At 73.2% G+C, this 57,311-nt stretch carries 44 protein-coding genes (1 of these 44 only partly in view); 9 read left to right on the top strand and 35 right to left on the bottom strand.

Features of this window, described 5'->3' with window-relative positions; translation table 11 throughout:
• Positions 1–947: the 3' portion of an ROK family protein gene (locus HPT28_RS00235; protein ID WP_219088136.1), read on the top strand. Its footprint begins 16 nt before the window's first position; 947 of the gene's 963 nt are visible here — the last part of the coding sequence; the start codon falls outside the window, past its left edge; its stop codon occupies positions 945–947.
• An 82-nt stretch (positions 948–1,029) separates the two neighbouring features.
• Here the strand turns inward: HPT28_RS00235 and HPT28_RS00230 are convergent, their stop codons facing one another.
• The 6 genes from HPT28_RS00230 to HPT28_RS00205 all read right to left on the bottom strand — a co-directional run bounded on the left by HPT28_RS00230 (position 1,030) and on the right by HPT28_RS00205 (position 11,038).
• Entirely contained in the window at positions 1,030–4,062 is a 3,033-nt protein-coding gene (locus HPT28_RS00230; RefSeq protein ID WP_219088135.1) for a glycoside hydrolase family 38 C-terminal domain-containing protein, read from the bottom strand.
• A 37-nt stretch (positions 4,063–4,099) separates the two neighbouring features.
• Complete coding sequence (locus HPT28_RS00225; protein ID WP_219088134.1) at positions 4,100–6,262, bottom strand: endo-beta-N-acetylglucosaminidase; 2,163 nt, start codon at positions 6,260–6,262, stop codon at positions 4,100–4,102.
• A 142-nt stretch (positions 6,263–6,404) separates the two neighbouring features.
• Complete coding sequence (locus HPT28_RS00220) at positions 6,405–7,667, bottom strand: glycosyl hydrolase (protein ID WP_219088133.1); 1,263 nt, start codon at positions 7,665–7,667, stop codon at positions 6,405–6,407.
• Positions 7,668–7,764: 97 nt separating this feature from the next.
• Positions 7,765–8,679 carry a carbohydrate ABC transporter permease gene (locus HPT28_RS00215; protein WP_219088132.1) on the bottom strand — a complete coding sequence of 305 codons (915 nt, stop codon included), beginning with the start codon at positions 8,677–8,679 and terminating at the stop codon, positions 7,765–7,767.
• Positions 8,676–9,689, bottom strand: coding sequence for a carbohydrate ABC transporter permease (locus HPT28_RS00210; protein WP_374226898.1), 1,014 nt, complete (start codon positions 9,687–9,689; stop codon positions 8,676–8,678). Before HPT28_RS00210 ends, HPT28_RS00215 begins: the two co-directional genes overlap by 4 nt.
• 8 nt (positions 9,690–9,697) lie before the next feature.
• On the bottom strand, positions 9,698–11,038 hold the full coding sequence (locus HPT28_RS00205; protein WP_257577812.1) for an ABC transporter substrate-binding protein: 1,341 nt from the start codon (positions 11,036–11,038) through the stop codon (positions 9,698–9,700).
• Between the two features lie 407 nt (positions 11,039–11,445).
• Here HPT28_RS00205 and HPT28_RS00200 point away from each other — a divergent pair, with 407 nt between their 5' ends.
• The gene (locus tag HPT28_RS00200; protein WP_374226897.1) at positions 11,446–12,558 is read left to right on the top strand and encodes a LacI family DNA-binding transcriptional regulator; all 1,113 of its coding nucleotides are present in this window, start codon (positions 11,446–11,448) and stop codon (positions 12,556–12,558) included.
• 356 nt (positions 12,559–12,914) lie between these two features.
• Here HPT28_RS00200 and HPT28_RS00195 read toward each other — a convergent pair whose 3' ends face one another.
• From HPT28_RS00195 to miaA, 7 genes are all read right to left on the bottom strand, one after another.
• Positions 12,915–13,640, bottom strand: coding sequence for a dienelactone hydrolase family protein (locus HPT28_RS00195; RefSeq protein WP_219088131.1), 726 nt, complete (start codon positions 13,638–13,640; stop codon positions 12,915–12,917).
• Between the two features lie 201 nt (positions 13,641–13,841).
• On the bottom strand, positions 13,842–15,335 hold the full coding sequence (gene hflX, locus HPT28_RS00190; RefSeq protein WP_219088130.1) for a GTPase HflX: 1,494 nt from the start codon (positions 15,333–15,335) through the stop codon (positions 13,842–13,844).
• 178 nt (positions 15,336–15,513) lie between these two features.
• Positions 15,514–16,977 carry a M1 family metallopeptidase gene (locus HPT28_RS00185; protein WP_219088129.1) on the bottom strand — a complete coding sequence of 488 codons (1,464 nt, stop codon included), beginning with the start codon at positions 16,975–16,977 and terminating at the stop codon, positions 15,514–15,516.
• A gap of 113 nt (positions 16,978–17,090) precedes the next feature.
• A complete protein-coding gene (locus HPT28_RS00180; protein WP_219088128.1) occupies positions 17,091–19,166 on the bottom strand; it encodes a bifunctional (p)ppGpp synthetase/guanosine-3',5'-bis(diphosphate) 3'-pyrophosphohydrolase in 2,076 nt (691 codons plus the stop codon).
• A 246-nt stretch (positions 19,167–19,412) separates the two neighbouring features.
• A complete protein-coding gene (gene dapF / locus HPT28_RS00175; protein ID WP_219088127.1) occupies positions 19,413–20,303 on the bottom strand; it encodes a diaminopimelate epimerase in 891 nt (296 codons plus the stop codon).
• Between the two features lie 104 nt (positions 20,304–20,407).
• Positions 20,408–20,956, bottom strand: coding sequence for a hypothetical protein (locus HPT28_RS00170; RefSeq protein WP_219088126.1), 549 nt, complete (start codon positions 20,954–20,956; stop codon positions 20,408–20,410).
• Between the two features lie 106 nt (positions 20,957–21,062).
• Positions 21,063–22,019, bottom strand: coding sequence for a tRNA (adenosine(37)-N6)-dimethylallyltransferase MiaA (gene miaA, locus HPT28_RS00165; RefSeq protein WP_219088125.1), 957 nt, complete (start codon positions 22,017–22,019; stop codon positions 21,063–21,065).
• 157 nt (positions 22,020–22,176) lie between these two features.
• Here miaA and HPT28_RS00160 point away from each other — a divergent pair, with 157 nt between their 5' ends.
• Positions 22,177–22,389 carry an antitoxin gene (locus HPT28_RS00160; protein WP_257577852.1) on the top strand — a complete coding sequence of 71 codons (213 nt, stop codon included), beginning with the start codon at positions 22,177–22,179 and terminating at the stop codon, positions 22,387–22,389.
• Positions 22,390–22,494: 105 nt separating this feature from the next.
• Here the strand turns inward: HPT28_RS00160 and HPT28_RS00155 are convergent, their stop codons facing one another.
• Both HPT28_RS00155 and miaB read right to left on the bottom strand, forming a co-directional pair.
• The gene (locus tag HPT28_RS00155; RefSeq protein ID WP_219088123.1) at positions 22,495–23,202 is read right to left on the bottom strand and encodes a class III extradiol dioxygenase subunit B-like domain-containing protein; all 708 of its coding nucleotides are present in this window, start codon (positions 23,200–23,202) and stop codon (positions 22,495–22,497) included.
• 123 nt (positions 23,203–23,325) lie between these two features.
• On the bottom strand, positions 23,326–24,807 hold the full coding sequence (gene miaB / locus HPT28_RS00150; protein WP_219088122.1) for a tRNA (N6-isopentenyl adenosine(37)-C2)-methylthiotransferase MiaB: 1,482 nt from the start codon (positions 24,805–24,807) through the stop codon (positions 23,326–23,328).
• Between the two features lie 93 nt (positions 24,808–24,900).
• On the opposite strand from miaB, the gene HPT28_RS00145 reads away from it, so the two are divergent.
• Positions 24,901–25,899 carry a TAXI family TRAP transporter solute-binding subunit gene (locus HPT28_RS00145; RefSeq protein ID WP_219088121.1) on the top strand — a complete coding sequence of 333 codons (999 nt, stop codon included), beginning with the start codon at positions 24,901–24,903 and terminating at the stop codon, positions 25,897–25,899.
• A 30-nt stretch (positions 25,900–25,929) separates the two neighbouring features.
• On the opposite strand, the gene HPT28_RS00140 is transcribed toward HPT28_RS00145, so the two are convergent.
• The 5 genes from HPT28_RS00140 to HPT28_RS00120 all read right to left on the bottom strand — a co-directional run bounded on the left by HPT28_RS00140 (position 25,930) and on the right by HPT28_RS00120 (position 31,277).
• Positions 25,930–27,507 carry an FAD-dependent monooxygenase gene (locus HPT28_RS00140; RefSeq protein WP_219088120.1) on the bottom strand — a complete coding sequence of 526 codons (1,578 nt, stop codon included), beginning with the start codon at positions 27,505–27,507 and terminating at the stop codon, positions 25,930–25,932.
• Between the two features lie 264 nt (positions 27,508–27,771).
• Complete coding sequence (locus HPT28_RS00135) at positions 27,772–28,635, bottom strand: amino acid ABC transporter permease (protein WP_219088119.1); 864 nt, start codon at positions 28,633–28,635, stop codon at positions 27,772–27,774.
• The gene (locus tag HPT28_RS00130) at positions 28,632–29,279 is read right to left on the bottom strand and encodes an amino acid ABC transporter permease (RefSeq protein WP_219088118.1); all 648 of its coding nucleotides are present in this window, start codon (positions 29,277–29,279) and stop codon (positions 28,632–28,634) included. The genes HPT28_RS00135 and HPT28_RS00130 overlap by 4 nt, the downstream gene beginning before the upstream one ends.
• A gap of 109 nt (positions 29,280–29,388) precedes the next feature.
• On the bottom strand, positions 29,389–30,303 hold the full coding sequence (locus HPT28_RS00125; protein ID WP_219088117.1) for a glutamate ABC transporter substrate-binding protein: 915 nt from the start codon (positions 30,301–30,303) through the stop codon (positions 29,389–29,391).
• 188 nt (positions 30,304–30,491) lie between these two features.
• Positions 30,492–31,277 carry an amino acid ABC transporter ATP-binding protein gene (locus HPT28_RS00120; RefSeq protein WP_219088116.1) on the bottom strand — a complete coding sequence of 262 codons (786 nt, stop codon included), beginning with the start codon at positions 31,275–31,277 and terminating at the stop codon, positions 30,492–30,494.
• A gap of 327 nt (positions 31,278–31,604) precedes the next feature.
• Between HPT28_RS00120 and HPT28_RS00115 the strand changes: the two genes are divergently transcribed.
• On the top strand, positions 31,605–32,324 hold the full coding sequence (locus HPT28_RS00115) for a response regulator transcription factor (RefSeq protein ID WP_219088115.1): 720 nt from the start codon (positions 31,605–31,607) through the stop codon (positions 32,322–32,324).
• A gap of 19 nt (positions 32,325–32,343) precedes the next feature.
• Complete coding sequence (locus tag HPT28_RS00110) at positions 32,344–33,774, top strand: HAMP domain-containing sensor histidine kinase (protein ID WP_219088114.1); 1,431 nt, start codon at positions 32,344–32,346, stop codon at positions 33,772–33,774.
• Between the two features lie 21 nt (positions 33,775–33,795).
• Here HPT28_RS00110 and recX read toward each other — a convergent pair whose 3' ends face one another.
• The 6 genes from recX to HPT28_RS00080 all read right to left on the bottom strand — a co-directional run bounded on the left by recX (position 33,796) and on the right by HPT28_RS00080 (position 38,086).
• Positions 33,796–34,404, bottom strand: coding sequence for a recombination regulator RecX (recX, locus tag HPT28_RS00105; RefSeq protein ID WP_219088113.1), 609 nt, complete (start codon positions 34,402–34,404; stop codon positions 33,796–33,798).
• Between the two features lie 12 nt (positions 34,405–34,416).
• The gene (gene recA, locus HPT28_RS00100; protein ID WP_219088112.1) at positions 34,417–35,553 is read right to left on the bottom strand and encodes a recombinase RecA; all 1,137 of its coding nucleotides are present in this window, start codon (positions 35,551–35,553) and stop codon (positions 34,417–34,419) included.
• A gap of 271 nt (positions 35,554–35,824) precedes the next feature.
• Positions 35,825–36,019 (bottom strand): DUF3046 domain-containing protein, encoded by a 195-nt coding sequence (locus HPT28_RS00095; RefSeq protein ID WP_219088111.1) that lies wholly within the window; start codon positions 36,017–36,019, stop codon positions 35,825–35,827.
• 110 nt (positions 36,020–36,129) lie between these two features.
• Positions 36,130–36,441 carry an AzlD domain-containing protein gene (locus HPT28_RS00090; protein ID WP_219088110.1) on the bottom strand — a complete coding sequence of 104 codons (312 nt, stop codon included), beginning with the start codon at positions 36,439–36,441 and terminating at the stop codon, positions 36,130–36,132.
• A complete protein-coding gene (locus HPT28_RS00085; protein ID WP_374226896.1) occupies positions 36,438–37,178 on the bottom strand; it encodes an AzlC family ABC transporter permease in 741 nt (246 codons plus the stop codon). The genes HPT28_RS00090 and HPT28_RS00085 overlap by 4 nt, the downstream gene beginning before the upstream one ends.
• Before the next feature lie 11 nt (positions 37,179–37,189).
• Complete coding sequence (locus HPT28_RS00080; RefSeq protein ID WP_219088109.1) at positions 37,190–38,086, bottom strand: AraC family transcriptional regulator; 897 nt, start codon at positions 38,084–38,086, stop codon at positions 37,190–37,192.
• A 38-nt stretch (positions 38,087–38,124) separates the two neighbouring features.
• Between HPT28_RS00080 and HPT28_RS00075 the strand changes: the two genes are divergently transcribed.
• Together HPT28_RS00075 and HPT28_RS00070 are read left to right on the top strand one after the other, a co-directional pair.
• On the top strand, positions 38,125–42,738 hold the full coding sequence (locus tag HPT28_RS00075; protein WP_219088108.1) for an ATP-dependent helicase: 4,614 nt from the start codon (positions 38,125–38,127) through the stop codon (positions 42,736–42,738).
• 22 nt (positions 42,739–42,760) lie between these two features.
• Complete coding sequence (locus HPT28_RS00070; protein WP_219088107.1) at positions 42,761–43,573, top strand: Fpg/Nei family DNA glycosylase; 813 nt, start codon at positions 42,761–42,763, stop codon at positions 43,571–43,573.
• Between the two features lie 33 nt (positions 43,574–43,606).
• On the opposite strand, the gene HPT28_RS00065 is transcribed toward HPT28_RS00070, so the two are convergent.
• Positions 43,607–44,086 carry an Rrf2 family transcriptional regulator gene (locus HPT28_RS00065; protein ID WP_219088106.1) on the bottom strand — a complete coding sequence of 160 codons (480 nt, stop codon included), beginning with the start codon at positions 44,084–44,086 and terminating at the stop codon, positions 43,607–43,609.
• An 82-nt stretch (positions 44,087–44,168) separates the two neighbouring features.
• Here HPT28_RS00065 and HPT28_RS00060 point away from each other — a divergent pair, with 82 nt between their 5' ends.
• Entirely contained in the window at positions 44,169–44,915 is a 747-nt protein-coding gene (locus HPT28_RS00060) for an SDR family oxidoreductase (protein WP_219088105.1), read from the top strand.
• Positions 44,916–45,028: 113 nt separating this feature from the next.
• Here the strand turns inward: HPT28_RS00060 and HPT28_RS00055 are convergent, their stop codons facing one another.
• From HPT28_RS00055 to HPT28_RS00020, 8 genes are all read right to left on the bottom strand, one after another.
• The gene (locus HPT28_RS00055; protein ID WP_191209893.1) at positions 45,029–45,409 is read right to left on the bottom strand and encodes a helix-turn-helix domain-containing protein; all 381 of its coding nucleotides are present in this window, start codon (positions 45,407–45,409) and stop codon (positions 45,029–45,031) included.
• A 94-nt stretch (positions 45,410–45,503) separates the two neighbouring features.
• Positions 45,504–46,058, bottom strand: a complete 555-nt coding sequence (locus tag HPT28_RS00050) for a CinA family protein (protein WP_219088104.1) — start codon at positions 46,056–46,058, stop codon at positions 45,504–45,506.
• Complete coding sequence (gene pgsA, locus HPT28_RS00045) at positions 46,055–46,693, bottom strand: CDP-diacylglycerol--glycerol-3-phosphate 3-phosphatidyltransferase (RefSeq protein WP_219088103.1); 639 nt, start codon at positions 46,691–46,693, stop codon at positions 46,055–46,057. Before pgsA ends, HPT28_RS00050 begins: the two co-directional genes overlap by 4 nt.
• Positions 46,690–48,162 (bottom strand): 30S ribosomal protein S12 methylthiotransferase RimO, encoded by a 1,473-nt coding sequence (gene rimO, locus HPT28_RS00040; protein ID WP_219088102.1) that lies wholly within the window; start codon positions 48,160–48,162, stop codon positions 46,690–46,692. Before rimO ends, pgsA begins: the two co-directional genes overlap by 4 nt.
• 115 nt (positions 48,163–48,277) lie before the next feature.
• Positions 48,278–49,102 (bottom strand): helix-turn-helix domain-containing protein, encoded by an 825-nt coding sequence (locus HPT28_RS00035; protein ID WP_219088101.1) that lies wholly within the window; start codon positions 49,100–49,102, stop codon positions 48,278–48,280.
• A 237-nt stretch (positions 49,103–49,339) separates the two neighbouring features.
• Complete coding sequence (locus HPT28_RS00030) at positions 49,340–52,147, bottom strand: DNA translocase FtsK (protein ID WP_219088100.1); 2,808 nt, start codon at positions 52,145–52,147, stop codon at positions 49,340–49,342.
• Positions 52,148–52,426: 279 nt separating this feature from the next.
• Positions 52,427–53,104, bottom strand: coding sequence for a response regulator (locus HPT28_RS00025; protein ID WP_219088099.1), 678 nt, complete (start codon positions 53,102–53,104; stop codon positions 52,427–52,429).
• Between the two features lie 243 nt (positions 53,105–53,347).
• Complete coding sequence (locus HPT28_RS00020) at positions 53,348–57,136, bottom strand: HAMP domain-containing protein (protein WP_374226903.1); 3,789 nt, start codon at positions 57,134–57,136, stop codon at positions 53,348–53,350.
• Between the last annotated feature and the right edge of the window lie 175 nt (positions 57,137–57,311).

Raw genomic sequence — 57,311 nt, 5'->3', positions numbered from 1 at the left:
AGAGGAGCGCGGCCGACGGGCTGTGCGCCGCCGTGGACATCGGCGGAACGAAGATCGCCGGGGCGCTGGTGGGCGGGGACGGGGCCCTCCTCCTGCGCACCCAGCGGCCCACTCCCGCGACGGCTCCCGCGGACGCGGTACTGGCCGCGGTCACGGGCGTGCTGGACGAGCTGGCGGTCGCGCCGGGCCGGGGCGCGGTGCGGCGGGTCGGGATCGGCAGCGCGGGGCCGGTGGACGCCGCGGCCGGGACCGTCAGCCCCGTCAACATCCCCGACTGGCGGGACTTCCCGCTCGTCGACCGGGTCCGGCGCCATCCCGCGGTGGCCGGGCTGCCGGTGACGCTCGTCGGGGACGGCGTGGCCATCGCCGCCGCCGAACACCGGTACGGCGCCGCCCGAGGCCATGCCAACGCGCTGTGCATGGTGGTCTCCACGGGCGTCGGCGGCGGGCTGGTGCTGGACGGCGTCCCGTACGCGGGGCCGACGGGCAACGCCGGGCACATCGGCCATCTCAGCGTGGACCTCGACGGCGAGCCCTGTGCCTGCGGCGGCCGCGGCTGTGTGGAGACGCTCGCCAGCGGAACGGCGATCACGCGGCGGGCCCTGCGGGCGGGCTGGAGCCCGGCCGGCGGTGCGGCGTCGACGGCCGCGGTGGCGGCAGCGGCGGGGGCAGGAGACCCCGTCGCGCTCGCGGTGTTCGAGCGGGCGGGGCAGGCGCTCGCCGCCGCCGTCGCGGCGACCGCGGCGCTGGTGGAGCTGGACGTCGTCGTGGTCGGTGGCGGTGTGGCGCGCTCCGGAGAGCTGCTGTTCGGGCCGCTGCGGGCTGCGCTGGACCGGTACGCCACCCTGCCGTTCCAGCGCGGCATCGAGGTGGCGCCCGCACGGCTGGGGACGGACGCCGGTCTGGTCGGTGCCGCGGCCGCCGCGCTGACGGCCCCGGTTCCGTGACGGATGCGGGCGGCCGGACGGTGTGATTCGGGCCGGAAGAGCCCGGGCAGCACCGTCGCCGGCGCGCCCGGGCCCGTCGGGCTCAGCCGGCCACGTGGAACCTCAGCGTCACGATCTGGAAGGGCCGCAGCGTCACCCGCAGGCCGCCGTCTGGTCCGGTGCTCAGGGCGCTGCCCTCGGCGAGGGGACGTTCCAGCAGGTCGGTCTCCGCCGTCCCGGCCACCGGGAAGCCGGGCCGCAGCCGCACGGCCGCCCGGCTCCCGAGGGACTCGTAGAGCCGCGCGACGACGTCGCCGCTGCCGTCCTCGGCGAGTTTGACGGTCTCGACGACGACCCCCTCGTCGCTCACCGACACCAGCGGTTCGACGGGTTCGCCGGAACCGGTGACCGTGCGCTCGGGGAGGTTGATCGCATGGCCCTCCCGGACGGCGTCACCGATGCTCGCCCCGGGGACGAGCGCGTAGCGCAGTCGGTGGGTGCCGTGGTCGGTCTCGGGGTCGGGGTAGCGCGGGGCGCGCAGCAGCGAGAGCCGCACGGTGGTGGTCTGGCCGCCGTCGGGACGGATGTCGCGGGTGACGTCGTGTCCGTAGGTGGAGTCGTTGACGAGGGCCGCGCCCCAGCCCGGCTCCTCGACGTGCAGCCAGCGGTGCGCGCAGATCTCGAACTTGGCGGCCTCCCAGGAGGTGTTGGTGTGGGTGGCCCGGAAGACGTGCCCGAACTGCGTCTCGGCGGCGGACCGGTCGGCCTTCACGTCCAGGGGGAAGGCCGCCTTGAGGAACTTCTCCGTCTCCCGCCAGTCGACCTCGGTCTCCAGGTCCACCGACCGCGCACCGGCCCGGAGCGTGACCGTCTGCACCACCGAGGAGTCGCCGAAGGTACGGGACACGCGGACGGTGGCGCGGTCCGGTCCGGTGTGGGTGAGGTCCAGTTCGTCCACGCCGGTCAGATCGGTGACGTTGTTGCGGTAGAACGCGTCGATGTCCCAGGCGTCCCACATGTTGGGGAAGTCCGGGTGGAGCTGGAGCAGGCCGGCCACGGCCCCGGGGGCGACGGCCTCGCGCCCGGAGGCGAGGTCGAAGGCGGAGACGATCAGCCCGCGCTCGTCGACCTCCACCCTGAGCAGGCCGTTGTCCAGCACGTGGCCGCCGTCCGCCCGGCCGCTGACGGTGACCGGGGCCCCGGTGGGCTCCGGCGCCGGGCCGGCTCCTCCGCCGGGGAGCGGTCCGCGGGCGTGCGGGGCGCCGTTGAACACCATCGGCCGGTCGCCGGCACCGGCCAGCGCGGACTGTGCGGCGTCGATGATCGCCGTCAGCTCCTCCCGCACCCGGGCGTAGGTCTCGCGGGCCTCGCGGTGCACCCAGGCGATGGAGGAGCCGGGCAGGATGTCGTGGAACTGGTGCAGCAGGACGGTCTTCCAGATCCGCTCCAGCTCGGCCCGCGGATAGCGGTGGCCGGGCACCCGGACGGCGGCGGTGGCGGCCCACAGCTCCGCCTCGCGCAGCAGGGACTCGCTGCGCCGGTTGCCCTGTTTGGTCTTGGCCTGCGAGGTGTAGGTGCCGCGGTGCAGCTCCAGATACAGCTCGCCCTGCCACACCGGCGCGTGCGGGTACTCGGAGTGCGCCTTCTCGAAGAAGGCGCCCGGCCTTTCGACCTCGACCCGCGGTGAGCCCTCCAGGTCCCGGGTGCGCCGGGCGCGGGCGAGCATCTCGCGGGTGGGCCCGCCACCGCCGTCGCCCCAGCCGAAGGGGGCCAGGGAGCGGCTGGCCGCCCCCTTCTCCTGGTAGTTGCGCGCGGCATGGGCGAGCTGCTCGCCGCCCAGGTCGGAGTTGTAGGTGTCGATGGGCGGGAAGTGGGTGAACACGCGGGTGCCGTCGATGCCCTCCCACCAGAAGGTGTGGTGCGGGAACTTGTTGATCTGACTCCAGGAGATCTTCTGCGTCAGGAACCAGCGGGCGCCGGAGAGCTTGACGAGTTGCGGCAGGGCCGCGGTGTAGCCGAAGGAGTCGGGCAACCACACCTCCTCGGTCTCGATGCCGAACTCGTCGAGGAAGAACTTCTTGCCGTAGAGGAACTGCCGCGCCATGGCCTCGCCACCGACCATGTTGGTGTCGGACTCCACCCACATGCCGCCGACCGGCACGAACCTCCCGGCCGCCACCTGCTTGCACACCTTGGCGTAGACCTCGGGGCGGTGCTCCTTGAGCCAGGCGAACTGCTGGGCCTGCGACATGGCGAAGACGAGGTCGTCGTGGTCCTCCATGAGGTTGACCATGTTGGACGAGGTGCGGGCGACCTTGCGCACGGTCTCGCGCAGCGGCCACAGCCAGGCGGAGTCGATGTGGGCGTGGCCGACGGCGCTGACGCGGTGCGCCGAGGCGTGCGCGGGTGAGGCGAGCACCCCGGTCAGCCGCTCGCGGGCGCGGGCCGCGGTACCGGGGACGTCGGCGAGGTCGAGGGCGTCGAGACAGCGTTCGACGGCGCGCAGGATGCCGTGCCGCCGGGCCTCCCCCCGCGAGAGCTGCTCCACGAGGGCGCCGAGTACCTCCAGGTCCTGGACGAGCTCCCACACCTCGGGCTCGAAGACGGTGAGGTCCATGCGGGCGAGCCGGTACAGGGGCTGGTCGCTGGCGGTGAGCCGGTCACCCTCGTAGGTGGGCTGGTGGTGGACGAGCACGGGGTTGGAGGCGGCCTCGACGAAGTACTCCACCTCCTCCCCGCCGCGGGCCCGTTCGGCCACCCGCACCCAGTCGTTGTACGGGTTGAGGGCTTTGACCGGTTCGCCGTCGGGCCGGAACACCAGGCCCTCGCACTGGAATCCGGGCATCATGCGGTCGAAGCCGAGGTCGAGGACGGCCTCGACGGTCCGGCCGGCCCACTCCCGCGGCACCCGGCCGCTGACCCTGAACCAGGTGGTGCCCCAGGCCGGGCCCCACTCCCGGCCCGCGGCGGTCGGCTCGTACGGTGCCGCCAGCCCCTCGGCGACGGGGACGGGTTCGCCGGGCGCCTGCCATACGGCGATGTCCAGCGGCACCGCGCGGGTGTGGACGTGGGGTTTGACGCGCTCGGTGAGCACGCGGCGGAGGCGGGCTTCGACCAGACTGCTGTCGTCGTGCATGAGGTCTCCGTGGTGGGGTGAGGGGTGGCCGCGGGGGTCACCAGTCGTGCAGGACGCGGACGGGCGGGGACGGGAGGTACGAGGTGCCGACGGCGCGGATCTCCAGGGCGGTCCGCGCCTCGTCGCCGGAGCGGCGCACCTCGGGCAGGTGGAGGGCGGTGCCGCCGGTGGCGCCGAGGAAACGGCGCTCGCCGTCCGGCAGCACCTGGTGGACCTCGTGGCGGCGAGCCGGGGAGCCCCGGCCCGGCCGCCAGGTCAGGCGCAGCTCGGCGGTGCCGGGGGCGCGGAGGCGGCGGTCGGTGACGCGCGCGCGTTCGGGGGCGGCGGGGACGTCGGGCGTGCCGTGGCGTACGGAGAGCATCCCGAGCCGCCAGCGGACGCCGTCGGCCTGCCCGGAGGCGTGCCCGGAGCCCTGGGCAGTGAGGCGGACGCCGAGGGCACGGATGCCGCGCAGCCCGTTCAGGCGGAAGGCCGAGACGGTCCAGCCGTCGGCGTCCGACACGGTACCGGCCCGCAGCATCCGGTAGGCGGGCCATCGCCCCGGCCGCCGGGGCTCGGCGTCCGCGACCGCGAGGTGCACCTCGACGGGTGCCGAGCCGCCGTCGGCGCGGTGCGCGAGCTCGACGACGGTGCCGGGGTCGGCGGGCAGCCGGGTGCGGAACAGCTCCAGCAGGACCGGACAGGTGAGCCCGCCGCTGACGAGGAGGCTGCTGCCGCCGTGCCAGGCGTCGGCGAAGTCGAAGGCGACGTGGGCACGTTCGCCGTCGGTCCGCTGCGGCCAGCGCCGGGCTGGCAGGACGTCCTGGAGGCCGAGGTGGTTCCACTCCCGGTCGCCCGTGCGTCGTCCCGCGGCGTACCAGGCCGTTCCGTGGCCGGTGTTGAAGGCGGTGGCGAACGGCAGGGCGGTGACGGTGGAGCGGTCGGCGACGTGCCGGGCGGCCGGGCGCCAGTCCCCCGGTCCCTCGGGTGCGGCGGGGTCGGTGTCCGCACCGCTCCAGAACCGGTCGTCGCGCTCGTGGAACTCGGCCGGGGTACGCGTCGCGTGGGGCAGCGAGTGCAGCGTCCACTCGGGGCGGTAGAGGCCGTAGGAGACGACGTGGTCCTCGCCGTCGGGCATGAGGGCGTCCCAGTCGACGCGGGTGTGCCAGCCGCCGGGCTCGACGTTGAGCCCCGCCCACAGCTCGTGCCCGGAGCGGCCGAGGCGGCGGGCGTGGGCGGCGGAGGAGGCGAGCCGCCGGCTGTCGGCCTGCCATCGGAAGTCGAGGAAGACGGTGTCGGCCTGCCGGACGCCGTCGCGGTGGAAGAAGGCGGCGTTGCGGTCGTTGAGGGCACCCTGCCAGGCCACGTCACCGTCGATGGTGAACGCGTCGTACCAGGTGATGCGCAGGTCGGGGGCGCCTCGGCGGAGCGCGGCCACGAAGTCGGCGAAGCGCTGCCCGAGCTCCGGGTCGCCGCCGCTCGTCTCGCCGTTGAGGAACCAGCCGTCGAACCCGTAGGTGCGGGCCACCTGGATCAGCTTGTCGGCGATCGGGAACCGTCCGAGGGCGTCGCGCTGGACGAGTTCGCGCGTCCAGGTCAGGTCGCCGCCGTAGGCCACGGGCGGCAGGAAGACGTTGCCGAGGACGGGGACGCCGTGCCGGTGCGCGGCGTCGACGACGGGCGCGTTCGGCGCGAGGATGATGCCCTCGCCCGAGGAGCCTCCCCAGAAGACGAGTTCGTCGAGGTAGGCCCACTGGGTGAGGGCGTAGTAGTCGGCCGTCGGGGAGCCCTGTGCGGGGTTGCGGGCCGTCCCCGCGAAGGAGACCAGCGCGCTGACCCCGCCCTGGCCCGCGCGCGCGGTGCCGTTGGGCGGGGTGGGCGTGAAGCGCTCGGCGAGCGGCACAGTGGCGGTGTTGTAGGGGAGGTCGGGGTCGTCCTGCGGACGCCAGTCCTTGAGGCTGCGCCAGACGGCGCCCGGGTCGGGCTCGCGGCCCTCGGGGAAGCTCTCGGGGAACCAGTAGGACGCGTAGGGCTGGAGGGTGGCCTCGGCGACCGGGGCGGAGACGGCCGCCCGGGTGGTGGCGGGCGTCAGGGCCGCGCGGGCGGAACCGGCGCCGGCCAGCGGCAGGGCGGCGGCACCGGCTGCGGTCGCGGCGGCGGTCAGCAGGCTGCGGCGGCCCGGCCCGGACGGCGCTGAGGCACGGCGTTGGACCTCGGACATGCTCACTCCGTTTCTCCCGGCGCCCGGGACGACAGGGCGCCGACGGTTCGGGGCTGGCGGTTCGGGGCTGGCGGTACGGGGCTGGCGGTTCGCGTGGGCGGGGCGTGCGCGGGCGGGGTTGTGCGGGGGCGGGGTGTGGGGCTCAGTGGACGTCGTCGGGGTGGACCAGTTCGGTGATGCCACGGGCGGCGAGGTGCCCCGGCTCCCGGGCCCGGCGATCGAGGACGGCGGTCGCCCGCACCCCCTGGGCGGCCAGCCGCATCCAGGCGTCGAAGTACCGCCCCCCGGGGGCGCAGACGGAGCGGTGGGGCGCCGTCTCCTCGTCGCCGGCGTCCAGGACGAGGGCGGTGCTCCGGGGGTGCGGGCGGGGCGGCTCGCGCCGCAGCCGTTCGGCCGCCGCGGCCAGGGCCCGGCCCGCCGGCTTCACCTCGCGGTCGGTGGTGAGCAGCCCGAGCGTGTACTCCAGCTCCGGGAAGTCGGCCAGGGAGCGGGGCACGTCGTGGGAGCACCACCAGGTGACGCCGTACAGGCCGGAGCAGGTCAGCGCGTTGTCGACGGTGGCCTCGGCGAACGCGGCGGCCTGCCCGGGCGGGATCAGCGGGGCGGGCGCCCCGACCTCCTGGAGCCATACGGCCCGGTGCGGGTCGACCGCCCAGGCCCGGGAGAGCTCGATCAGGTACTCGGCAAGGTGCCGGGTGGCCGTGCCGTCGTGGCCGTGGCGTTGCGCGGTGCCGTTGAACACCCAGGAGTGGACGGTGGTCATGGCGCCGAGCCGGGAGGCGTGGGCGGGGGTGAAGGGGTGGCCGTCCCGGAACCACACCGCGTCGTACTCCGAGTGGGTGTGGGGGTGTCCGGGCGCGGCACGCCCACAGGCGGTGAGCAGCCGCTCCAGCCACCGTCCCGCCTCCCGGTGCGTGCACGGGTCGGGGTCGGGGTGGGGCCGGTCGGAGAACTGGTTGACCTCGTTGCCGAGGGTGATGCCGAGGAAGCCCGGCCGGTCGACGAGGGCGGCGGCGAGAGTCTCGACGTACCGCTCCTGGCCGTCGAGCGCGTCCGGGTCGGTGAACAGGTTGCGGCGGTGCCAGGTGCGCAGCCACGCGGGCACGAAGTCGAAGCTGGACAGGTGTCCCTGGAGGGCGTCCACGGCGACGTCGAGCCCACGCTCGGCGGCGGCGTCCACGAGCCGCACCAGCTGTTCGACGGCGCGGGGGCGCACGAGCGAGCGGTTGGGCTGGAACAGCGGCCAGAGCGCGAAGGCGCGCACGTGGTCGAGGCCGAGTCCGGCGATGGAGTCGAGGTCCCGGCGGACGGTGTCGAGGTCGAAGTCCAGCCAGTGGTGGAACCAGCCCTGGCTGGGCGTGTAGTTGACGCCGAGTCGCACGCGGGGCGGCACGGGTGGGGTCATCGTGGTCTGGCTCCCCGTTCGGATGGGGGGCGGACGGCACCGGGGCCGATGCCGTCCAGCGGGACGTTGGGTCGTGAGGATGGGGCGGAGGACGGGCTCAGGTCTTGATGGCGCCCTCGCCGACGCCCTTGAAGAAGAACCGCTGGAGCGAGAAGAAGAGGACCATCATCGGGAGCAGGGCCGCGATGGAGCCGGCGGCGATCACCCGCTGGTCGCTGACGGTGGTCGCACCCGCCAGGGTGGCGAGGCCGAGTTGCAGCGTGTAGTTCTCGCTGCTGGACAGGACGATCAGGGGCCACAGGAAGTCGTCCCAGGCGCCCATGAAGCTCGTGATGCACACGACGGCGAGCGCGCCCTTGGCGGAGGGCAGGAAGACCCGGGTGAAGCGCTGCCACTCGTTCGCCCCGTCCAGCACCGCGGCCTCCTCCAGCTCGGTGGGCACGGCCAGGAACGCCGCGCGCATGAGCAGCAGGTTGAGCACGGAGACGGCACCGGGCAGCCAGACGCCGACGAGCGTGTCCACCAGTCCCATGGAGCGCACGGTGAGGAACATCGAGATCATCACGGATTCGAAGGGGAACATCAGGGTCGCCACCAGGACCGTGAAGACGGCCTTCCGGCCCCGCCAGCCCGCTCGCGAGAGCGCGTAGCCGCCCATGGAGGCGAACACGAGGTTGGAGGTGACGGCGAGCGCGGCCACGACCAGCGTGTTGCCGACGTACTGGAAGAGCGGGAAGGAGTCGGCCACCTCCGCGTAGTTGTCCAGGGTGGGCGCGCCCGGCAGGAAACCGTCGTAGACGTTCTCGCCCCGGCCCTTGATGGAGGTCAGGAACTGCCACACGATCGGGCCGAGCATCACGACCAGCATCAGGCACAGCGTCAGATACCGGCCGGCGAGCCCGGCCCGCCTGCGCCCGCGTCCGCGCCCGCGCCCGCGCCCGCGTCGGAGATCGTGGTCACGGTCACGGTCGCCGCCGGTGGTGGCCGAGCGGCTCGGGGCCAGGGCGCTCATCGCTCGTCTCCCTTCGACAGGCGGTGCCCGAGCAGGCTGAAGACCAGGGTGAGGAGGAAGAGGAGGATCGAGACGGCGGAGGCGTACCCGGTCTCCCCGGAGAAACCGAGCCCCACCTTGCGGATCATGAACGGCAGAGTGCGGGCGCCCCCGCCCGGGCCGCCGCTCTCACCGCCGAGGATGTAGATCTCGGTGAACACCCGGAGCGCGGAGATCGCGGAGAGGGTTCCCACCAGGAGCAGCATCGGTTTGACCGAGGGGACGGTGATGCTGATGAAGCGCCGCACCGCGCCCGCGCCGTCCAGTTCGGCCGCCTCGTAGAGCTGCTTGGGCACGTTCCCCAGGGCCGCCAGGTAGAAGATCATGTAGTAGCCCAGGCCCTTCCAGATGGTGACCAGCATGGCCGAGACCAGCAGCATCGTGCTGTCGGTGAGGAAGGGTACGGGCTCGGAGACGACACGCAGCTTCACGAAGACGGTGTTGACCAGGCCGTCGCTGCGCAGGAACCACTGCCAGATCAGGCCCACCACCACGGCCGAGGCGATCACGGGGGTGTAGAAGGCTGAGCGGAAGAACCCGATGCCCGGGACCCTCTTCTGCACGAGCACGGCCAGCGCCAGCGGCAGGAACACCAGGGCGGGGACGACGACCGCGGTGTAGAGCACCGAGTTCGTGAGCGCGCTCCAGAAGTCCGGGTCGTCGAAGGCGCGGGTGTAGTTGTCGAAGCCGACGAACCCGCCGCCGCGCAGGATCTGCGCGTCGGTGAAGGACAGGACGACGGTGTTGAGGAAGGGCCAGAAGCTGAAGAGGACCACCATCGTCAGGCCCGGCAGCAGAAACAGGTAGGGCGCCCACCAACGGCGGTGCACCAGCCCCGACTCCGTCTCCATCGCCTTCCGTCGCCGCCGCCGCGCGCGTCGGCCGGGACGGGCCGGGCCGGGGGCGGCTCCGAACCCGGTGGTCCGCCCGGTCGGTGCCGGGCGGACCACCTCACCGGTGGCGTCGGTCATCGGGCGCGTCACTGCTTCCGCTGGCGATCGAGGATGTCGTTCGCGGCGGCCAGGGCGTTGTCCACCGCCTCCCGGGGTGAGATCTCCCCCTTGATCGCCTTCTGCATCTCCCGCACCACCGCGTCACCGACCTGGTTGGTCCACTGCACGGGCGTGTTGGCGTCGAGCTGCGCCTCCCGCAGCAGGTCGGCGCCCACGGCACGGGCCACGGTCTCGGCGTCCCGGCCGTCGCCCCGGTCGGAGAATCTCGGGTCGTCCAGGCCGTCGGCGTTGGAGGGGTAGATGGTGGCGTGCTGGGAGAACTCCACCTGGTTGGGGCCGTTGGTCACCCACTTGGCGAACTCCACGGCCGCGTCGACGTGCCGGGTGTCCTTCCGGACGGCGACGGCCTGGGTGTAGATACCGATGTGACCCAGCTCGCCGGTGATGGCGTCGGCGACCCGGGTCGCGTCGTAGACCTCGGGCGCGTTCTGCTTGATGTCCTTGACGAACCCGGGCGAGCCGGGGCCGAAGACGATCTTCCCGGCGCCGTAGAGCTGGTTGATGTCGGCGGCTCCGGTGAGCGACTCCCTGGGCATGGCGCCCTGGTCGTAGAGCTCTGTCATCCGCTCAACCCACCGAACGGCCTCGTCGGTGCCGAAGGTGAACTCCTCGCCCGCCTCGTCGAGGATCGGGATGCCCATCTTCTGCCAGTCCCCGGGCAGTCGGCCCTTCGGGTCGGCCATGAAGGCCGAGAACGCGCCGTCGGAGCGCTCGGCTATCCGCTCCGCGTAGTCGAAGAGCTGCTCGACGGACGTCGGCGGCTTCTCCGGGTCCAGCCCGGCCTTCTCGAAGAGCTCCTCGTTGTAGGTGAGGATCTCCGGAGTGACATACCACGGGTAGGCGTAGACCGCGTCGCCCGTGTCGGGGAGCTTGTACTGGTCCCAGGCTCCGGGCACGAAGTCCTCGCGCGCCTCGGGGTCGAGGGCGGCGATGTCGGCGAGCATCCCGCGGTCCGCGAGGAGTTGGAAGGAGTCGGTGTTGACGTTGACGACGTCCGGCAGGGCACCGGCCTGCGCGTCGGCGACGAGCTTCTCGTTGTAGCCCTCCCCCGGCACGTCCTGCCACGTGACGGTCACGTCCGGGTACTCGGCCTCGAAGGCGTCGATGACACCCTGCACGTAGTCGGTGAAGGTCGGCTTCAGCTGCAGGGTGCGGAAGGTGATCTCGCCGGACACCGTGCCCGTCCGTTCCGGCTGACCCGTGTCCGGGGACGAGCCGTCGCCGCCTACTCCGCACGCGGCCGTCGCGGTCAGCAGTGCTCCGAGGACAACGGCGAGGGAGCGCCTGGGCAGGCGTCTGCGCATCATTCGCAACTCCTTGGGAGGGCGGCGGACCGGCGGCGCTGCCGGACGGGCGCTCACGTTGCCCCCGTGCGGAGTCGCCGTCAATAACTCCTGCCGTGGCCGTGCACCGCGGGGACTCCCCCCGAGAGACACCCAAGCGGCCCAGAAGGCGAATTGGCAGCGACTCTGAGCTGCACTAATGCGCTTAACCTTTCCTCACGACCCCTTAGGTAACAATGAGATAACACCCAGCCATTCACGCCACCCATCTCGGCTCGATCTCCGCTTGCCTTCCAGGCTGTCGCAGATCCACTTAACCGGTTTAGCATGAGGGACTAATACGGTTTAGCAACAGGCTCGGGTCCGTGACCGGAACCGGCCGCGGGGTGGCCCACCTCCGGTCCACCGCGCGCACACGAGGAGCGTGAGGCATGACGGACACCGCCCGCCCGGCCGGGGACCGGTGGGACGGGGAGGCCGGACGGCCGCGGCGTGCGGCGCCCCCGCGGCGGCCGACCATGAGGGACATCGCCGACCGGGTCGGCGTCTCGGCCTCCGCCGTCTCCTTCGCCCTCAACGGCCGTGCCGGTGTCTCACCGGCCACCCGCGCCCGGGTGCTGCGCGCCGCCGAACAACTCGGCTGGGTACCCGACAGCGCGGCCCGCGCGCTCAGCGGTGAACGGCTGGGCTGCGTCGGGCTCGTGCTGAACCGGCCCGCCCGCACCCTCGGCGTCGAGTCCTTCTTCCTGCAGCTGGTCTCGGGAGTACAGGAGGCCCTCTCCGTGCGCGGCACGGCGCTGATGTTCCAGGTCGTCCCGGACCTGGACGCCGAGTGTGTCCTCTACCGCCGCTGGTGGGGCGAGCGCCGGGTCGACGGCGTCCTCATGGTCGACCCGCGCACCGACGACCCCCGCCCCGCGCTGCTGGAGTCGCTGGGGTTCCCGGCGGTCGCGGTGGGCGGTCTGTCCGGTCAGGGCACGGCCTCCGGAGAGGCCGCGCCGATCTCCACCGTGTGGGCCGACGACGCGGCGGCCATGCGCTCGATCCTCGGGCATCTCCACCGGCTCGGGCACCGCCGGATCGCCCACGTGGCCGGGCTGCCAGAACTCGCCCACACCGAGCGGCGCCTGCACGCTCTGCGTGAGGAGTCCGTACGGCTGGGGCTGTCCCCCGGCGACGTGTGCACGGTCAGCGCCGACTACTCGGACGCCGAGGGCGCCGAGGCCACCCGCGAACTGCTGGACCGGCCGCAGCCGCCCACCGCGATCGTCTACGACAACGACGTCATGGCCGTCGCCGGAGCCTCCGTCGCCGCCTCCCGCGGCCTTCCGGTCCCCGGCCAGCTCTCCATCGTCGCCTGGGACGACTCGGCTCTGTGCCGCGTCACCCACCCCGCGCTGACCGCCCTCGTCCGGGACACCGGCGGCTTCGGCAGGCTGGCCGCCGAGGAGCTGCTCGCGCTGCTGGACGGCGGCCCCGTCCGCAGCGTGCAGGCGGAACTGCCACGCCTGGAACTCAGGGAGAGCACCGCCCCACCAGGCTGACGGCTCACGCGGCCCCCCTCACGGCCGCGCGCCCCCCGCTCCCACCCGCCGGCCCGGACAGCTCAGCCCCAGGCCCGCACCGGGACCAGCTCGGCTGACGGAGCATCACCGGCTCGGGTTCGTTGTCCGGAGCCCCGAGGCTTCTGTCCATCACGTCAGCAAGGCCCCCTCTGCCCCGTCCTGGGCGGGATGAGTCTCCGTCATCCACCACGGATGAACGGGAGGTTCCATGCGGGTACATCACGTGCTGACGCCGGGCTCGGATCACCCGCCGGACCGAGGCCGCCGACCCGGCCCGGACGCGCCCGAGCTGGAGGAGGCCGACGGGCAGGAGTGAGGGTCAGGGGCCGGTCGGGTCAGTTGGTGACCGGCAGGCACTCGGCGAGCAGGTCGACGATGTCACGCCAGGCTCGCTGTGCGTGCCGTGGGTGGTAGCCGACGCCGGGAGGCACGGCGTGGTCGACCGGTGGGTGGTGGAAGGCGTGAAGGGCTCCTCCGTAGACGACGAGGCGCCAGTCGATGCCCGCGGCCCGCATCTCCTCGGTGAACGCGTTCCGTTGCGCGGGCGGCATGATCGGGTCCTCCGACCCGACCCCGGCCCATACCGGACAGCGGATGCGTGCCGCCTCGCCCGGCCGGCCTGTGGTCAGTGCGTTGACCGTCGCGATCGCACGCAGGTCGACGCCATCGCGGCCGAGCTCGAGTGCGACCGCACCTCCGGTGCCGTAGCCGAGGGCGGCGGTCCGGTCGAGGTCGGCCCGTGGTTCGGCACGCAACACGTCGAGCGCTGCGTGACCGATTCCTCGCATCCGGTCAGGGTCGGCGAGCAGCGGCATGCAGCGGGCCAACATCTCCTCCGGGTCCTCCAGATAGCGTCCGCCGTGGAGGTCGAAGGCCAGCGCCACGTAGCCCAGCTCGGCCAGAGCCTCGGCCCGGCGGCGCTCGACATCGCTGAGCCCCATCCCCTCGGGTCCGATCAGGACTGCGGGCCGACGCCCAGCGCCGGCCGGGAGCGCCAGGTATCCGATCATCGTCAGGTTGTCGGCCGGGTATTCGACCGTACGGGTTGTGACCGTCGTCATGCGACTGAACGGTATGACCGTTGCGCCCGCTCGGGGCTGGTGTTCACCGATGGCAGACAGCGGTCCAGCCTGACCTCCGGCAGCCGCTGTACCGATGTTTCCCGGGGCCGGTCGGGCTGACCGGCGACAGCGGCTGACCACCAGGCCCCGGCGCGCTGCGCCCGCCGCGGGGGCTCCGCGGCGGGCGCAGGGTGGTGTGGGTCAGCGGCTGGTGGGCACGAAGGGGCGCAGAGCGGCGGCCAGCTCCTCGTGGACGCGGGCCTTGATCAGCGTGCCGGACTCCGTGTGCTCCTCCGACAGCAGCTCGCCCTCGGTGTGGATCCGGGAGACGAGCGCGCCCTCGGTGTAGGGCACCAGGGCCTCCAGCTCGACCGACGGGCGAGGCAGCTCCGCGTCGATCAGCTCGAGCAGCTCGGCCACGCCCTCACCGGAGTGCGCGGAGACGACGATGGCGTGCTGCTCGGCGCGCAGGAGCCGCTGGACGACGAGCGGGTCGGCCACGTCCGCCTTGTTGATCACCACGATCTCCGGGACGTCCACGGCCCCGACGTCGCGGAAGACCTCGCGTACCGCCGCCAGCTGCTCCTCGGGGACGGGATGCGCGCCGTCGACCACGTGGAGGATCAGGTCGGAGTCGCCGACCTCCTCCATCGTGGACCGGAAGGCCTCGACCAGGTGGTGCGGAAGATGCCGGACGAAGCCGACGGTGTCCGACAGGGTGTACTGCCGGCCGCTGGGCGTCTCCGCCCGCCGGACCGTCGGGTCCAGGGTCGCGAACAGGGCGTTCTCCACCAGCACGCCCGCCCCGGTGAGGCGGTTGAGCAGGGAGGACTTGCCCGCGTTGGTGTACCCGGCGATCGCCACCGAGGGCACCTGGTTGCGACGGCGCTCCTGGCGCTTGACGTCGCGGCCGGTCTTCATCTCGGCGATCTCGCGGCGCAGCTTGGCCATCTTCTCGCGGATGCGGCGGCGGTCCGTCTCGATCTTCGTCTCACCCGGACCACGGGTGGCCATGCCGCCGCCGGACGAGCCGGAGCCGCCACCACCCATCTGCCGGGACAGCGACTGACCCCAGCCGCGCAGCCGCGGCAGCATGTACTGCATCTGCGCGAGCGAGACCTGCGCCTTGCCCTCGCGGGACTTGGCGTGCTGGGCGAAGATGTCGAGGATCAGGGCGGTGCGGTCGACCACCTTGACCTTGACGACGTCCTCCAGGTGGATGAGCTGGCCGGGGCTGAGCTCACCGTCGCACACGACGGTGTCGGCACCCGACTCCAGCACGATGTCGCGCAGCTCCTCGGCCTTGCCGGAGCCGATGTAGGTGGCCGGGTCCGGCTTGTCGCGGCGCTGGATGACGCCGTCGAGCACCTGGGCACCGGCCGTCTCGGCGAGCGCGGCCAGCTCCGCGAGGGAGTTCTCCGCGTCCTGGGCGGTGCCGGAGGTCCAGACGCCGACGAGTACGACCCGCTCCAGGCGGAGCTGCCGGTACTCGACCTCCGTGACGTCCTGGAGCTCGGTCGACAGGCCGGCCACGCGGCGCAGGGCCGCGCGCTCGGAGCGGTCGAGCTGGTGCCCGTCACGCTCCTCGTCGATCTCGTGGCTCCATGCGACGTCCTCCTCCATCAGGGCGTCAGCACGGCGCGTGTTCGAGTCGTTGCGCTGGCCGAGGTGCGGAAGAGAAGAAGAGAAGGTCAAGGGTGTCCTCACGTCGATGGAACGGACTCGCCAGGCACAACGCGCAACGGGTGGCGTTCATTCCCCGCGGTCCGGCTCCCGGCGCCTGGCCGGGGGCTCGGTGACGATGGTGACACGCCCGGCCCCCGGCGTCACGCGCATATCCCGCCCTCGGGCCTCCAGGGGCCGGGCCTCCACCTCAGCTCTGACGCGGCTTGGTGCGCCAGTGAGGGTGCCCGGGCATGGCCGGGGTCCGCTCCCCGTACAGCCAGTCCCGCAGAAACGCGCTCAGGTCCTCGCCCGCAACCTCGCTCGCGAGCCGGATGAAGTCCTCGGTGGAGGCGACCTTGTGGGCGTGGCGGTTCACCCAGGCACGCTGGAGTTCGCCGAACTTCTCCGCCCCGATCTCCTGCCGCAGCGCGTACAGCGCCACGGCCGCGCCCTCGTAGACGACGGGACGGAAGATGCCGAGCTTGTCGTCGTCCTCCGGTACGTCGATCCGGGCGGGCGGACCGTAGTCCCCACGCCAGACGTCGGAGGCCTGGTACGCCCGCTCGGCCAGCGCCTCCAGAGAGGGGCCGCCGTGCTCGGCCGCGTACAGCCACTCGTACCAGGTCGCGTGGCCCTCGTTGAGCCACAGATCACTCCACCGGCGCGGGCTGACGCTGTTCCCGAACCAGTGGTGGGCCAGTTCGTGGATCATGACGGCCTCGCGGTACCAGTCGGGTCGGCGGGGATCGGTGAAGAAGTCCACGGAGAACAGCGACAGCGTCTGCGTCTCCAGCGCGAAGCCGAGATCGGCCTCGGCGACGAGGAGCCCGTAGTTCGCGAAGGGGTAGTCGCCGACGCGCTCGCGCATCCAGCGCAGATGGCCGGAGGTCTTGCGCAGCCAGGGTTCGAGCTCCGCGCGGTGTCCGGCGGGGATCACGTCGCGCAGGGGCAGCCCGTCCGGCCCTTCGCGCCGCAGGACGAGGGAGCGCCCGATCGCGACCTGGGCGAGCTCCGTGGCCATGGGCCGGGCGGTGCGGAAGGTGCGGGTGACGGTGGCCTCGTCCGCCCGCCGCTCGGTGCGGCGGCCGCTGGCGACGGCGGTGAACTCGGCGGGGGTGGTGACGCGGAAGGTGAACTCGGCCTTGTCCGAGGGGTGGTCGTTGGACGGGAAGACGCGGTGCGCCGCGTCCGCCTGGTTGGCCATGACCAGGCCGTTGCGCTCGGTCCTGATCCAGCCGCTGGGCTTGGGGCCGCGCGTGGGACTGGTGTGGCGGATGTCGATGTCGACGACCTTCCCCGCGGGCAGGGGACGCTCGGGGGTGAGGACGATGTCCTCACCGGCCGCCTGCCAGGGAACCTCGGCGCCGTCGATGCGGGCCTCGCGGACGGTGCCGTTGGCGAAGTCGAGATTCAGCCGCTCGAGCGGCTCGCCGGTGACGCGTGCGGCGAGGCGCGTCCGGGCCTCCAGGGGCAGGGTGTTGTCCCCCGTGTAGCGCAGGGTGATGTCGTAGCGGAGGACGTCGTAGCCGGGGTTGCCGAGGGTGGGGAACAGCCGGTCGCCGACGCCGAGCGGTTCGGGGGCCGGAGCGGCGGCGAGGAGGGCGAGGGAGACGGCGGCGCTGGCGGCGGCCAGGGCGGGGCGGGACGCGGAACGGGCGCGGGCGGTGGTCATGGTCCACCAGGTACCAGCGGGACGGGTGGCGTCCGTGAGGGCGCATCGACGACCCACCCGATGGGATGGTCATACCGGGACGGACGGACCTGACCGCTTGCGCCCGCCGCCGTTCACAGCATCGGGCGCGTGGCCCGGGCGACGTCGTACACCCCGGGCACCCCCCTCATCGCCCGCATGAGGGCGGGCAGCGTGCTCGCGTCCGCGAGCCGGAGGGTGTACCGGTGCCGCACCCGCTGCTCCCTGGGCGGATCGACGCTGGCGGAGACGACGGCGGCGCCCTGCACGGCGATGGCCTCCGTGAGGTCGGCCAGCAGCCGGGGCCGTCCGAAGGCCTCCGCCTGCAGCGTGACCCGGTAGCCCCCGCTGCCGCTCCGCCACCGGACGTCCACGGGGTCGCGGCCGGCGGCCGTCATGCGCCCCACCGCCGAGCAGGTGTCGCGGTGGACCGTCACGGCGCCGCCGCGGACGGTGAAGCCGGTGACGCGGTCCGGCGGGACCGGGGTACAGCAGCGGGCCAGCCGCACCGGCCGGTCGGGCAGGTCCACGGCAACGGCCGCGCGCTCCCCGCCGGATGCCGGGGCCGGGCGTACGGCCGCGCCGGGAGCCACCCCGCCGTCGTCCGCGCCGTCGTCCGTCCCGGTGGAGGAGGACTCCGCCGGGACGGACGACGGCACCGGCTGGGCGTCGAGCCAGCGGCGGACGGCGATCCGCGCGGCGGGCGTTCTGACGTGGTCGAGCCAGTCGGAGGAGGGGCCGGAGGTTCCCCCCGGGGCCAGCAGGAGCTGGAGGGCGTCGCCGTCGCGCAGCACGGTGCCGAGTGTGGTGAGCCGTCCGTCCACCCGGGCTCCCACGCAGTGGTGGGCGCACTCGCCGTGGCGCGCGTACGCGGCGTCGAGACAGGTGGCCCCCGCGGGGAGGTGCAACGTTCCCCCACTGCAGAACACGGTGATCTCGCGGTCCTGGGCGAGGTCCTGGCGCAGGTGGGCCCAGAAGGTGTCGGGATCCGGCGCGTTGCTCTGCCACTCCAGCAGCCGCGAGAGCCAGCCCGGGCGCGTCGGGTCCGCCCGCTCACCGTCGCCCGGGGCCGGGGCCGCCGCGCCGGCCGGCTGCGTGCCGTCCTCCGGCCCGGGGGACACCGACCGCGGGTGCGGGTCACCGAGCGCGATGACGCCGGCCTCGGCGACGCGGTGCATCCGGTGGGTGCGGATGAGAACCTCGGCGACCCGCCCCTCCGCGTTCGCGAACGCCGTGTGCAGGGACTGGTAGAGGTTGAACTTGGGTACCGCGATGAAGTCCTTGAACTCCGAGATCACCGGGGTGAAGCAGGTGTGCAGCTCACCGAGGACGGCATAGCAGTCGGCCTCGTCCGCGACGAGGATCAGCAGCCGACCGAAGTCACACGGGCCCAGCGGCCCGCGCTTCCTCCCGGCCCGGTGGACGGACAGGGCGTGCCGTGGCCGGATCCGCACCTCGGCCGACACCTGCGCCTCGCGGAGCACGGCCCGCACGGATTCGGCGACGGCGGCCAGCGGATCGGGCCCCGCGGCGTGCGCCCGGATGACCTCCTGGGTCCGCGCGTACTCCTCGGGGTGCAGGATCTGGAAGACGAGGTCCTCCAGCTCGGTCTTGAGCGCCTGCACGCCCAGCCGCTCGGCCAGCGGGATCAACACGTCCCGCGTGACCCTGGCGATGCGTGCCTGCTTCTCCGGCCGCATGACGGAGAGCGTGCGCATGTTGTGCAGCCGGTCGGCGAGCTTGACGGCCATGACCCGCACGTCGTCGCCGGTGGCCACGAGCATCTTCCGGAACGTCTCCGGCTCGGCCGCGGCGCCGTAGTCGACCTTCTCCAGCTTGGTGACGCCGTCCACGAGGTAGGCCACCTCGGCGCCGAACTCGGCACGCACCTGGTCGAGCGTGACCTCGGTGTCCTCGACGGTGTCGTGCAGGAGCGAAGCCGTCAGCGTCGTCGTCCCGGCGCCGAGCTGGGCGAGGATGAGCGTCACGGCGAGCGGGTGGGTGATGTACGGCTCGCCGCTCTTGCGCATCTGGCCCCGGTGCGACGACTCCGCCAGCAGATACGCGCGGCGCAGCGTGTCCAGCTCGGCCCCGGGGTGGTGGGCGCGGTGCGCCTGGGCGACGTGCTCCAGCGCGTCCGGCAGGCGGCCTCGCGGGGCCGAACCGCTCATCGCGGCCCGGCTGAGCTTTCTGAGGCCCCGTACCGCACTCACCACAGCCCCCTGCAAGGTGTCGCACCGTCAGTTGCTCGATGCTACCGACCCCATCACGGCGCACCGTCCGGGTGGTGCCCACCCGGTGCCCGATCACCCCATCGGGCGATCTGCGCGGGCTCCGTGGGGAGTTGTGGCGCGGGTGTCCGGGCCCCTCGGCAGCCCGAGCCCGCGGTTCGGGCTTCGGTCGCCCGGGCCCGGAGCTCAGCCCGCGGCGAGCCAGCCGGGCTCGACGATGCCCTCGGCGACGATGGCGGCGGGTCCCGTCATCTCGATCTCGCCGTCCGCCCCCTCGGTGATCTCCAGCCGCCCGCCCGGAACGTCCACGGTGTAGGTGACCGCACGGCCGTCCTCGGCCGGGTCCGCGCCGTCCCGGCGGGCCGCCGCGACCATGACGGCGCAGGCGCCGGTGCCGCAGGAGCGGGTCTCCCCGGAGCCGCGCTCGTGCACCCGCATCGCCACGTGCCGCGGCCCGCGGTCGACGACGAACTCGACGTTGGTGCCCTGCGGATAGGCGGCGGCCGGGGCGACGAGCGGGGCGTCGAGGAGGGTCCCGGCCTCCGCGAGCGCGTCGACGAAGACGACGGCGTGCGGGTTGCCCATGTTGACGTTGCGCGCGGGCCAGCTCCGCTCCCCCACCGTCACGGTGACGGGCCCGCCCTCGTCGGCGGGCAGCGCGGCCCGGCCCATGCCGACCGTGACCCGGCCGTCTCCGGCCACCCGGACCCGCCGCAGGCCCGCCCGCGTGGCCACGGCGAAGGCGTCCTCCCCCACCAGCCCGGCACGGCGGAGGTAGGCCGCGAAGACCCGCACACCGTTGCCGCACATCTCCGCGATGCTGCCGTCGCTGTTGCGGTAGTCCATGAACCACTCGGCCTCGGCCGCCAGCTCCGCGGCCTCGGGGTGGGCGGCGGAGCGGACCACGTGGAGGACGCCGTCCCCGCCGATGCCGGCCCGCCGGTCGCACAGCCGGGCGACGGTGCCCGAGGAGAGCTCGACGAGCCCCTCGGGGTCGGGGATGATCACGAAGTCGTTCTCGGTGCCGTGCCCCTTGAGGAAGACCAGCGGGGCGGCGGGCTGCGCTGTGGTGCTCACGGGGCGATCGTACGGGAGGCGTCCCGCGTTCGCGGCCGCTCCCCGGGGCGCCACCGTTCCCCGGGGCCCGTGGCCGCCCCGTGCTGTTCTGGGCCGTGCCGTGCTCAGCCGCGCAGCCGGGCCACCCGCCACACGGCCAGGCCGGTCAGGGTGAGGCAGACCAGCGCGTACAGGGCGACCACCCGCCAGTCCGGACGTTCGCCCGAGCCGCGCGGCGGCATGCCCGGCAGAGTGGCGCCGACGCGGCGGGCGGCCATCAGACCCCAGCCCGCGGCGCACCCGGTGATCAGCAGGCCCAGCATGGCCACGACGGCGCCGCCGTCACCGAACTCGAAGGCCAGCGGGAAGGAGAACATCAGCGAGCCGAGCACCGCGAGGCCCACGATCGGGGCGAGCTGCCACAGGCGCAGCCGACGGGGCGGCCGGAGCTCACCGTATGACTCCTCCGGGGCCGTGCCGTCCTCGGCGGCCTCCCCGTCGACGGGGTCCACGGCGCTCGCGGGGTCGACCGGGTACTCGGGGGACGCGGCGCCGAGCGAGGGCTCGACGCCCGCGAAGGCTGGCTCGTCCGCCTCGGGGAACCCGTCGTGGACCTGCGTCGTACGACCGGACTCCCGGGCCGGGTCGTCACCGCCGCGAGGGCCCGCATCCATCGCCACGTGCCCTCCCAACGACAACGGCGTAGCGGCCTGAGCGTCGATGATGGCACGTCGGAACTGCCGCTCCGGGCGCTTGGAACGTCCCGATGCCAGGACGTGATCAGGCTGTGACCGCTCGTTCGACCAGCGACAGCGCGTGTCCGGTCAGCCGGTCGCGGTGCTCGGCCGCCCCGCTCAGCCAGTGCACCCGCGCGTCGCGCCGGAACCAGGAGTCCTGCCGCCTGGCGAAGCGTTTCGTGGCCCGGACGGTCTGCTCCCGGGCCTCCTCCTCGGTGCACTCGCCGGCGAAGGCCGCCAGGAGCTGCTGGTAGCCGAGAGCCCGGGAGGCCGTCCGCCCCTCGCGGAGCCCCGCGGCCTCCAGGCCGCGGACCTCCTCGGCCAGCCCTCGGTCCCACATGACGTCCACCCGGCGTGCGATCCGTTCGTCGAGCTCGGGCCGCGGGACGTCGACACCGACGTAGAACGTGTCGTAGACGTCCAGCCGCGCTCCGGGCTCCGGCAGCTGGGCGGTGAAGGGCCGGCCGGTGATCTCGATGACCTCAAGGGCCCGTACGATCCGGCGGCCGTTGCCGGGCAGGATGGCCGCGGCCGCGGCCGGGTCGGCAGCGGCGAGCCGGCGGTGCAGCTCCCCCGGCCCCCGCTCGGCCAGCTCCGCCTCCAGCCGGGCGCGCACCCCCGGGTCGGTGCCGGGGAACTCCAGCGCGTCCAGCGCCCCGCGCACGTACAGTCCGGAGCCGCCGACGAGGACCGGGACACGGCCCCGGTCGAGCAGCCGCTCGATCTCCGCGCGCGCGAGCCGCTGGTACTCGGCGACGCTGGCCGTGACGGTGACGTCCCAGATGTCGAGGAGGTGGTGGGGAACGCCGTGCCGCTCCTCGGTCGTCAGCTTGGCCGTACCGATGTCCATGCCGCGGTAGAGCTGCATGGAGTCGGCGTTGACGACCTCGCCGCCCAGCTCACGGGCGAGTGCCACGCCCAGATCGGACTTGCCCGCAGCGGTGGGACCGACGACGGCGACGACCTGGGGTGACGATGGGGGGTTCGCGGCGCTGTTCACACCCGCCAGTCTCGCAAACCGGACCGTGTGCGGGGGTGGTGGGCGCTCCGCGGTGCCCAGCCCGGCGGGCCCCGGGGCCGTGCCCGGAACACGAGCGCGCGGCGGTTCGTTACCGTCCGCAGGGAGTCACCGCACGTGGAAGGTGGATTGCGTGAGCATGCTGAACAAGCTCAAGGGAATGCTCGTCAAGCACGAGAGCAAGGTGGGGCAGGCTGTCGACAGGGCTGCCCAGATGGCCGACAAGAAGACCAAGGGCAAGTACAGCAGCCAGCTGAGGACGGGCAGCCAGAAGGCCAGGCAGGCCGTGGACCGGTTGGCCGAGGAGGAGCGGCGGCGCGGGCCGGGAGGACGGCCCGGATCCGGCGCCTGAGGGCCGCCGTTCGCCCGCCCCGGCACGCCTCGCGACCGCGGGGCGTGAGTCCGGGGCGTGGGCCCGGAGCGGGCGGACCGAGTCCGAGGGCCCGGGGCAGGCGGGTCAGGACCAGCGGGCGACGACGTAGCCGACGCCGTAGGGCGCACGGTCGTACAGCAGCTTCCCCGAGAGCCGGCTCCGGCCCGCGGCACCGGCCAGGATCTGCCAGCCGGCCCGGCCCGACACCTGGAGCTCGTAGCCGAGTTCGGCGTCCAGGCCCGCCAGCGCGTCGACATCCCCGGTGCCCAGGGCGCGGGCTGCCTCGGCGTCGAAGGCGGCGGCCCGCTCGTCGAAGTAGCCGGGTGCCTTCACGGTGCGGCAGGCACTTCCGTCACCCATCACGAGCAGGGCCACGCGCTCCCCGTCCGGTGCCAGCTCGCGGCCGACCTCGGCACAGCGCTCGGGCGTGAGGGTCTCGGCCACCCCGCGGCCGGTGACCGGCGCGGTGTCCCAGCCGTGGCGGTCCAGCAGCCAGGCGGCGACGGCGAGGGAGGCCGGCAGGGCGCGCTCGCCCCCCGGGCCCCGACCGAGGGTGACGTCGAGATCCACCCCGAAGCCGCGGAAGGAGCCGCGGCTGCCTGCGGGGTACTCGCCCCGGGCCACGGGCTGGGCGGGGCCGACGACGACGAGGCGTTCGGGCCGGGCGGTGGCGAGGGCCTCCAGGGCCTCGGCGCAGGCGGCCCTCGCGTCGTCCATCTCGGAGGACGCGTCCCCGGCGACCTCGGGCACGAGCAGCGGCGGACAGGGGCAGACGGCGGCAGCGGCAAGCATGGGCGGCAGCCTAGCGCCGACCGGCCGGTTCACCCCGCTGCCCGACACGGATCGGCTCATCGTGGCGAACCGTGCGGAACCCGGGGCCGGCCGACGGGCGTTCAGCGCACGTCGAGCGGGCGTTCAGCAGACACCGCAGCCGTCGCCCTGGGCGGGCAGCGGAGCGGGGGCGCCCACCTTCGGCAGGCCGAGCATGACGCCGCCGGTGGGCGCGGCGGCACCGGTGCGGGCCTCCCAGGCGTCCCCGGCCCGGGTGCGGCGCACGCCGAGGGCGGGGCCCTCGGCCAGCAGGTGGTGCGGGGCGGCGTAGGTGACCTCGACGCTCACCACGTCGCCGGGGCGCACCGGCTCCTCGGGGCGGGTGAAGTGCACGAGCCGGTTGTCGGGGGCCCGCCCGGACAGCCGCCGCGTCACGTCGTCCTTGCGGCCCTCTCCCTCGGCGACGAGCACCTCCAGCCTGCGGCCGACCTGGGCCTTGTTCTCGGCCCAGGAGATCTCCTCCTGAAGCGCCACGAGCCGCTCGTAGCGCTCCTGGACGACCTCCTTGGGAATCTGGCCGTCCATCTCGGCGGCGGGAGTGCCCGGACGCTTGGAGTACTGGAAGGTGAACGCCTGGGCGAAGCGGGCCTCGCGCACGACGTGCAGGGTCTCCTGGAAGTCCTCCTCCGTCTCGCCGGGGAAGCCCACGATGATGTCGGTGGACAGCGCCGCGTCCGGCATGGCGGCGCGCACGTTCTCGATGATCTTCAAGAAGCGCTCCTGCCGGTAGGAGCGGCGCATGTCCTTCAGCACCTTGGACGAGCCGGACTGCAGCGGCATGTGGAGCTGCGGCATGACGTTGGGCGTCTCGGCCATGGCGGCGATGACGTCGTCCGTGAAGTCCCTCGGGTGCGGGGAGGTGAACCGGACCCGCTCCAGCCCCTCGATGTCGCCGCAGGCGCGCAGCAGCTTGGAGAAGGCCTCCCGGTCACCGATGTCACTGCCGTAGGCGTTGACGTTCTGGCCGAGCAGGGTGATCTCGATGACCCCCTCGGCGACCAGCGCCTCGATCTCGGCCAGGATGTCGCCCGTCCTGCGGTCCTTCTCCTTGCCGCGCAGCTGCGGGACGATGCAGAAGGTGCAGGTGTTGTTGCAGCCGACGGAGACCGAGACCCAGGCCGCATAGGCGGACTCCCGGCGCGTGGGGAGCGTGGAGGGGAACGCCTCCAGCGACTCGGCGATCTCGACCTGCGCCTCCCGCTGGACGCGGGCGCGCTCCAGCAGCACGGGCAGCTTGCCGACGTTGTGGGTGCCGAAGACGACGTCCACCCAGGGCGCCTTCTTGACGATGGTGTCCCGGTCCTTCTGGGCCAGGCAGCCGCCCACGGCGATCTGCATGCCCGGCCGGGCCGCCTTCTTCGGCGCGAGCTGGCCGAGGTTCCCGTACAGCCGGTTGTCGGCGTTCTCCCGCACCGCACAGGTGTTGAAGACGACGACATCGGCGCCGTCCCCGCCCTCGGGGGCCCGTACGTATCCGGCGTCCTCCAGCAGACCGGCCATCCGCTCGGAGTCGTGGACGTTCATCTGGCAGCCGAAGGTGCGCAGCTCATAAGTCTTCGCAGTCATCTCAGTCGACCAGGGTACGCGTTCCGGCCCGGCCCGCGCTCCCCCGGTGCCCGGCCCCTCCCCGACGCGCGGGACGGGTGGCAGGATCGCCCCATGCTCACCTTCCGCGGGGGCGGCCCCGGCCGCCGCAGGACGCTGGGAGCCGCCGCGGCGGCCCTGGTCGTCCTGAGCCTGCTCGCGTGGTGGCTGCTGCCGGGCGGCGGCGCGGAGCCCGTGGGCCGGGTCACCTTCGCCACCGGCGTGCCCACCGGCGTCTACGAGCGCTACGGCTCGCTGCTCCGGGAGCGCGTGCGCACGGAGCTGCCGGAGCTGGAGATGGCGCTGCGCCCCAGCCAGGGGTCGGTGGAGAACATCCGGCGCGTGGTCGCGGGCGAGGCGGACTTCACCATCGCGCAGGCCGACGCGGTGGCCGCCCACCTGGCCGCCGACGGCGAGGGCGCGGACGGGCTGCGGGCGTGCGCCCGGCTCTACGACGACTACGTGCAGCTCGTCGTCCCCGCCGGCTCACCCGTGCGCGGGGCGGCCGACCTCGCCGGGCTCAGGGTCGGCGTCGGGGAGCTGGAGTCCGGGGTGCGGCCCATCGCCCGCCGGATGCTGCGCGCCGCGGGGCTCGACCCGGACCACGACGTCACGCCCGTCCACGAGGGCATCGACACCATGCCGCGGCTGCTGGAGGAGCGCCGGCTGGACGCGTTCTTCTGGAGCGGCGGGCTGCCCACCGCGGCCGTCCAGGACCTCGCGGCCCGCGCCGACATCCGGCTCGTCCCGCTCGGTGAGCTGGTGCCCGCGCTGCACGAGCAGGACCCGCTCGCCCGGCACTACCGCGCGGCCGTCATGCCCGCCGACGCCTATCCGGCCATGCAGCGCGGCCAGGGCGTGGAGACGGTGGCCGTGGCGAACCTGCTGGTGACGGCCCGCCGGGTGGATCCCGCGGTCGCCGCCGGTGTGACCCGCGTGCTCATCAACAGCCGCGACCGCATCGGAAGTCAGGTGCACGCCGCGCAGCGGGTCGATCTGCGTACGGCCATCTACACGGACCCGCTGCCGCTGCACGAGGGTGCCGAGCGCTACTACCGCGCCGTCAAGCCCTGATTGGCACCGCGCGGGCCGGGCCCTGAGCCTTCACGGGACGGTGGCACCGCTCAGCGCGGCGGCGCAGGTGTGGAGCCCCCCGGGGTCGACGCCCGGCAGCGCGGCGGCCAGATGGCCGTCGGGGCGCACGAGCAGGACGGTGTGGGGGTCAGCGCCCGGATACGCCTCGGCCACCAGCAGCTCCGCCCGCAGCGGCAGTCCCCGCACCGCCGCCGCGAGAGCGGGCATGACCCCGGCGTTCATCCAGTGCCGGCTCTCCCACACGGCGGAGCCGGGGGCGACGAGCACCACGAGCAGGCCGCGGCCGAGCCGCTGTCGCAGGGGCTGACGCTCTCCGCCCGGTGGGGTGACGGGGACGTCGGCCGCCACCTCGCCCACGGCCTCCCCCGCGCCGAGCCCGGGCAGCGGGGCGGAGGTGAGCGGGGAGTCGGCGTAGCCGGCCGGGGCACCCAGCGCGCCCCGGCCCACATGCCCGTCCGTGAGGAGCGTCAGCGGGCCGCGCCCGCCCGGCAGCAGCGCGCGCAGACCGCTCCCGCCGTGTACCAGGGGCACCGCCTGGTCCAGCGCCCGGAGCCGGGCGACGGAAGCGCCGCGCCGCTCCTCCTCGTAGCTGTCCAACAGCAGCTCCAGCGCCGTGTCCTCGGAACTCTCACCGGACACGGCCCCGGCGCCCGTTCCGTGCCAGGCCACGGCGAGCTTCCAGGCGAGGTTGTCGACGTCGCGCAGGCCCTCGTCCACGCTCTGGGTACCGAGCGCCCCCAGCAGCCGTGCCGCGTCCCCCGCCAGGAAGACGCGGCCGGAACGCCAGTGGCGCGCCAGCCGCTGATGGGCCGTGTGGACACCGGTGTCCAGCAGCTCGTAGGCCGGCTCGGCCCCGTCCGACCAGGCGGCCAGCGTCGCGTCGACGCGTCCCAGCAGGTCCTGCGGGGTGATCAGGTCGCCCCGCGGCGGGAGCTGCCAGTCCAGCCGCCACACGCCGCCGGGCAGGGAGCGCGCGCACACCTCCTCGCCCCCGGGCGGCTCGCGGTGGACCAGCGCCTCGTCCGGCCAGGGCAGCGGGGTGCGCAGGGCCGCGACGGCCCGCCGCTCGACGGACGTCCGGCCGGGGAAGCGGACGCCGAGGAGCTTACGGACCGTGGACCGGGCGCCGTCGCAACCGACCAGATAGCTGCCCGACCAGGTGACGCCGAGGCCGCCCGCCGTGCGGGCCCGGACCCCGTGGGCGTGCTGCTCGAGTTCGGTGAGCCGCCGCCCGGGCACGAAGTCCACCAGCTCGCTGCGCCGTACGGCGGCCACCAGCGCCCCGGTGAGGGTGTGCTGGTGGAGGTGGAAGGGCGCGCTGCCGGGCGCGAAGTCCTCCTGGTGGACGCACTGGCGGCGGCGTATCGTCCGCCACACCCGCCAATGGGTGCCGGGCAGTTCGGCGGCACCGGCCAGCCGCTGGGCCAGCGCGGCGGTGTCCGGACGCAGGACGCAGGTGCGGGCGGGCCGGGCGACGATCTCCCCGTCCCCCGACTCCAGCAGCACCGACGGCACGTCGTGCCGGGCGAGTGCCAGGGCCAGCGCCAGCCCCACGGGCCCGGCGCCGACCACGATCACCGGCTCCACCGCACCTCGCTTCGCCGCCCCGACGGACGGTGAGAACCCTTGACGGGCGGGGAAGTTGGCGTCGGCGGCCGGAGGTCGTGCGTGATCACAACGGTATGCAACCGACTGCCCGTGCAGCCGTCAAGTGACGGCCACACGGCGGCCGGGCATCCGGGACGTGCCGCGCGGGCCCGCGGGGCGCTGGCGTCCCGTGGGCCCGCGAGCGGGCGCCCGGGAGGTGCGGGGCCCGGCCGGCCCGGGCGGCGGCGCCGTCCGGGCCGGTGGTCAGCTCCCGTCCTTGAGCGGCTCCCCGGTCTCCACCGCTTCGGCGTGCGCCATCTTCACCCCGGTCGGCGCCCGTCGGCCGCGCTTCTCGATCCAGGTGGCCAGGGCGGACAGTGCCATGCACAGGCCGATGTACAGGGAACCCATGACGATGATCACGGTGACGTACGGATTGTCGCCGTTGATGAGCGTGTTGCTGGCGATGAGGCGGCCGGCGTAGAGCAGCTCCTCGTAGACGATGATGTAGCCGAGCGAGGTGTCCTTGAGGGTCACGACGAGCTGGCTGATCACTGCCGGGAGCATGGCGCGCACGGCCTGGGGGATCTGCACCGTCAGCATGACCTGCGTCTTGCGCATGCCGAGCGCGTACGCGGCCTCGACCTGGCCCTTGGGCACGGCGAGGATGCCGGCGCGCAGCACCTCGGCCTGCACCGCCCCGTTGTACAGCGTGAGGCCGAGGACCAGGGCCCACATGGGTTCGTCCGTCAGGAAGCCCGCCCAGATCACGAAGATGGTGATCAGAAGCGGCACGGCGCGGAACAGCTCGATGAACCCGATGGCGAACCACCGCACCGGGAGGTGGTCCGAGAGCCGGGCGACGGCCAGGACGGCGGCGAGGACGAGGGAGAGCACCCCGGCCAGGACGAACGCCTGCAGCGTGCTCACCAGGCCGTCGACGAGGCCGTCGATGATGCCCGAGTACTGGAAGATCTCCCACATCTCGGGGGCCAGTTGGCCGGAGTCGGCGATCCGCACCAGGCTGAAGACCAGGAGGCCGAGGATGGCTCCGCCGCCGACGACGGACAGGATCGCGTTGCGGCGCCTCGCCCTCGGCCCCGGGGTGTCGTACAGGACCGAACTCATCGGGCGACCCCCATCCTGCTCTCCAGTGCGCGGAAGACGCCGCTGATCGAGAACGTGATGATCAGGTAGGCGGCCGCGACCCAGAAGAACACGGTCATGATGTTGTATCCCATGTCGCTCAGGTCCTTCTGGACACCGAACAGTTCGGTGTTGCTGAAGGCACCGGCGATGGCGGAGTTCTTGGTGAGCGCGATGAGGATGCTGCTCATGGGCGGCAGCACGGTCCGCGTGGCCTGGGGGAGCACGACGAGGCTCAGCGTCTGCAGGAACGTCAGCCCGAGACTGCGCGCGGCCTCCGCCTGGCCGACCGGCACCGTGTTGATGCCGGAGCGGATCGCCTCGCACACGAAGGACGAGGTGTAGAAGCCCAGGGCCAGGATGGCGAGGACGTACGGGCTCATCCCGGGGAAGAGGACCTCCGGGAGGATGAAGAAGGCGACGAGGAACAGCAGCAGCAGCGGCGTGTTGCGCAGCACCGTCACCCAGGCGGCGCCGAACGCCCGCAGCGGTGGCACGGGGGACACCCGGCAACCCGCGATGACGATGCCCAGGACCAGCGCTATCAGCGCGCTGGTGAGGGTCAGCGACACCGTTCCGAGGAACCCTTCGCGGAACAAGGCGAAGTGGTCGAGCAGTACATTCATGAATTCTCCGCGTGTGTCCGCGCAGGCAGTCGGGCGGTACGGGTGAACGGGCGCGTCCGGACCGCACCCCGCGGCGCTCAGCGGCTGCCGCGGGGCGCGGTGCGGTCCGTCAGTACCGGTCGAGCGCCGGCGGCTCCACGTAGGCGGAGCCGGACTGGCCGAGCGTCGCCTCGTACGCCTTCTCGTAGTCCCCGTTGTCGATGTGCGCCTGGATGGCGTCGTTGACGGCCGCGCGCAGCTCGTCCTCACCCTTCTTCAGGCCGACGCCGTAGGGCTCGTCGCTGAACGTCTCGCCCACGACCTTCAGGTCGTCGGGACGCTGGGCGGCGTAACCCTTGAGGATGGCGTCGTCGGTCGTGATCGCGTCGACCTGACCGTCGATCAGCTGCTTGACGCAGTCCGTGTACTTGCCGAGCTCGACCGTGTCGGCCCCGTACTTGTCCTTGTTCTCGGTGATGTTCCGCAGCGGGGTCGAGCCCTTGATGGAGCAGACCGTCTTGCCCTTGATGCTGTCGGGGCCCTTGATCTCCTCCTCGTCCTTGCGCACGAGGAGGTCCTGGCCGGCCAGGTAGTAGGGACCCGCGAAGTCGATCTGCTTCTTGCGCTCGTCGTTGATCGTGTAGGTGCCGATCATCAGGTCGACCTGACCCTTGGAGACCGCCGTCTCCCGGATCGAGGAGTCGATCGTCTTGAACTCGACCTCCTTCTCGGGGTCGAAGCCCAGGTCCGCCGCGATCATCTTGGCGATCTCGACGTCGAAGCCCTCGTACTCCTTGGTGGCCGGGTCCTGGAAGCCGAGGAAGGGCTGGTCGGCCTTGGAGCCGATGACCAGCTTGCCGCGGTCCTGGGCGGCCTTGAGCACCGCGGAGTCGATGTCGACGTTCTCGGCGACGGTGTACGTGGGCAGCTCCGGCGCGTCCGCACCGTTGTCGTCGCTCGGGTCGCCTTCCTTGCCGCAGGCCGTGGCGGCTGCGGTGAGGGCGAAGACGACGGCGGTGGCGGCTGCGGTCCTGCGAAGTCTCATGATGCGTCCTTGAGGGGTCTTGACTGGTTGACTCGGTACGACGGCTCGGTACGACAACTCGGTACGGCGGCTCGGTGCTGCGGTGCCCGGAACCGCGGCTCGGTAGCGCGGCGGGCGGGGTGCGAGAGCGTGGGGAGGCGGGGTGCGTGCCGCGCCCGTGGCCGCGTCCGGTCCCTCACGGCTCCCGGTCAGTGCGCCAGGATCTTCGAGAGGAAGTCCTTGGCGCGGTCACTGCGCGGGTTGCTGAAGAACTGGTCGGGCGTCGCCTCCTCGACGATCCGCCCGTCGGCCATGAAGACCACCCGGTTCGCCGCGGACCGGGCGAAGCCCATCTCGTGGGTGACGACGACCATCGTCATCCCGTCCCGGGCCAGTTGCTGCATGACCTCGAGCACCTCGTTGATCATCTCGGGGTCCAGCGCGGAGGTCGGCTCGTCGAAGAGCATGACCTTCGGCTCCATCGCCAGCGCCCGGGCGATGGCCACCCGCTGCTGCTGTCCGCCGGAGAGCTGCGCGGGGAACTTGTCCGCCTGGTTGCCCACCCCCACACGGTCCAGCAGGGCGCGGGCCCGCTCCTCGGCCTCGGCCTTCGGCGTACGCCGCACCTTGAGCTGGCCCAGCGTGACGTTCTGCAGGACCGTCATGTGCGCGAAGAGGTTGAAGGACTGGAAGACCATGCCCACGTCCGAGCGCAGCCTGGCCAGCTCCCTGCCCTCGTCCGGCAGCGGCTTGCCGTCGATGGTGATCGACCCGGAGTCGATCGTCTCCAGCCGGTTGATGGTGCGGCACAGGGTGGACTTGCCGGATCCCGAGGGACCGATCACGACGACCACTTCGCCCCGGGCGATGGTCAGGTCGATGTCCTGGAGCACATGCAGCGCACCGAAATACTTGTTGACGTTGTCCAGCACGACCAGAGGTTCCGCCGGGTCCGCCGTGCCTCCGGCGTCCTGCGTCACCGATACTGCGCTCATCGGCGTCACTCGCTCCGTCCTCATCGGTTGCTGGGACCTTAATGACCACGACGAAGCGCCGTCATCACATCTGAGCGGAAATTGAGCATAACGATAAGGACACCCCCGGACACACTGGGTGAGGAACGCCAGCTCGTGGCGTACCGGCTGGATAACGGAAGGCCGGGACGGCCGGGAACCGCCTTGACGTCCCCCACCGGCGTCGGCATGGATGCTGCGCAGGGCCCTGGTCGCCGGACCCCTCTCCCCGGGAAGACGTCCCGCGCGGGGACGGCGGGCGAAGGAACGACGAACGCGGGACGAACGACGGAACGGACGGGAGGCGCCATGCGGGTGCTACTGGTGGAGGACGACGAACACGTCGCCGCCGCGCTGTCCGCCGTCCTCGCCCGGCACGGCATCCACACCGCCCACGCGCGCTGTGGAGCCGAGGCGCTGGAACGGCTCCTCCCCGGCGAGGGCTCCGCCCCCTTCGACGTCGTCCTGCTGGACCTCGGCCTGCCCGACCAGGACGGCTTCGAGGTGTGCGGGCGCATCCGGCACCGGGCCGACATCCCCGTGATCATGGTGACCGCGCGGGCCGACGTGCGCTCCCGCATCCACGGGCTCAATCTCGGAGCCGACGACTACGTCGTCAAGCCGTACGACACCGGGGAACTGCTCGCCCGTATCCACGCCGTCAGCCGCCGCACGGCGGGCGGCGAGAGCGCGGCCGGGACCGGAGGCGGAGGCGGTGAGCCGGACACGCCCGCGGGGCTGCGGTTCGGGCCGGTGCTGATCGAACCCGCCGGCCGCCGCGTCACCGTCGACGGCGAGGTCGTGGCGCTCACCCGCAAGGAGTTCGACCTGCTGGCGCTGCTGGCCCAGCGCCCCGGCGTCGTTTACCGGCGGGAGCAGATCATCAGCGAGGTGTGGCGCACGAGCTGGGAGGGCACCGGGCGCACGCTGGAGGTCCACGTCGCCTCGCTGCGCTCGAAGCTGCGGCTGCCGGCGCTGATCGAGACGGTGCGCGGCGTCGGCTACCGGCTGTCCGCACCGGCCGGCTGACGCGGGTAGCCTTCCGCCGGTGCGCGCCCGACTGCTGCCCCTGCTCATCGTCCTGATGGCCGGTGTGCTCCTGGCCCTGGGGTTCCCCCTGGCCGCCAGCATGGCCGCGGCCGAACAGCAGCGGCTGGTCGTCGACCGCATCGACGACACCGCGCGCTTCGCCTCCCTGGCCCAGTTCGTCACCGCACGCCCCGAGCGGGTGTCCCAGCCCACGGCCGAGGCACGCATCGCCGACGGCCTCCGGGACGAACGGCTGTCCACCCTCACCAGCGAACTCACCCGCTACCACGAGCTGTACGGCATCGACGCCGGCGTCTTCTACCGGGACGGGCAGGCGATGGCGGCCTCCCCCGCGGGCTGGCGGGTACCGGAGCACGGCGAGGGCGCCGACGCCTTCGCCGAGGCGCTCGCGGGGCGCCGCAGCCACGACCCCCCGCAGGTGTGGCCCTGGCAGCGGAACCGGATCGCCGTCGCGTCGCCCGTCGTACGGGACGGGGACGTGGTCGCCGTCGTCCTCACCGACTCCCCCACCGGCCCGCTGCGTTCACGCATCCTGCGCGACTGGATCCCGCTCGCCGCCGGGGAGGCGGCTGCGATGCTGCTGGCGCTCGGGGCGGCCGTCCGGCTGGCCGGGTGGGTGCTGCGGCCCGTGCGGGACCTGGACAAGGCGACCCACGACATCGCCACCGGGCGGCTCACCTCCCGGGTCGCCGCCGCGGGCGGGCCACCGGAGCTGCGGCGGCTTGCGCACTCGTTCAACGAGATGGCGGACCACGTCGAGGACGTGCTGGAGCAGCAGCGGGCGTTCGTGGCCGACGCCTCGCACCAGCTGCGCAACCCGCTGTCGGCCCTGCTCCTGAGGATCGAGCTCCTGGGGCTGGAGCTGCCGGAGGGCAGCGCGGACTTCGCCTCGGTGCAGACGGAGGGGAAGCGGCTGGCACGGGTGCTGGACGACCTGCTCGGGCTGGCCACGGCGGAGCACAGCCGGGCCGACCTGCGGCTGACGGACGTGGCCGCGCTCGTCGCCGAACGGGTGGCCGCCTGGCGCCCGGTCGCGGAGCGGGCGGGGGTGACCCTGCGGACGGCCGGGGCGGGCGCGGTGACGGCGTGGGCCGATCCGCTCACCCTCTCCAGCGCCCTGGACGCCGTGGTGGACAACGCGGTGAAGTTCACGCCGGAGGGGAAGGCGGTCACCGTCACGGTGGCCGCCTCGGGGGAACGCGTCACCGTGGAGGTGGCCGACGAGGGGCCGGGACTCACGGAGGACGAGCTCACCCGCATCGGGGACCGGTTCTGGCGCAGCGGACGCCACCAGAACGTCTCCGGCTCCGGCCTGGGGCTGTCGATCGCACGGGCCCTGCTGGCCGCGGGGGACGCGTCGATCGCGTACTCCCCGGGCGACCCCACGGGCCTGCGGGTGACCGTGACACTGCCGCGGACGGCACCGTGACCGCGCGTACCGTCACGGTGGTCAGACGTCGGGGAGGTGTTCCTCCCAGGCGGCCTCGCCCTCCTCACCCTCGTCCGCCAGGGCCTGCCGCACCACGCGGAGCGCCAGTCCCTCGGCGTACCCCTTGCGGGCGAGCATGCCCACGAGGCGGCGTATCCGCTTCTCCGGGGCGAGGCCGCGCGTCGTGCGGAGCTTGCGCTCCACGAGGGCACGCGCCGTCTCCGCCTCCTGATCGGCGTCGAGCCGGCCCAGCGCGCCGTCGATGACCGAGGAGTCCACACCGCGGGTGCGCAGCTCGCGGGCCAGGGCGCGGCGCGCGAGGCCGCGGCTGTGGTGGCGGGACTCCACCCAGGCGTCGGCGAAACTCGCGTCGTCGATGAGGCCCACCTCCTCGAACCGGGCGAGCACCTCCTCGGCCGCCTCCTCGGGGATGCCCCGGCGGTCCAGGGCCTCCGCGAGCTGGCTGCGGGTGCGGGGCGTCCCGGTGAGCAGGCGCAGGCAGATCGTCCTCGCCCGCTCCACCGGATCACGGGGTTCGGACGGTGCTGCCCCCTCGGCCCTCGACGAGGAGACAGCACCGCCGTTCTGGGGTGCCGGAGCCTGCTCCGGCCATTCCGTCCGCCGTGTCATCGCGCGGCCGGGCTAGCTCTTGGCCGCGCTGCCGGCCGCCTTCGCGGCCTTCCCCTTGGCCGCCGTCACCGGGGCGGCCTTGGCGGCGGACTCGGCCGCGGCGGGGCCGCCGGCCGCGGCGTCCTGGCCGGGCTCCCCCGTGGCCTCCTGCGTGCGCGGGCCGATGCCCAGCTTCTCCTTGATCTTCTTCTCGATCTCGTTGGCCAGGTCCGGGTTGTCCCGCAGGAAGTTGCGGGCGTTCTCCTTGCCCTGGCCGAGCTGGTCGCCCTCGTAGGTGTACCAGGCACCGGACTTGCGGATGAAGCCGTGCTCCACGCCCATGTCGATCAGGCCGCCCTCGCGGCTGATGCCCACGCCGTAGAGGATGTCGAACTCCGCCTGCTTGAAGGGCGGTGCGACCTTGTTCTTCACGACCTTGACCCGGGTGCGGTTGCCGACGGCCTCGGTGCCGTCCTTCAGGGTCTCGATCCGCCGGATGTCGAGCCGCACCGAGGAGTAGAACTTCAGCGCCCGGCCACCGGTCGTCGTCTCGGGCGAGCCGAACATGACGCCGACCTTCTCCCGGAGCTGGTTGATGAAGATCGCCGTCGTCTTGGACTGGCTCAGCGCTCCGGTGATCTTGCGGAGCGCCTGGCTCATCAGCCGGGCCTGGAGGCCGACGTGGGAGTCGCCCATCTCGCCCTCGATCTCGGCACGGGGCACGAGCGCGGCCACGGAGTCCACCACGATCAGGTCCAGCGCGCCGGACCTGATGAGCATGTCGGTGATCTCCAGCGCCTGCTCACCGTTGTCCGGCTGGGAGAGGATCAGCTGGTCCACGTCCACACCGAGCTTCTTGGCGTACTCCGGGTCGAGCGCGTGCTCGGCGTCGACGAAGGCGACGGTACCGCCGGCCTTCTGCGCGTTGGCCACCGCGTGCAGCGTGAGCGTCGTCTTACCGCTGGACTCCGGGCCGTAGACCTCCACGACGCGGCCCCGCGGCAGGCCGCCGACCCCGAGCGCGACGTCCAGCGCCGTCGATCCGGTGGGGATGACCTCCACGGGCTCGTCCGGCCGCTCACCGAGACGCATCACGGCGCCCTTGCCGAATTGCCGTTCAATCTGCGCGAGCGCGGCGTCGAGCGCCTTCTCGCGGTCGGTTCCTGCCATGGGTGCCACCGGTTTCTGGTTCGATCGCTTCACATCCGACGACGCTAGCGGCTGCCACTGACAACCGGCCCGGACCGGGCCGGGAGCCGTGCCTGAGCCGCCTCTGCCGCCACCATGGGAATCGATGTTCGATTTTTGTGTCAAGTGACGCCGCCGAGGCTGTGGATAACGGGAAACCCACAGGTCAAGACAAGTACGAGGTCTGTTGTGCCCGCATTCGCCCAGCACCGGAGAGGCCCCCGGAGCGCCGGGAACCGGGGGCGCGCCGCCCTCAGCGCAGCTCGGCCGGGACGTCCATGGCCGCGCACACCCCGCGCCAGACGTCCTTCGCCGCCCACCCCGCGTCCAGCGCCTCGCGGACCGTGCGCCCGCCCAGCTCCGACATCACGTGGTCCCGCGCGAAGGAGTCCGCGTAGGCCGACCCGAAGTGCGCCGCCATCCGCTCCCAGAAGTCCGTCAGCCGCATGCCCCCAGTATCGCGCAGTGCTCGCCGCACCCGGGACGCCGCCGTCCGACCGGGACGCCGACGTCCAGGCGGGCCCCACTCCCGCGCCCGGCCACGGGCGGCTCACGGCGTCAGCCGCCCAGCGCCCGCACCCCGGCCGTGACCACGACCGCGGCGCCGATCACGGCCAGGAACGGCGCCCGCAGCAGCAGGGCGCCCGCCGCGGCGGCGAGCCCGGCCGCGCGGGCGTCCACGGTAAGCGAGCCGCCGGCGCCCTCGAAGGTCTGCAGCGCGGTGAGCGCCGCCAGCAGCGCGACCGGCAGCAGCGCCGCCAGGCGCCGCACGACCGGCCGTTCCAGCGCCCCGGCCGGCACGGCGAGCCCCAGCAGCTTGATCAGGTAGCACCCGGCGGCGGTGACGGCGATGGCGAGCCACACGTTCATCGCACGCCCTCCCGCGTCCGGATGACGAGCAGCACGGCCGGGGCGGCCAGCGCGGCGACGAGGACGGGCACCCCCGCGGGCAGAAGCGGTTGGCAGGCCACGGCGAGCACGACGGCGAGCCCGGCGGTCGCCCCCTCCCTCGTGGACCGCAGCATGGGCGCCAGCAGGGCGAGGAACACCGCGGGCCCGGCGGCGTCCAGCCCCCAGGCGGCCGGATCACCCAGCCGCTCGGCACCGAGCGCGCCCAGCAGGGTCGTCAGGTTCCACAGGACGTACAGCGTGAGGCCGGTGACGACGAAGCCGACGCGGGCCGACCGCCGGTCGCGCTGCGCCAGCGCCACGGCGGCGGTCTCGTCGATGACCCACTGGGCGGCCAGCGGACGCACCGCGCGGGGCAGCCGCAGGAGCGAGGAGAGGCGCAGACCGTAGAAGGCGTTGCGGACGCCGAGGAACAGCGCGCCCGCCGCGGCGGTCCCGGGGCCGCCGCCCCCGGCGAGCGCCGCGACCAGGGCGAACTGCGAGGCCCCCGTGAACACCAGGAGGCTGAGGGCACACGTCTGCCACAGGTCGAGGCCGGAGCCGGCGGAGGTGACCCCGAACGCGAAGCCGGACAGCCCGACGGCGACGCCGACACCGAGGGCGTCGCGGACGACGGCCCGCTCGCCGCCCGGTGCCGGGTCGTCGTCCCCGGGCCGCGGTATCGGGGACGCCGTTCTGGGGGAAACCTGGTTCGTCACGGTTCGGGACGCTAGGCGGTCGGCCCGTCGCCGGTCTTGTACGTTCTTGCACGTTCGCGCTGGTAGGCGCCGGGCGGAACGCCGACGATGCGCCGGAAGTGCCGACCCAGGTGGGCCTGGTCCGTGAAACCGACCGTCACCGCGGCGGCGGCCGGCGGCAGCCCGTCCTCCAGCAGCCCGCGGGCGCGGCGCACCCGAGCGTCGGTGAGCCAGGCGTGCGGCGGCAGGCCGTAACGCTCGCGGAAGGCGCGGGAGAGCGCGAACGGGCTGGCGGCCAGCTCGGCCGCGAGCGTGCCCAGGGTGGGCGGCTCGGCCATCCGCTCCTCCAGGATCTCCCGGGCACGGGCCGCCACGCCCGCCCCGGCCCCGGGCTGGGCGCGGACGGGGGCCGGGGCGCCGCACCGCCGCAGCAGCCGGGCGACGGCCAGGCGCAGCATGCTGTCCGCCGCGAGGGGGTTGCCCGCCTCGGCGGCCCGGTGCACGCCGCCGATGAGCGCGGAGGTGCGCTCGTCGAGCACGTAGCTCTCCGCGAAGGCGGGGGTGCCCCGCAGCGCGAGGGTCTCTTCGGCGATCTCACGGACGAGCTCCGCCGAGGGGTAGAGCGTGTAGTAGGACCAGCCCTCCGGGACGCCGGCGCGCGCGGTGTGCGGAACCTCCGGGTTGATCATGACGACGCTGCCCGGGACGGCTCGTATGACCCCTCCGGGCGTGCCCACCTCCTCGACCCCGCCGGCGACCGCGCCCAGGACGTAGCCCTCGTGGGTGTGCCGGGGGAAGGTGTGGTCCACGTAGCGGGCGCGCAGGAGGTCCAGCCCGGGCAGTTCCTCGCACCGCCAGTGCCGTGCCCACTCCGCGTCGCTCACCCCTTCAGTGTCCCAACCGGGCCGCGGCCCCGGGGCGGCGGCCATGCGGGGCCGCTGTCGGTGCCCGGGTGCACGATGGGGGCATGGGTGACTCCTCGGCCGTGCCCGGCCCCGATGCCCTGGACGGCTTCTCCCCCGCGACGCGCGCGTGGTTCGCGGGGGCGTTCCGCGCACCCACGGCCGCGCAGGAGGGCGCCTGGCAGGCCCTGGCAGAAGGCTCGGACGCCCTGGTCGTCGCCCCGACGGGCTCGGGGAAGACGCTGGCCGCCTTCCTCGCCTCGCTGGACCGTCTGGCGGCCCAGCCCCCGCCCGCCGAGCCGCTGAGGCGCTGCCGCGTGCTGTACGTGTCGCCGCTCAAGGCGCTGGCGGTCGACGTCGAGCGGAACCTGCGCAGCCCGCTGACGGGCATCCGGCAGGAGGCGCTGCGGCTCGGGCTGCCCGAGCCGCAGGTGCGGGTGGCGATCCGTTCCGGGGACACCCCCGCGGCCGAGCGGCGCGCCCTCGCCCGGAGGCCGCCGGACATCCTCATCACGACGCCGGAGTCGCTGTTCCTCATGCTCACCTCGCAGACGCGCGAGGCGCTGAGCGGGGTGGAGACGGTGATCCTGGACGAGGTGCACGCGGTGGCGGGCACCAAGCGCGGCGCCCATCTCGCCCTCACGCTGGAGCGGCTGGACGCCCTGCTGGAGCGGCCCGCGCGCCGCATCGGGCTGTCCGCGACGGTACGTCCGGTGGAGGAGGTCGCCCGGTTCCTCTCCCCGCAGCGCCCGGTGAAGATCGTCCAGCCGCCGGCGGAGAAGGAGTTCGCCCTGCGCGTCGTCGTCCCGGTGGAGGACATGGGCGAGCTGGGCGGTTCCCCGGTCTCCGAGCCGGACGCCCCCGGCACCAGGCCCTCCATCTGGCCCTCGGTGGAGGAGCGGATCTGCGACCTGGTGCAGGAGCACCGCTCCACGATCGTGTTCGTCAACTCCCGCAGGCTCGCCGAGCGGCTGTGCAACCGGCTGAACGAGATCGCGTACGAGCGGGCGACGGGTGAGCCGCTGCCCGAGCACCACGCGCCGGCGGAGCTGATGGGCGGCTCCGGTGCCGCCGAGGGGGCGCCGCCGGTGCTGGCGCGGGCCCACCACGGTTCGGTGTCCAAGGAGCAGCGGGCGCAGGTCGAGGAGGATCTGAAGGCCGGGCGGCTGCAGGCCGTCGTGGCCACCTCCAGCCTGGAGCTGGGGATCGACATGGGGGCGGTGGACCTGGTCGTCCAGGTGGAGTCGCCGCCCTCGGTGGCCTCGGGGCTGCAGCGGGTGGGCCGGGCCGGGCACCAGGTGGGCGCGGTCTCGGCGGGCGTCGTCTTCCCCAAGTACCGCGGTGATCTCGTGCAGTCGGCGGTGGTGACGGAGCGGATGCGGCAGGGGGCCATCGAGGCGCTGCGCGTCCCGGCGAACCCGCTGGACGTCCTGGCCCAGCAGCTCGTGGCCATCACCGCGATGGACACCTGGGACGTGGGCGAGCTGCTGGCGCTCGTGCGCCGGGCCGCGCCCTTCTCGGCGCTGCCGGAGTCGGCGTTCGACGGCGTGCTGGACATGCTGGCGGGCCGCTACCCCTCGGACGCCTTCGCGGAGCTGCGCCCCCGCGTCGTGTGGGACCGGGTCGCGCACACGGTCGCCGCCCGGCCCGGCGCGCAGCGGCTCGCCGTCACCTCGGGCGGCACCATTCCGGACCGCGGGCTGTTCGGCGTCTTCCTGGCCGGGGCCGATCCGAAGCGCGGCGGCGGGCGGGTCGGCGAGCTGGACGAGGAGATGGTGTACGAGTCCCGGGTGGGGGACGTCTTCACGCTGGGCACGACGTCCTGGCGCATCGAGGACATCACGCGGGACCGGGTGCTGGTCTCCCCAGCCCCGGGGGTGCCGGGGCGGCTGCCGTTCTGGAAGGGCGACCAGCTCGGCCGCCCGCTGGAGCTGGGGCGGGCGCTCGGGGCGTTCCTGCGGGAGATCGGGGCGCTGGCGGAGGACGCGGCGCGCGAACGGCTGGCGTCGGCGGGGCTGGACGAGCTGGCGGTGGGCAACCTCCTGGCCTATCTGGCGGAGCAGCGGGCGGCCTGCGGCCATGTTCCGGATGACCGCACGATCGTGGTGGAGCGGTTCCGGGACGAGCTGGGCGACTGGCGGGTGGTCGTGCACTCGCCGTTCGGGGCGCAGGTGCACGCTCCCTGGGCCTTGGCGCTGGGGTCCCGGCTGACCGAGCGCTACGGGCTGGACGCCCAGGTGATGCACGCGGACGACGGGATCGTGCTGCGGCTCCCGGACGCCGACCTCCTGGGGCTGGACGCGCTGGACGGCCCGCTGGAGCCGGATCGCGCGTTCGACGCCGAGCAGGCGCCCGTCGGTGCGCAGGACGTGCTGTTCGAGCAGGGTGAGGTCGAGGAGACCGTCACGGCCGAGGTGGGCGGTTCCGCGCTGTTCGCCGCCCGGTTCCGCGAGTGCGCGGCGCGGGCGCTGCTGCTGCCGCGCCGCGATCCGGGCCGGCGCACCCCGCTGTGGCAGCAGCGGCGCCGGGCCTCGCAGCTCCTGCAGGTGGCGAGCGAGTTCGGTTCGTTCCCGATCGTGCTGGAGGCCGTACGGGAGTGCCTGCAGGACGTGTTCGACGTGCCGGGTCTGGCGGAGCTGATGGGGGACGTGGCGGCCCGCCGCGTGCGGCTGGTGGAGGTCACGACGCCGGAGCCCTCGCCGTTCGCGCGGTCGCTGCTGTTCGGCTACGTGGCGCAGTTCCTCTACGAGGGTGACACCCCGCTGGCCGAGCGGCGTGCCGCGGCCCTCTCGCTGGATTCCCGGCTGCTCGCGGAGCTGCTGGGCCGGGCCGAGCTGCGGGAGCTGTTGGACGCGGAGGTGGTGGCCGAGCTGGAGGCCGAGCTCCAGTGGCACACCGAGGACCGGAGGATCAAGGACGTCGAGGGGGTGGCCGACGCGCTGCGGCTGCTGGGGCCGCTCGAGGAGGCGGAGTTGGCCGAGCGCGGCGCCGAGCCCGGCTGGGCGGCCGAGCTGGCGGCGGCGCGGCGGGCGATCCCGGTGCGGATCGCGGGCCGGGAGCGCTGGGCCGCGGTCGAGGACGCGGGCCGGCTGCGGGACGCCCTGGGCGTGGCCCTGCCGGTGGGGGTGCCGGAGGCGTTCACCGAGCCGGTGCCCGATCCGCTGGGTGATCTGCTGGCCCGGTTCGCCCGCACCCACGGCCCGTTCACGACGGCGGCGGCCGCCGCGCGCTTCGGCCTCGGTCAGGCGGTGGCCGACGGCGCGCTGCACCGGATGGCGGCCGAGGGCCGGCTGCTGCAAGGCGAGTTCCATCCCGCGGGAGCAGGTCAGGAGTGGTGTGATCCCACGGTGCTGCGGCGGCTGCGGCGGCGTTCGCTGGCGGCGCTGCGGCAGGAGCTGGAGCCGGTCCCGGGCCCGGCCCTGGCGGCGTTCCTGCCCCGGTGGCAGCACGTGGGGGCCGGTGGGCTGCGCGGTGTCGACGGGCTGGCGCGGGCGGTGGAGCAGTTGCAGGGCGCGGCCGTGCCGGCCTCGGCGCTGGAGCGGCTGGTGCTGCCGAGCCGGGTGGCCGGCTACAGCCCCGCCATGCTGGACGAGTTGACGACGACGGGCGAGGTGCTGTGGGCCGGGGCCGGGGCGCTGCCCGGCAAGGACGGCTGGGTCGCGCTGTATCCGGCGGACGCGGCGCCGCTGCTCCTGCCGGAGCCGCATCCGCTGGAGCTGACGCCGCACCACCGGGCGGTGCTGGACGCTCTGTCGGGCGGGTACGGCCTGTTCTTCCGGCAGATCGCCGAACAGGTGCGGGCCGTCGACCCTGAGGTGACGGATCTGCTGCTGGCCGAGACGGTGTGGGAGCTGGCCTGGTCGGGGCGGCTCACGAACGACGGCCTGGCCCCGCTCCGCGCGCTGCTGGGTTCGGGGCGCACGGCCGGCTCCACGGCGCACCGGGCGCGGCGTCCGGTGCCGCGCGGCCGGTACGGCTCGCTGGGGGTGCGCACCGCCTCCAGGAACGGGCCGCCCACGGTGGCCGGACGGTGGTCGCTGCTGCCGCCCCGGGAGGAGGAGCCCACGCTGCGCGCCCACGCCGTGGCGGGCACCCTGCTGGACCGGCACGGGGTCGTCACCCGGGGCGCCGTCGCCACGGAGGGTGTGCCGGGCGGCTTCGCGGCGGCCTACCGGGTGCTGTCCGCGTTCGAGGAGAGCGGCCAGGCGCGGCGTGGCTACGTCGTCGAGCATCTCGGGGCCGCGCAGTTCGCGATGGACGGCGCGGTGGACCGGCTGCGGGCGGTGCACACCGCGCGGGAGCGGGAGCGGGAGGGGCGAGCCGTGGTGCTGGCGGCGGCCGATCCGGCGAACGCCTACGGGGCGGCGCTGCCGTGGCCGGAGTCACCGGAGGGCGCGGGCCACAAGCCGGGCCGCAAGGCGGGCGCCCTGGTCGTCCTGGTGGACGGGGAACTCGTGCTGTATCTGGAACGTGGCGGGCGGTCGATGCTGGCCTGGGGCGAGGGGCGGGCGCTGGAGGAGGCCACGTCGGCCCTGGCGGAGGCGGCACGTTCGGGGATGCTGGGTTCCCTCACCGTCGAGCGGGCCAACGGTGCCGCGGTGCTGACGTCTGCGCTGGGTCGCGTCCTGGAGGCCGCGGGTTTCCACGCGACCCCGCGCGGGCTGCGGCTGCGGCCGTAGGCGTCACCGGAAGGGGCAGGGCATGCCGGAGGGAGACACGGTCTGGCGCACGGCGCGGAGGCTGCACGAGGTGCTCTCCGGCTGCCGGCTGAGCCGGGGCGAGCTGCGGGTCCCGGCGTTCGCGACGGCTGATCTGGCGGGCCGTGAGGTGCTGGAGACGGTGGCGTGCGGCAAGCATCTGCTGACGCGGTTCGGCGGGGGTCTGACGCTGCACTCACATCTGCGGATGGACGGCTCCTGGCGGGTGTTCGGTGCGGGGGAACGCTGGAACGGCGGCCCGGGCCACCAGATCCGGGCGGTGCTGGGCGTTCCGGAGGCCGTGGCGGTCGGCTACCGGCTGCCGGTGCTGGAGCTGCTGCCGACGCGGGCCGAGGGCGAGGTCGTCGGGCATCTGGGGCCGGATCTGCTGGGGCCGGGCTGGGACGGCGCGGAGGCGCTGCGCCGGCTGCGCGCCGAGCCGGGGCGGGAGATCGGGGAGGCGTTGCTGGATCAGCGCAATCTGGCCGGAATCGGCAACGTGTACCGCTCAGAGCTGTGCTTCCTGGGCCGGGTGCCGCCGTGGGCGCCGGTGGGTGAGGTGCCCTCGCTGGAGCGGATGGTCACGCTGGCCCGGCGGCTGCTGGAGGTGAACAGGGCGCGGCCGGAGCGGGTGACGACGGGGGATGCCCGGCGGGGCCGGCGGCTGTGGGTGTACGGGCGGCACCATCGCCCGTGTCTGCGCTGCGGGACGCCGGTGCGGCGCGTGGAGTCCGCCGGGCGGGACGGCACGCGCCGCCCCGTCTACTGGTGTCCTCGGTGCCAGCCCGGCCACGGCGACGCGCCTCCGTGGGCCTGAGCCGGGAGGGGCCTGAGCCGGGAGAGCCGGGGGTTACGGAGCGTCCGGGCCGGTGAGGAGGGCCCGGGTGCGGGCGGGCGCGGCCGGGGGCAGGTCCGCGAGGACGTCGGCGAGGGTGACGTCGGCGAGGCTGCTGCGCCAGGCCCGGTGGGCGTCGGCCATCCGCGCGGCGAGGAGGCAGGCGTGACCGCACTCCTCCGGTGGCAGGCCCCCGCGACCCTGTCGGCGGATCTCGCGGCACTCGAACGGTGACGACGCCCCGTCCACGGCTTCGACGATCTCCAGCAGGGTGATCTGGGCGGCGGGCCGGGCGAGCCGGAAGCCGCCGCGCGGGCCGGTGGTCGCGCTGAGCACACCGGCCTTGACCAGTGCCTTGAGCTGCTTCGCCAACGAGGGCGCGGGCAGGTCGTAGTACTGCGCGAGCTGGGTGGTGGACGCACTGGCGCCCGGATCGAGCTGCGCCAGGGAGGTGGCGCAGTGCAGAACCCATTCGGTGCTCACTGGCAGCTTCACGCCTCCGAGTCTAATCGTAGATATTACAGACCCTCATTATCCGTGATAGCTTTTCGCCGACGCGAGAGAAAGGGAGATCATCATGCGGATCGCAGTCGCCGGTGCCACGGGCAACATCGGGGCGCGCACGGTCGCTCTGCTGCATCAGCGCGGGCACGAGGTAGTACGCGTCAGCCGCTCGACCGGCGTCGACCTGACGAGCGGCCAGGGCCTCGACGAGGCGCTGGCCGGGGTGGAGGTGGTCGTCGACGCCACCAACGCGCCGGCCGGCGAGCGGAAGGAGACGGTCGACTACTTCGGCACGACCACCCGCAACCTGCTGGCCGCCGAGGAACGGGCCGGCGTCCGGCACCACGTACTGCTGTCCATCGTCGGTATCCAGCAGAACGCGAGCGAGAACGCCCACTACGCTGGCAAGCGCGAGCAGGAGCGCCTCGTGTCCGAGGGGCCGGTGCCGTGGACGATCGTCCCCGTCACGCAGTTCCACGACTTCGCCGAGATGGTGGCGGGCTGGACGGAGCAGGACGGTGTCGCCACCATCCCGCCCCTCCTCGTGCAGCCGATCGCGCCCGGCGACGTCGCCGAGGTGCTGGCCGAGGTGGCCGTGGGGCCGCCGCAGGGCCGCTACCCCGATGTCGCCGGGCCGGAGACGCAGGACCTGGTGGACATGGCCCGCCGCACCCTGCGGGCCCGAGGCCGCGACGTGCGCCTGGTGCCGACGTGGGAAGGCGTGTTCGACACCGCCAACGGCGGCAACGCGCTACTGCCCGGGAAGGGCGCCCGTATCGCACCCACCACGTTCGACCAGTGGCTCGCTGATCAGGGCTGAGAACCGTCCCGCCCCACACGAAGACCCCGGGTGGGCTGCCGAGGCAGCCCACCCGGGGTCTTTGGCGTCAGTGCCGTGCGGCAGGAGGTCTGCCTGCCGCACGGGGCCGAGCGCTACGCGGCGACGACGTCCACGGCCTCCTGGGGCCGCTTGATCGTCACCCGCTCGTCGGGGCGACCGGTGACGGAGGTGACCGACACCGGGTTGAGCACGGGCCGCATCGGCGCCGGTACCGCATCGCCGGCGGCCGACTGGGCCAGCTCGGCCAGGGCCAGCTCGTCGCTGACCTCACGCATCAGTTCGGACATCGGTACGTCCAGTGCATCGCAGATGGACGACAGCAGTTCGGAGGAAGCCTCCTTCTGCCCTCGCTCCACCTCGGACAGGTAGCCGAGTGAGACGCGCGCGGATGCGGAGACTTCGCGCAGGGTACGGCCCTGACGCTGGCGCTGCCGACGCAGCACGTCACCCAGCAGGCGACGGAGCAGAATCATCGGTGGCTCCCTCCTCGGACCGTGGACCTGAATCCTTCATGCCCCACCGTACCGCCTACAACCGCGGGCGTGCGGGGAGCGATGTCGTGTTCACTCAGGGCTGCAAACATCCCTCACCCCCGCTCTGTTCCGTATCCTGTCCCCCGCCATTCTCCAGCAGTTCCCCGCAGAGCAGACGGAGAACGGCTCGGACGCTCTCCTCCCGGATGCGCGTCCGGTCTCCGGTGAGAGCCAGGCGACGGGCGGTCACCGGGCCCGTGGGGCCGGCGACGGCGACGTACACCGTCCCGACCGGTTGTCCGTCCTGCGGCTCCGGTCCGGCGACACCGGTGGTGGCCACGCCCCAGCGGGTACCCAGCAACGCCCGGACCCCACCTGCCATCTGCCGGGCGACCTCGGGGTGGACGGCGCCCTCGGCGGAGAGCAGTTCGCCGTCGACGCCCAGCAGCCGCTGCTTGACGTCCGTCGCGTACGCCGTGAGCGAGCCGCGGAAACTCCGGGAGGCGCCGGGGACGGTGGTGAGCGCGGCGGCCACCAGCCCGCCGGTCAGCGACTCGGCGACCCCGACCGTCTCGCCGCGGGCGCGGAGCAGCCTCAGCGCCTCGGCGGCGAGGGAGCCGCTGTCCGGGCCACTCGCCGCGGGGCTCACCGGGCCCGCTCCTCCGCGAGCCCCGCCCGGCGCAGCCGCGCGGCCTGCAGGACGTACTCCACGGCGCTGCCGACGGTCAGGACGACGGCCGCCGCCATGATCCACCAGCGCAGGCTGGCCAGCGGGCCGGTCAGGACGAGGATGTACATGCCGACCGCGACACCCTGGGCGAGCGTCTTGAGCTTGCCGCCGCGGCTGGCGGGGATGACGCCGTAGCGGATCACCCAGAAGCGCATGAGCGTGATGCCCAGCTCCCTGCCGATGATCACGAGGGTGACCCACCAGGGCAGGTCGCCGAGCGCCGAGAGGCAGACCAGTGCGGCGCCCATGATCGCCTTGTCGGCGATGGGGTCGGCGATCTTGCCGAAGTCGGTGACGAGGTCGTACCGGCGGGCCAGCTCGCCGTCGAACAGATCCGTGATCATGGCGACGGTGAAGGCGGCCCAGGCCAGCGAGCGCCAACCCGGGTCATGGCCGCCGTCCACCAGCATCAGCACCACGAAACCGGGCACGAGGGCCAAGCGGATCATGGTCAGGACGTTGGCGATGTTCCACACGCCCGCCTGCCGCGCCGATGCCGGGCGGGGCTGCGCCAGCCGCCCGCCGTCGGCCGCGGAGGCCGGGACGCCTGTCATGGGGCCTCCTCGACCGTCTCCGGCTCGGCGACCAGGTCCACACCCTCGGCCGCCACAGCCTTCGCTTCGACCATACGTCCGGGGGTGAGACCGGCGCAGCCGGGCCCGACAAGCCGCACCTGGCCGTCGGTCTCGGGCGCCTGGTGGGCCGCTCGGCCGAGGACGCCGTCCTCCGCGTCGACGCTTTCCACGAGCACGTGCAGCGTCTGCCCGAGCCGCTCCTCGGCGCGCTGCGCGGTCAGCTCCTCCGCCAGCGGCGTCAGGTGCGCGAGCCGCTCCGCGACGACGTCGGGGTCGAGCTTGTCCGCGTAGCCCGCGGCCTCGGTGCCGTCCTCGTCCGAGTAGCCGAAGACGCCGATCGCGTCCAGGCGGGCGCCGGAGAGGAAGCGTTCCAGCTCGGCGAAGTCGGCCTCACTCTCGCCGGGGAAGCCGACGATGAAGTTCGAGCGCACCCCGGCCTCGGGCGCCTTGGCCCGGATCGTCTCCAGCAGCTCCCAGAAGCGCTCGGTGTCACCGAAGCGGCGCATCGCGCGCAGCACCGAGGGCGCGGCGTGCTGGAACGAGAGGTCGAAGTACGGCGCCACCTTGTCGGTACCGGCGAGCACGTCGATCAGCCCGGGGCGCAGCTCGGCGGGCTGCAGATAGCTGACGCGGACGCGCTCGATGCCGTCGACGGCGGCCAGCTCGGGCAGCAGCGTCTCCAGGAGGCGGATGTCCCCGAGGTCCTTGCCGTAGGACGTGTTGTTCTCGGAGACGAGCATGATCTCCCTGACCCCCTGCTCGGCCAGCCAGCGGGTCTCGCCGAGCACGTCGGCGGGGCGCCGGGAGACGAAAGATCCCCGGAAGGAGGGGATCGCGCAGAACGAGCAGCGGCGGTCGCAGCCGGAGGCGAGCTTCACCGAGGCGACGGGGCTGGTGTCGAGCCGACGGCGCAGCGGCGCGCGCGGGCCGGAGGCCGGGGCGATCCCGTCGGGGAGATCGGCGGGGGCGGACGCGAGAGCGTCGCCGTGACCGGGCAGCGCGACCTGGCTGCCCTGCCGCTCGGCAGGCGTGACGGGCAGCAGCTTGCGCCGGTCCCGGGGCGTGTGCGGGGCGTGGACGCCGCCGGAGAGGATGGTCTGCAGGCGGTCGGAGATGTCGGCGTAGTCGTCGAAGCCGAGGACACCGTCGGCCTCGGGCAGTGCGTCGGCGAGTTCGGCGCCGTAGCGCTCGGCCATGCAGCCCACCGCGACGACGGCCTGGGTGCGCCCCCGGCCCTTCAGGTCGTCGGCTTCGAGCAGGGCGTCGACGGAGTCCTTCTTGGCGGCCTCGACGAATCCACAGGTGTTGACGACGGCGACATCGGCCTGCTCCGCGTCGTGGACGAGGTCCCAGCCGTCGGCCGCCAGACGGCCTGCGAGCTCCTCCGAGTCCACCTCGTTACGGGCGCAGCCAAGTGTGACCAGGGCGACGGTACGGCGTTCGGGCATGGGCTCAACCCTACTTCGTCCCGGCCGTGGACCCGGCCGTGCCCTGCGCGAAGCGGGACACGGCCGGGGCCGCGGCGGGGGCGGGCATGCGCCGGGCGCCAGGACCGGGTGCGGCTCAGCCCTGCGCAGGGTCGCCCTTGGTGTAGCTGACGCGCTGCACCTGGCCGACCTCGCCCACCTGCTCGACCTTCTTGCCGTTGACGTACAGCTCGACGGCTCCGGCGTTGCCGAGGACGAGGTCGATCTGCTCGTCGTCGGTGAACGTCTTGCTGTCGCCGTCCTTGAGCACGCCCTCGTGCAGGAGGCGCCCGGTGTGGTCCTCCGCGGAGATCCAGCTGTTGCCGTCCTTGGCGACGAGCTTCACGGTCACCTTGTCGGCCGGGGCCGCGGCGATGGCGCTGTCGGACGGCTTCGGTTCCGGCTCGGGTTCGGCCGTCGCGGAGGGACTGGGCTCCGCCTCGGCGGACTGCTGATCACTGGATTCGGCGACGGGCGTGCCCTTGTCCTCACCCCCGACGAGGGTGAAGCCGACGAAGCCGACGACCACGACGATCGCCGCGACCATCGCCGCCGTCCAGTTCGGACGGCGGCGCTCGGGCCGGATACGTTCGGCTTCGAACAGCGGTGCGGCCGGCGTGGCCGCGGGACGTCCGCCGTGCTCTGTGTCGTACTGCTCGACGACGGGCCGCGGGTCGAGACCCACCGCCCTGGCGAGCGAGCGGATGTGCCCGCGCGCGTACACGTCGCCGCCACAGCGGGTGAAGTCGTCCTGTTCGATCGCCTGCACGATGGGAACGCGCACGCGGGTGGCGGCACTGACCTCCTCGACGGTCAGTCCCGCTTCGACTCGGGCTTGCTGGAGGACCCGGCCGACGGCCGGACGGTCCTCGTGTGGAACGGCTGAAGGCCGGTCCTCTTCGGGGGAGTTGCCGATGGACACGGGGGCGCCTTTCGAGCGTGTAGCCACCTGCTGGGGATTCAGTCTAAGGGGGTCGTGACAGGTTCGGACAACGGGGCGGACGGACGTCTTCCGCACCCAGGATGGCCGAGCATCCCGAGGGTGGAGACGCGCAGCGCCGCAGCGGTACGGGTGATGTTCCGCTTACCCGCCTAACTGGACGTATGCCCAGAGGAAACGGTTGTCCGCGTGTTCGTTACGAGACCTAGTCTTAATGAGTTACCTATCAGTGTCCCCGCGGATGAGTGCCAGCACTCCATCGAGTTCATCCGGTTTGACGAGTACGTCCCGTGCCTTGGAGCCCTCGCTCGGGCCGACGATGTCGCGGCTCTCCATCAGGTCCATCAGCCGACCCGCCTTCGCGAAGCCGACCCGCAGCTTGCGCTGGAGCATCGAGGTGGAGCCGAACTGCGTGGAGACCACCAGCTCCGCGGCCTGACACAGCAGGTCCAGGTCGTCACCGATCTCCTCGTCGATCTCCTTCTTCTTCCCCTGGCCGACGAGCACGTCGTCCCGGAAGACCGGTGTCATCTGCTCCTTGCAGTGCGCGACGACCGCGCGGATCTCGTCCTCCGTGACGAAGGCCCCCTGCATTCGGGTGGGCTTGCCCTGCCCCATGGGGAGGTACAGCCCGTCGCCCTTGCCGATCAGCTTCTCCGCACCCGCCTGGTCGAGGATGACCCGGCTGTCGGCCAGTGAGGAGGTGGCGAACGCGAGCCGGGAGGGCACGTTGGCCTTGATGAGGCCGGTGACGACGTCGACGGACGGGCGCTGCGTCGCCAGCACGAGGTGGATGCCCGCCGCCCGGGCCAGCTGGGTGATCCGGACGATGGCGTCCTCGACGTCCCGCGGAGCCACCATCATCAGGTCGGCCAGCTCGTCGACGATGACCAGCAGGTAGGGATAGGGCGCCAGTTCGCGTTCGCTGCCCTCGGGCGCCGTCACCGAACCGGCGCGCACCGCCGCGTTGAAGTCGTCGATGTGACGGAACCCGTAGGCGGCCAGGTCGTCGTAGCGCAGGTCCATCTCGCGCACCACCCACTGCAGGGCCTCGGCGGCCTTCTTGGGGTTGGTGATGATGGGGGTGACCAGGTGCGGGATGCCCTCATAGGCCGTCAGCTCCACCCGTTTGGGGTCCACCAGGACCATCCGCACGTCCTCCGGCGTCGCCCGCGCCATGACCGAGGTGATCAGGCAGTTGATGCACGACGACTTGCCGGAACCGGTGGCGCCCGCGATCAGGATGTGCGGCATCTTCGCGAGGTTCGCGTTGACGTAACCGCCCTCCACGTCCTTGCCGAGCGCCACGACCATGGGGTGGTCCTCGCCCTGGGCCTCGGCCGAGCGCAGCACGTCGCCGCAGTTCACCATCTCCCGGTCGCTGTTGGGGATCTCGATGCCCACGGCGGACTTGCCGGGGATCGGGGAGATGATCCGCACGTCCGGACTGGCCACCGCGTAGGCGATGTTCTTCGTCAGGGCGGTGATCTTCTCCACCTTCACCGCCGGCCCGAGTTCCACCTCGTAGCGCGTGACGGTGGGACCGCGCGTGAAACCCGTGACGGCGGCGTCGACCTTGAACTCGGAGAACACCTTCGTCAGCGACTCGACGACGGCGTCGTTGGCCGCGCTGCGCGTGCGGCCGGGGCCCCCGCGCTCCAGCAGGTCCAGCGAGGGCAGGGCATAGGTGATGTCCCCGGCGAGCTGTAGCTGCTCGGCCCGCGGCGGCAGGTCGCCGGCGCGCTCGGGGGCCGGTTTCGTCAGGTCCGGCACGCCGCCGGACGGCTCCGGCCGGGCCTGCCCCGCCACAGGGCCCCGCCCGGGAGCACCCGCCCCCAGGGAGTCCTCGACGGCCGCCGCCCGCGCCTCGTCCCGCTCGGCGGCCACCGTGCTGCTGATGTCGGCCAGCAGCCGCGACGGCTGCACCCCGTGCAGCAGCGCGCCGTCCAGGTCCGCCGCGGCCGCCGCCGCGAGATCGACCGCGTCCAGCGACCGCCCGTCGCGACGGGTGGGCATCGCCGGAAGCCGGTCCACCGGCCCCGGGCCCACGCCCTCGCCATCGCCGTCGGCCCCGTCACCGTCCACCGCGCCGGCGCCGCGACGCGGCCGGCGCGCCGCACGGCGCCGGTCCAGGGCCTCCTTCTCGGCCTCCTGCGGACCGGCGTCCTTGCGCAGGTCCGCGCGGCGCCGGCGCGGCGCGGCCTCCGCGCCCTCGTCCTCCGTCACGTCGAAGCCGTCCTCGGCCTCCTCCGGGGCGGCCACGATGCCCAGCCGCACGCCCGCCTGACGCAGTCGCTGCGGAACGGCGTTGACCGGGGTGGCGGTGACCACGAGCAGGCCGAACACCAGCAGCAGCACGAGCAGCGGAACGGCCAGCACCTCGGTGACGCTGAGGATCAGTGGCTGGGCCGCCGCCCAGCCGATCAGCCCTCCGGCGTCCCGCAGCGCCTCCTCACCCGCGTCCCGGCCCGGAGCGCCGCAGGCGATGTGCACCAGCCCCAGGACGGCGGCGACGAGCGCGGAGAGCCCGATGACGACGCGCCCGTTGGCGTCCTGCTCCTCGGGATGCCGGATGAGCCGGACCGCCATGGCACCGAGCAGGACGGGCACCAGCAGGTCGAGCCGGCCGAACGCGCCGGTGACCAGCATGGTGATGAGGTCCCCCACGGGCCCCTGCAGGTTCGACCACGTCCCCGCGGCGACGACGATGGCCAGCCCCAGCAGCAGCAGCGCCAGCCCGTCCTTGCGGTGGGCCGGATCGAGCCCCTTCGCGCCGCGCCCTATGCCCCGCAGGAGCGCGCCGACGGCGTGGGCGACGCCCAGCCAGACCGCGCGCACCAGGCGGAAGATGCCGCCGGTGGGGGACGGCGCGGGCTTCGGCGGCGGCTTCTTGGCCGCGGCCTTCTTCGCCGGCGCCTTCTTCCCCGTGGCCTTGTTCGCCGACGGTTTGGCCGACGGCTTCGCCGCTGACTTCTTCGCGGGCGCCTTGCCGGCTGCTGCCCGACTGCCGGACGTACGTGAGGCCATGATGGCGAGGTTACCGCCGCACGCCGGGTGAGGCACGGATGGACCGGGGGTTCGCGCGGGAGCAGGGGTGCCTCCGCTCCGTCCGCCGCCCGCGCCTCCCCGGCTGACGCGCGGTCAGCGTCCGTGCGGGCCCGCCCTCGTCCCCGTCGGCATGCGCCCGGCGCCGGACGCGGCGCCCCCGGCGAGCCGGTGTCCGCGCGCCGGCCAGGACGCGCCAGGCCCCGTCGCGCCGAACGCGATGGGGCCTGGATCAACGGCGCCGGGAGGAGCGCGCTGCGCTCACTGCTGGGTGGGCACGGAGGCGGGCTGGCCTTCCGAGCCCGGCTCCAGCGCGTCAAGTGCCCTGCGCAGCCCGGACAGTTTGCGTTCCAGATGCGCCGCCGTGGCGACGGCTCCGGCGTCCGCGTGGTCACCCAACTGCTTGGAGAGCGCCTCCGCCTGCTCCTCGACGGCGGCCAGCCGCGCCGAGAGCTCGGCGAGGACGCCCGCCGCCGTCTCCTTGGTGTTCTCCGGGCCCTGGCCGTTCTCCAACTGGAGCCGCAGCAGCGCGGCCTGCTCCCGCAGCTGCACGTTCTTCATGTACAGCTCGACGAACACCGAGACCTTGGCCCGCAGGACCCACGGGTCGAAGGGCTTGGAGATGTAGTCGACAGCGCCGGCGGCGTAGCCGCGGAAGGTGTGGTGCGGGCCGTGGTTGATGGCCGTGAGGAAGATGATCGGGATGTCGCGCGTGCGCTCCCGCCGCTTGATGTGGGCGGCCGTCTCGAAGCCGTCCATGCCCGGCATCTGGACATCCAGCAGGATCACGGCGAAATCGTCCGTGAGCAATGCCTTGAGCGCTTCCTCCCCTGACGATGCCCGAACCAGCGTCTGATCGAGCGCGGAGAGGATCGCCTCCAACGCCAGCAGATTCTCCGGCCGGTCATCGACCAGGAGGATCTTGGCCTTCTGCACCATGGCCCGTCCTCCTCGCCCCGGTAGCGCCGAGGGCGCCACCCCTGGGGACGACTCCTTTGCGCCGCCCGTCCTTGTGCCGGTCATGGTAGCCAAACCCCGCGGTCCGCCACACCCTGTCACCGAGATGTCACTGTGCACACAGCGGGAACGCCCCAGGAGACCAGGAGGTTCCCGAATGCCGCAGTTCCCTCCGGAACCGGCCACAGTCAGTCAACATACACGGCCGGTCCGAAGAGCCGCATATCAGCCCGCCCGCATCCACTCGTCCATGACGGAGAGCAGGTGGTCCGGGTCGACGGGCTTCGTCACGTGGTCGGACGCGCCCGCCCCGATGCTCTTCTCGCGGTCTCCCTTCATCGCCTTCGCGGTGAGCGCGATGATCGGCAGCCCGGCGAACTGCGGCATCCGGCGGATCGCCTGCGTCGTGGCGTAGCCGTCCATCTCCGGCATCATGATGTCCATCAGGACCAGCGCGACGTCGTCGTGTTGCTCCAACACCTCGATGCCCTCGCGGCCGTTCTCCGCGTACAGCACCTGCAGCCCGTTCTGCTCCAGCACGCTGGTGAGGGCGAACACGTTCCGCACGTCGTCGTCGACGATGAGCACCTTGCGCCCCTCGAAGCGGCTCGGGTCCACCGGCTGGGGGCCCGCGCCGCGGCGCATGCCGTAGCGCGGTGGCTCCGGCTCGGTCAGCCCCTCGCCCACCGGCTCCGCGGACGCCGGACCGGCGGCCCGCTCGGGTGCCTCCCCGACGACCGGCTCCCCGGCCGGCTCCGCCTCGTCGGCGAAGCGCTCGCCCAGCCGCCCGGCCGCCCAGCCGTTCGCCCGGCCGTCCACCGGCGCGGGCAGGGCCGGGGGCACCAGCCGCGGCGAGACGGGATCGGGCGCGTGCTCCACGGGCCCGGGCTCCGGCAGCCCGGGCAGGGCCAGCGGCGCGCCGTCGGGCTGCTCGAACCGCGGCGGCGGCAGCTCGGTGGGGTGCAGCGGCAGGTACAGCGTGAACGTCGAACCGCGGCCCGGCTCGCTGACGGCGTCGATCTCGCCGCCGAGCAGGCGCGCGATCTCCCGGCTGATCGACAGCCCGAGCCCGGTGCCGCCGTACTTGCGGCTCGTCGTGCCGTCCGCCTGCTTGAAGGCCTCGAAGATCACCCTCATCTTGCTCTGGGCGATCCCGATGCCGGTGTCGGTGACCGAGAAGGCGATCAGCTCGGCGTCGGCGTCCCGCAGCGCGCCCTGCTCCAGCATCTGCTGGCGGATGGCGACGGGCACGTCGTGGCGCGCGGCGCGGATCATCAGCTGCACCGCGCCCGTGTCGGTGAACTTCACCGCGTTCGACAGCAGGTTCCGCAGCACCTGCAGCAGCCGCTGCTCGTCGGTGTGCAGGGTGGGCGGCAGCTCCGGCGAGACCCGCACGGAGAAGTCGAGGCTCTTCTCGGCGGTGAGCGGCCGGAAGTGCGCCTCGACGTAGTCGACGAGCTGCACCAGCGCGATGCGCGTCGGGCTGACGTCCATCTTGCCGGCCTCGACCTTCGACAGGTCGAGGATGTCGTTGATCAGCTGCAGCAGGTCCGAACCGGCGCTGTGGATCGTCTCGGCGAACTCGACCTGCTTCGGGTTGAGGTTGCCCTCCCCGTTGTCCGCGAGCAGCTTGGCGAGGATCAGCAGCGAGTTCAGCGGCGTGCGCAGCTCGTGCGACATGTTCGCCAGGAACTCCGACTTGTAGCGCATCGAGACGGCGAGCTGCTCGGCCCGCTCCTCCAGCACCTGCCGCGCCTGCTCGATCTCGGAGTTCTTGATCTCCACGGCCTGGTTGGTCTGGGCGAGCTGCTCGGCCTTCTCCTCCAACTGGGCGTTGGACTTCTCCAGGGCCTTCTGGCGGCTCTCCAGCTCCCCGGAGCGCTCCTGGAGCTGCTCCGCGAGCTCCTGGGACTGCTTGAGCAGGACCTCCGTCTTGGTGTTGACGCTGATCGTGTTGACGCTCGTGGCGATCATCTCGACGATCTGGCTGAGGAAGTCCTTCTGGATCTGGGTGAAGGACTGGAACGCCGCCAGCTCCACCACGCCGAGGACCTGCCCCTCGAAGACCACCGGCATGATGATCACGTCCGCGGCCGGCGCCTCGCCCAGCCCCGAGGTGATCTTCAGATAGCCGGGGGGCACGTTCTCCATGATGATCGTGCGCTTCTCCGCGGCCGCCGTCCCCACCAGCGACTCACCCGGCGCGAAGGACATCGGCATCGAGCCGGGCGCGTAGCCGTAGGCGCCGAGGAGCCGCAGCTCGTACTCGCCGTCGCCCTCCCCGACGCCCGCCTTCTCCGTCGCCGGACCGGTGGGCACCGCGAGGAAGAACGCCCCGTGCTGCGCCGAGACGGCCGGAGCCAGCTCGCTCATGATCAGCTGGGCGACGTCGTCCAGGTCGCGGCGGCCCTGCATGAGCCCGGAGATCCGCGCCAGGTTGCCCTTCAGCCAGTCCTGCTCGCGGTTGGCCAGCGTGGTCTCGCGCAGGTTGCGGATCATCTCGTTCAGGTAGCCCTGGAGCTCCATGATCTCGCCGGCGGCGTCCACGTCGATCCGCACCCCGTGGTCGCCTCGGGTCACGGCGGTGGCCACCTCGGCGATGGCGCGGACCTGACGGGTCAGGTTCCCGGCCATCTCGTTCACGGACTCGGTGAGGTCCTTCCACGTACCGGCGACGTCCCGGACCCGGGCCTGGCCGCCGAGGATGCCCTCGGTGCCCACCTCACGGGCCACCCGCGTCACCTGCTCCGCGAACAGCGAGAGCTGGTCGACCATCGTGTTGATCGTCGTCTTGAGGGCGAGGATCTCGCCGCGCGCCTCAATGTCGATCTTCTTGGTGAGGTCGCCCTTGGCAATGGCGGTCGTGACCTGGGCGATGTTCCGCACCTGACCGGTGAGGTTGTTCGCCATCGAGTTCACGGACTCGGTGAGGTCCTTCCAGGTGCCCGAGACGCCGGGCACCCGTGCCTGGCCGCCCAGGATGCCGTCGGTGCCCACCTCACGGGCCACCCGCGTCACCTCGGCGGCGAAGGAGGACAGCGTCGTCACCATCGTGTTGACCGTGTCCGCGAGCCGCGCGACCTCGCCGCTCGCCTCGACCGTGACCTTCTTCGTCAGATCGCCGTTGGCGACGGAGGTGGCCACCTCGGAGATGTTCCGCACCTGACCGGTGAGGTTGTTCGCCATCAGGTTGACGTTGTCGGTGAGGTTCTTCCAGATCCCGGAGACGCCCCGCACCTGGGCCTGGCCTCCGAGCTTGCCCTCGGTGCCCACCTCACGGGCGACCCGGGTCACCTGCTCGGCGAACGACGACAGCTGGTCCACCATCGTGTTCACCGTGGTGACCAGCTCCAGGATCTCGCCCTTCGCGTCAACGGTGATCTTCTTGGACAGGTCGCCCTGGGCCACCGCCGTCGTCACCTCGGCGATGTTGCGGACCTGGGAGGTGAGGTTGTTCGCCATCCCGTTCACCGACTGGGTGAGGTCCTTCCAGGTGCCGGAGAGCCCCTTGACCTCGGCCTGGCCGCCGAGGATGCCCTCGGTCCCCACCTCGCGCGCGACCCGCGTCACCTGCTCGGCGAACGAGGACAGCTGGTCCACCATCGTGTTGATCGTGGTCTTCAGCTCCAGGATCTCGCCCCGGGCGTCGACGGTGATCTTCTGCGAGAGATCACCCCGCGCGACGGCGGTGGCGACCTGCGAGATGTTGCGCACCTGCGAGGTGAGGTTCCCGGCCATGCCGTTCACCGAGTCCGTCAGGTCCCGCCACACACCCGCGACGCCGGGCACCTGCGCCTGGCCGCCGAGTCGGCCCTCGGTGCCCACCTCCAGGGCCACCCGGGTCACCTGGTCGGCGAAGGCCGAGAGCTGGTCCACCATGGTGTTGATGGTGTTCTTCAGCTCCAGGATCTCCCCGCGGGCGTCCACCTGGATCTTCTGCGAGAGGTCGCCCCGCGCCACCGCGGTGGTGACCTGGGCGATCTGCCGCACCTGATCGGTCAGGTTCCCGGCCATCGAGTTGACGGAGTCCGTCAGGTCCTTCCAGGTGCCCGAGACGCCGTCCACCCGCGCCTGGCCGCCGAGTCGGCCCTCGGTGCCCACGTCCCGGGACATGCGGGTGACCTGGTCGGCGAAGGAGGAGAGCTGGTCCACCATCGTGTTGACGGTGTTCTTCAGCTCCAGCATCTCG

The organism is Streptomyces sp. JJ38 (assembly GCF_019303475.1).
Lineage (GTDB): Bacteria > Actinomycetota > Actinomycetes > Streptomycetales > Streptomycetaceae > Streptomyces.
The sequence above is the reverse complement of the archived record's forward strand: the minus strand, read 5'-3'. Positions and strand labels throughout refer to the sequence as shown.

What these genes read in the sequence shown, in the direction of transcription:
- HPT28_RS00230 (WP_219088135.1), bottom strand. Translation starts at nt 4,062, where the DNA reads ATGCACGACGACAGCAGTCTGGTCGAAGCCCGCCTCCGCCGCGTGCTC.
- HPT28_RS00225 (WP_219088134.1), bottom strand. Translation starts at nt 6,262, where the DNA reads ATGTCCGAGGTCCAACGCCGTGCCTCAGCGCCGTCCGGGCCGGGCCGC.
- HPT28_RS00220 (WP_219088133.1), bottom strand. Translation starts at nt 7,667, where the DNA reads ATGACCCCACCCGTGCCGCCCCGCGTGCGACTCGGCGTCAACTACACG.
- HPT28_RS00215 (WP_219088132.1), bottom strand. Translation starts at nt 8,679, where the DNA reads ATGAGCGCCCTGGCCCCGAGCCGCTCGGCCACCACCGGCGGCGACCGT.
- HPT28_RS00210 (WP_374226898.1), bottom strand. Translation starts at nt 9,689, where the DNA reads ATGACCGACGCCACCGGTGAGGTGGTCCGCCCGGCACCGACCGGGCGG.
- HPT28_RS00205 (WP_257577812.1), bottom strand. Translation starts at nt 11,038, where the DNA reads ATGATGCGCAGACGCCTGCCCAGGCGCTCCCTCGCCGTTGTCCTCGGA.
- HPT28_RS00200 (WP_374226897.1), top strand. Translation starts at nt 11,446, where the DNA reads ATGACGGACACCGCCCGCCCGGCCGGGGACCGGTGGGACGGGGAGGCC.
- HPT28_RS00195 (WP_219088131.1), bottom strand. Translation starts at nt 13,640, where the DNA reads ATGACGACGGTCACAACCCGTACGGTCGAATACCCGGCCGACAACCTG.
- HPT28_RS00185 (WP_219088129.1), bottom strand. Translation starts at nt 16,977, where the DNA reads ATGACCACCGCCCGCGCCCGTTCCGCGTCCCGCCCCGCCCTGGCCGCC.
- HPT28_RS00180 (WP_219088128.1), bottom strand. Translation starts at nt 19,166, where the DNA reads ATGAGCGGTTCGGCCCCGCGAGGCCGCCTGCCGGACGCGCTGGAGCAC.
- HPT28_RS00170 (WP_219088126.1), bottom strand. Translation starts at nt 20,956, where the DNA reads ATGGATGCGGGCCCTCGCGGCGGTGACGACCCGGCCCGGGAGTCCGGT.
- HPT28_RS00160 (WP_257577852.1), top strand. Translation starts at nt 22,177, where the DNA reads ATGCTGAACAAGCTCAAGGGAATGCTCGTCAAGCACGAGAGCAAGGTG.
- HPT28_RS00155 (WP_219088123.1), bottom strand. Translation starts at nt 23,202, where the DNA reads ATGCTTGCCGCTGCCGCCGTCTGCCCCTGTCCGCCGCTGCTCGTGCCC.
- miaB (WP_219088122.1), bottom strand. Translation starts at nt 24,807, where the DNA reads ATGACTGCGAAGACTTATGAGCTGCGCACCTTCGGCTGCCAGATGAAC.
- HPT28_RS00145 (WP_219088121.1), top strand. Translation starts at nt 24,901, where the DNA reads ATGCTCACCTTCCGCGGGGGCGGCCCCGGCCGCCGCAGGACGCTGGGA.
- HPT28_RS00135 (WP_219088119.1), bottom strand. Translation starts at nt 28,635, where the DNA reads ATGAGTTCGGTCCTGTACGACACCCCGGGGCCGAGGGCGAGGCGCCGC.
- HPT28_RS00130 (WP_219088118.1), bottom strand. Translation starts at nt 29,279, where the DNA reads ATGAATGTACTGCTCGACCACTTCGCCTTGTTCCGCGAAGGGTTCCTC.
- HPT28_RS00125 (WP_219088117.1), bottom strand. Translation starts at nt 30,303, where the DNA reads ATGAGACTTCGCAGGACCGCAGCCGCCACCGCCGTCGTCTTCGCCCTC.
- HPT28_RS00120 (WP_219088116.1), bottom strand. Translation starts at nt 31,277, where the DNA reads ATGAGCGCAGTATCGGTGACGCAGGACGCCGGAGGCACGGCGGACCCG.
- HPT28_RS00115 (WP_219088115.1), top strand. Translation starts at nt 31,605, where the DNA reads ATGCGGGTGCTACTGGTGGAGGACGACGAACACGTCGCCGCCGCGCTG.
- recX (WP_219088113.1), bottom strand. Translation starts at nt 34,404, where the DNA reads ATGACACGGCGGACGGAATGGCCGGAGCAGGCTCCGGCACCCCAGAAC.
- recA (WP_219088112.1), bottom strand. Translation starts at nt 35,553, where the DNA reads ATGGCAGGAACCGACCGCGAGAAGGCGCTCGACGCCGCGCTCGCGCAG.
- HPT28_RS00095 (WP_219088111.1), bottom strand. Translation starts at nt 36,019, where the DNA reads ATGCGGCTGACGGACTTCTGGGAGCGGATGGCGGCGCACTTCGGGTCG.
- HPT28_RS00090 (WP_219088110.1), bottom strand. Translation starts at nt 36,441, where the DNA reads ATGAACGTGTGGCTCGCCATCGCCGTCACCGCCGCCGGGTGCTACCTG.
- HPT28_RS00080 (WP_219088109.1), bottom strand. Translation starts at nt 38,086, where the DNA reads ATGGCCGCCGCCCCGGGGCCGCGGCCCGGTTGGGACACTGAAGGGGTG.
- HPT28_RS00075 (WP_219088108.1), top strand. Translation starts at nt 38,125, where the DNA reads ATGGGTGACTCCTCGGCCGTGCCCGGCCCCGATGCCCTGGACGGCTTC.
- HPT28_RS00070 (WP_219088107.1), top strand. Translation starts at nt 42,761, where the DNA reads ATGCCGGAGGGAGACACGGTCTGGCGCACGGCGCGGAGGCTGCACGAG.
- HPT28_RS00060 (WP_219088105.1), top strand. Translation starts at nt 44,169, where the DNA reads ATGCGGATCGCAGTCGCCGGTGCCACGGGCAACATCGGGGCGCGCACG.
- HPT28_RS00055 (WP_191209893.1), bottom strand. Translation starts at nt 45,409, where the DNA reads ATGATTCTGCTCCGTCGCCTGCTGGGTGACGTGCTGCGTCGGCAGCGC.
- pgsA (WP_219088103.1), bottom strand. Translation starts at nt 46,693, where the DNA reads ATGACAGGCGTCCCGGCCTCCGCGGCCGACGGCGGGCGGCTGGCGCAG.
- rimO (WP_219088102.1), bottom strand. Translation starts at nt 48,162, where the DNA reads ATGCCCGAACGCCGTACCGTCGCCCTGGTCACACTTGGCTGCGCCCGT.
- HPT28_RS00030 (WP_219088100.1), bottom strand. Translation starts at nt 52,147, where the DNA reads ATGGCCTCACGTACGTCCGGCAGTCGGGCAGCAGCCGGCAAGGCGCCC.
- HPT28_RS00025 (WP_219088099.1), bottom strand. Translation starts at nt 53,104, where the DNA reads ATGGTGCAGAAGGCCAAGATCCTCCTGGTCGATGACCGGCCGGAGAAT.
- HPT28_RS00020 (WP_374226903.1), bottom strand. Translation starts at nt 57,136, where the DNA reads ATGGCCGGGAACCTGACCGATCAGGTGCGGCAGATCGCCCAGGTCACC.